The following is a 56,055-nucleotide window of genomic DNA, read 5'->3' on the forward strand; positions in this document are numbered from 1 at the left end:
ATCAGGGTGGACTTGCCGGCGCCGTTCTCGCCCATCAGGGCGTGCACCTCGCCGGGGAACAGCCGCAGGTCGACCCCGTCGAGGGCCTTCACCCCCGGGAACCCGATCTCGATGCCGTGCAGTGCCACCACGGGATCGGTCGTGGCGGCCGGGGGTGGTCCGGTCTCGGTCATCGTCGTCTCCGGGAGTCGTCCCGGGCGCGGCCGCGCGCGGCACCCGGGAGTGGGAACCGCCCGGTGCCGGTGGATCGTGCTCCACCGGCACCGGGCGGACGGTGCGGGATCAGTACTTGCGCTCGGCCAGGACGGCCGCGGCCTGGGCCTGGTCGAAGGTGGTCTCGGTGACCTCGACGCGGGCCGGGACCTGCTCCCCGGCGGCGACCTTCTTCACCATGTCCATCAGCTGTCCGCCGAGCAGCGGGTTGCACTCGACCATGTAGTTGATCTTCCCGTCGGCGGTCGCCTGCATCCCGTCCTTGGTGGCGTCGACAGAAATGATCGTGATGTCCTTGCCGGGCACCTTGCCCGCCGCGGTGATGGCCTCGATGGCGCCGAGAGCCATGTCGTCGTTCTGGGCGTAGACCACGTCGATCTTCGGCTGGGACTTCAGGAACGCCTCCATGACCTGCTTGCCGCCGGAGCGGGTGAAGTCACCGGTCTGCGAGGCGACGACCTTGATCGCGGGCGTGCCCGCCGTGGCCTGCTTGAACCCCTCGGTGCGGTCGATGGCCGGGGCGGCGCCGGTCGTGCCCTGGAGCTCGACGACGTTCACCTCGGGCTTGCCCGCCGAGTCCTTCACCAGCCACTCGCCGGCCTTCTCGCCCTCCTTGACGAAGTCGGATCCGATGAAGGACTTCACCAGCGACGGGTCGGCGGAGTCGATCGAGCGGTCGGTGAGCACGACCGGGATCCGGGCCCGCTTCGCCTCCTGGAGCACGGTGTCCCAGCCGGTCTCGACGACCGGGCTGAACGCGATCACGTCGACCTGCTGCTGGATGAACGACCGGATCGCCTTGATCTGGTTCTCCTGCTTCTGCTGGCCGTCGGAGAACTGGAGCTCGATCCCGGCCTGCTTCGCCGACTCCTGGATCGAGGCGGTGTTCGCGGTGCGCCAGCCGGACTCCGCGCCGACCTGGGCGAAGCCGAGGGTCAGCGTGTCCGGGGCGGCTCCGCCGGACCCGCCGGAGCCGCAGGCCGCGATCCCGGCGGTGAGGGCGATGGCCGCGGCGACGCCGGCCAGCCGGCGGAAGACGCGGCGCCCGGTGGGTGCCGTCGGGGTGGGTGTCGTCGTCGACATCGGGATCCTCCGTGTGGTGCGCGGCGGTGCGCGGCCTGCGGGGTGAGGGCCGGAGCCGGATCCTGTGCGGTCCGGTGTGCCGGCGGTCTCGGTGGTGAGCAATTGTTAGCGCGAACACAGCGGTGGGTCAAGGGTCGGTGTGGCCGCCGGACCGATCGTCCGTCGATAGGTGATCGCGTCCGCTGCCGGTCCTGGACATCGTTGATGTGAAGGTTAACAATCACGCTGTCCGGTTCCCGCGGTCCGCGGGCGCCGGACGGTCTCCCGGCCGCCCGGGGGACGCGTCGGCGGGGTGGCCGGGAACGTCCCGGTCGTGCAGGGGTCCGGCGAACGCCCTCCGTAGGGGAGACGGTCACGGACGGCTACGCTGCACCGATCGGAGGGGGACGGCGTGGGGATCGCGATGGAGCCGGGGTCGGGGCCGAGGCCGGGGCCGGGACGGGCACCGTCCATGTTCGACGTGGCCCGTCGTGCCGGGGTCTCCCACCAGACGGTGTCGCGGGTGCTGAACGCGCACCCGAACGTCCGGGAGAGCACCCGGGTGCGGGTCCGGACCGCGATCGAGGAGCTCGGTTACCGGCCGAACCGTGCCGCCCGCACCCTGGTGACCGGCCGCGACCGGGTGCTCGGCGTCGTCGCGCCGCGGTCCACGCTGTTCGGCCCGGTGTCGCTGCTCGCCGCGTTCGAGGAACAGGCGGTCGGCGCCGGGTTCGGCGTGAGCGTCGTGCGGGTGCGCGAGATCGACGGCGAGTCGGTGCGCCAGGCCGTCCAGCGCCACCTCGACGGACAGGTCGCGGGCATCGTCGTGATCGCGCCGGTGGCGTCGGTGGCCGAGGCGCTCGACACCGTGCCGCGTGACGTCCCGCTCGTCACCGTCGACGGCGATCCCGACCAGCAGCTGCCGATGGCCACGGTCGACCAGGTGGAGGGCGGCCGGATCGCGACCGAGCACCTGCTGGCCGCCGGCCACGCGACGGTCTGGCACGTCGCGGGCCCCACCGACTGGTTCGACGCGGCGGGCCGTGCGGCCGGCTGGGCCGCGGCGCTGCACGCGGCCGGGGCCGAGGTGCCGCCGGTGATGGCTGCGGACTGGAGCGCGGACGCCGGGTACCGGGCGGGTGAGCTGATGGCCCGGATGCCCGAGGTGACCGCGGTGTTCGCCGCGAACGACGCGCTGGCCACCGGCCTGCTCCACGCCTTCCACGACCGCGGCCGGAGCATCCCCGGGGACGTCAGCGTCGTCGGGTTCGACGACGTGCCCGTCTCGGCGCACCTCATCCCGCCGCTGACCAGCCTGCGCGCGGACTTCGAGGCCGTCGCCCGCGAGGCGCTCGACCTGCTGCTGAACCACGAGGCCGGGCCGGACGTGTCGCAGGCGGTGCACCGGAAGATCGCCCCGGTGCTGGTGTCCCGCGACAGCGTCGGCCCGCCGCCCCACTGACGGCGTCGCCGTCAGCTCGTGTTCTGGACCTTCGTCGCCAGCAGCTCCCAGCTGCGCCACCAGCTCTCCCGGCGCGGCGCCGGACCGGTGACGATCAGCTCGTCGGCGTCGGCGCGGGCGGCGAACTCCTCCAGGTACGCCGAGACGGTCTCCGGTGTCCCGACCGCGGTGTAGCGGGTCATCGACCGGATCTGCCCGCCCGAGGCGCTGTCGAGGACGGCGTCGGCCTCGGCGTCGGTGAGCGAGGCCCCGCGACGGCCGGTGAACAGTCGGACCCGGGACCGCTGCACCTCACGCTGGATCTGCTGTGCCTCGTCGTCGGAGTCGGCGGCGATGACGTTCACCCCGGCCAGGACGTGCGGGGCGGACAGCTGCTCCGACGGCCGGAACTCCCGGCGGTAGAGCGCCACGGCCTGCTCCAGGGCGTCCGGCGCGAAGTGCGAGGCGAAGCCGTAGGGCAGCCCCAGCGCGGCCGCGACCTGGGCGCCGTAGAGCGAGGACCCCAGGATCGTCAGCGGGACGCCGGTGCCGCGGCCCGGGTGGGCCTCGACGCCCCGGACCAGGCTGGTGGTCCCGAGGAACGCCTGCAGCTCCTGCACGTCCTGCGGGAAGGTCTCCGACGCGCGCGGGTCCCGCCGCAGCGCCGCGACGGTCGCCTGGTCGGTGCCGGGCGCGCGGCCGAGCCCCAGCTCGATGCGGCCGGGGTGGAGCTCGGCGAGGGTGCCGAACTGCTCGGCGATCTGCAGCGGCGAGTGGTTCGGCAGCATCACACCGCCGGAGCCGAGCGTGATGCGCTCGGTGTGCGCGGCGACGTGGGCGATGAGCACGCTCGTCGCCGCCGACGCGATCGAGCCCATGTTGTGGTGCTCGGCGTACCAGATCCGGCGGAACCCCCACTCCTCGGCGCGTTGCGCCAGCTGGGTGCTGGCCTCCAGGCCCTGGGCGACGGTCTCACCCCGGGCGACGGTGGCCAGGTCCAGAATCGACAACGGCAGCGGTAGCGGCATGACAGCACCTCACGATCGACACGGTGACCTCTCCGTCAACGAACCGGAGGCGCATCCTCTTCCGCTCCGCGGGATCCGGAACGGAAATGTGGTGAGCCCGGCTCCGGCACGGGGGCGAACCCCTCGACATCGGCGCCGCGACCGCGGCCTGGGAGGCGGCGCTCGCCGTCCCGGGGCCGACCGGCCCGCCGGTATGGGTGCACGCCGACCTCATGCCCGGCAACCTGCTGGCGCGCGGTGGCCGGCTCGCCGCGGTCCTCGACCTGGCGACCGCGGGGCTCGGCGACCCGGCGGTGGACCTCGTCCCCGCGTGGAACCTGCTCCCGCCGCCGGCCGTCGCGGCCTTCCGGGGCGCCGTCGACGCCGACGACGCGACCTGGGCCCGCGGGCGCGGCTGGGCGCTGGCCATGGCACTGGTGCAGCTGCCGTACTACCGCGACAGCCACCCGGTCATCGCCGCCGACGCCCGTCACGTGCTGGGCCGGATCCTCGGCGACGGCTGACCGGCGCCCTCCCGGTCGCGCCGGCTCAGGACGGCGGGAGGTCCTGCACCCCCAGCGCGACGGCGATCCGGCCCAGCGCCGCCCGGTCCGCCGCGTCGAGCCGGTCGAGGACGAGGGCGCGGACCGCACGCAGATGGGTCGGCGCCGCGGCGTGCACGACGTCGAACCCGGCGTCGGTGAGGGCCGCGAGGGTGTAGCGGCCGTCGTCGGGGTCGGGGGAGCGGTGCATCCAGCCGCGGCCCTCCAGCCGTTTGACCACGTTGGACAGCCGGGACAGCGAGCCGTTGGTCAGGAAGGCGAGCTCGCTCATCCGCAGGCTGCGCCCCGGCGCCTCGGACAGGTGGCTGAGCGTCAGGTACTCGAACAGCGTCAGGCCGTGCGCCTGCTGCAGCGGTGCCTCCAGCCTGCCGGGCAGCAGCATGATCAGCGAGACCAGGCCCGTCCACGCGGCCTTCTCCCCGCCGTCGAGCCACGTCGGCCCGTCACCGCCTGCCTCCGGTGTCGCCCGGTCCGTCGTCACCCGTCGCTCCTGTCCGTGGGTACCGGAGCGCACTTTACAGGTGAACTCATGACTTGTAGCTTGAATTCATGGATGAAGTCATCGACCGCGAGACCGCCACCTTCCACGTCACGCCGGGCTACGGCGTGACCGCCCGCGACCTGCTCGGCTACAGCCAGGCGGTCCGGATCGGCAACCGGGTGGAGACCTCGGGCCAGGGCGGCTGGGACGACGACCTGGTCGTCGCCGAGGACCTGGAGCAGGAGATCGTCCAGGCGTTCGACAACGTCGGGCGCACGCTCGCCGAGGCGGGCGCGACCTGGGCCGACGTCGTGCACGTGAACTCGTACCACAAGGTCGCGCCCGGGTCCGACGCCATCGGCGACGAGCACAACCGGATCATGGTCCGGGAGTTCCGCAGCCGGCTCGGCGGGCGGGCCCCGGTCTGGACCCAGACCGGCGTCACCGTGCTCGGGGTCGCCACCATGCGGGTCGAGATCCGGGTGACCGCCCTGGTGGAGGGGACCGGCTGAGGGTGCCTCAGTGGGTCCGCTCGTAGTGCCGGCGCGCCTTGGCGCGGTTCCCGCAGACCGCCATCGAGCACCACCGGGCGCGGTTTGCGCGGCTGCGGTCGAGCAGGAACAGCCGGCACGCGTCGTTCGCGCAGGGGCGCAGCCGGCCGGGCAGCTCCTCCTCGACGGCGGCCCAGGCGAGGACGGCCTCGACGGCGAGCCGGGCGTGCGGGGGGGCGACGGTCCGCCAGGTCAGCCGCCCGTCGGTGAGCTCCGGCGTCCGGTGCACGCCGTCGAGGAGCGGGGCCAGTGCGACGCCCGGGTCGGTGTCCCCCCGTGCGACCCGGGTGAGGGCGTCCCGGGTCTCGCGCAGCGCCGCCAGCTCCTCCGGGCCGCCGTCGCCGCCGTGTGCCCGGGCCCAGCGGCTCCCGGCGACGGGGTCGCGGAGGGCGTCGCGCTCCGTGCCGTCGACCAGGGGTCTGCTGTTGAGCAGGTCCAGCAGCAGGTCCACGTCGTCTCCTAACCGCATCGAGTCCTTTGACAGGTTACATGCGGGCGTGCTTCCGTGGGGAAGTCTAACCATATCAAGCATGTGAAGGAGTTAGTCATGCCGCTCGTCCACCACCGGACCGCGACCGTCGACGGACACGAGATCTTCTACCGGGAGGCCGGTCCCGCCGACGCGCCCACGATCGTCCTGCTGCACGGCTACCCGACCAGCTCGTCGATGTTCCGGCAGCTGATCCCGCTGCTGGCCGACGACCACCACGTGATCGCGCCGGACCACCTCGGCTTCGGGTACTCCGCCGCCCCGTCGGCGTCGGAGTTCGACTACACCTTCGACGCGCTCGCGGACATCACCGACGGGCTGCTCGAGCTGCTGGGCGTCGACCGCTACGCCCTCTACGTTCAGGACTACGGCGCACCGATCGGCTGGCGGCTCGCACTCGCCCACCCGGAGCGGATCACCGCGATCGTCACCCAGAACGGCAACGGCTACGAGGACGGGTTCGTCGAGTCGTTCTGGACCGACGTCTGGGCCTACGGGGACGCGCCCGGCCCGGAGACCGAGCCCGCCGTCCGTGCCGCCCTCGGCCTCGACGCGATCCGGTGGCAGTACCTGCACGGGGTGTCCGACCCGGGCACGGTGGACCCGGACACCTGGCACCACGACCACGCGCTCGTCTCCCGCGAGGGCAACGACGCGGTCCAGCTCGCGCTGCTCCGCGACTACCGCAACAACCGCCCGCTCTACCCGCGCCTGCACGGGTTCCTGCGCACCACCGGGGTCCCGGTGCTGGCGGTGTGGGGGCGCAACGACGAGATCTTCGGACCGGACGGGGCGCGGGCGTTCGCCCGCGACGCCCGGGACGTCGAGGTGCACCTGGTGGACGGCGGCCACTTCCTGCTCGAGAGCCACCTCGACGTCGTCGCCGGCCACCTGCGACGCTTCCTGGAGCGGGTCCCGGCGTGACGCGTGCACCCGGGGGCCGGATGCGCGATCAGGACCGGCCGTCGTCCTGGGTCTCGCCGCCCGGGTCGCCCAGGACGGCGTCCACGGCCAGGTAGAGGGTCTCGGTCTCGGTCCGCAGGATCGAGTCGGCGGCGGGCAGTGCCCGTTCCATGCCGAGCCCGTCGACCACGGTCATGAGGAACCGTGCCCGCCGGGCGTTGTCGCCCGGGGCGAGTGCGCCCTCGTCGACCAGGGTCGTCAGCCAGTATTCGACCCGGCGCCGCACCTCGCGCTCGATGGCGAGGTAGGCCCGCCGGTTCTCCTCGGTCGGCTCGGGCACGACGAAGGTGTCGACCGCGGTCCGCAGCGCCCGGCGCGCCTGCTCTCCGACCCCGGTCCGGGTCAGCACCTCCCGCAGGCAGGCGGCGAGGCGGTCCCGGGCCGGCACCGCGGTGTCGTGGATGGCGTCGTCGGGGGCGACGAGGTCGTAGACGCGGGTCAGGACCTCGTCCTGCAGCGCCCGCTGGGTCGGGAAGTGGTGGCGCAGCGAGCCGGTGCTGACCCCGGCCCGCGCGGCGACCGCGCGCACGCTCAGCCGGGTCCCCGGGTCCTGGCCGAACAGCTCCATCGCGGCCAGGAGCACCCGGTCCCGGCTCCCGAGCCTCCGCCGCTGCGTCTCGTCCACCCCTGGCAGCCTACTAGTACACCGTGTTAGCGTGCCGGCGCACGGACCAACACAGTGTGTTGGTCAAGGACACGGGTTCGGGGGACCAGATGCTGACCGAGTGGCGACGACACCGCGCCGTCCGACGGGTGAGGCCGGGCGACGGCAGTCCGCTGAAGCGTTTCCGCTGGTGGCAGATGTTCCTGGGGCGCGCCCTGCTGCACCTGGACCTGGTCGGCGCCGACGGGCGGCCGGTGCGGTACTCCGTCGACGTGCGCCACCAGGGCAGCGGGGAGAACGGGCAGGTCGTCGCGCAGGTGTACCGCGACGGGCGGCACCACGCGTCGTCGCGGGTGCCGGCCGTCGTCCCGGTCGAGGGCGGCGCGATCGAGGTCGCGACGAGCGGGTTCGGGGTGAAGCGCTGCCGGTACGTCACCGCGGCCGGTGCGGTCCGGCAGCTCGTCCCGGACCCGCGCTCGGCGGAGGGCCGCCGGGCCCGCCTGGAGCGCGAGCACCCGTCGCTCAGCCGCATGCTCGGTGTCGTGTCGGTGGTGGCGCTGGTCGTCGGCGTCGGGCTGAACCTGCTGCAGCTGCTGGAGCCGCTCAGCCGGATCCCGCCGGTCGCGGCGGCGGTCGGGGTGTTCGAGTCGCCGGTCCACCTGCCGATCTGGCTCAACATCGCGCTCGGTCTCGCGGCCGCCCTGGCCAGCACCGAACGGGCGCTGCGGCTGCGCTACCACTGGCTGCTCGACGGCGTCGGCAACTGAGCCGGGCGTGCCCCGGCGGTCCGCCCGCCGGGGCACGCCCCCGGTCAGGCGGCCGGCTCCCCGAACCAGCGGCGGGCCGCCCGCCCGAACGCCGCGGGATCGGGCCGGTCCCCGCCGACCCAGGCCACGACGCCGTCGGGGCGCAGGAGGACGGTGCCGGTGCCGAGGTCGTCGCGCAGCGGGCCGGTGACGCGGCGGATCCGGTCCGCCCAGCCGCGCGCCGCGGTGCCCAGTGCGGGGGCGGCCCCCGGGTCGAGCAGCACACCCGAGCCGGTGGTCGTCAGCTCACCGAGCCAGGTGCCGTCGGCGAGGCGGAACTCCGGCGCGACCCGCCCGACCATCGGGTGTGCGTCGCCGAGGTCGAGACGCAGGCCCGCGCCGGAGGTCCGCAGGTAGACGTAGCCCGCGCCGTCGCGGGTGGTGAGCAGGTCGCGCACCACCGCCTGGAGGGCGGCGGCCTGCGGGCCGGGCCGCATGAGCGCCACCTGGGCGCGGGACCAGTCGAGCACGGCGGCCGCGACCGGGTGCCGTTCGTCGTCGTAGGTGTCGAGCAGGCCGTCCGGGGCGGTGCCCCGCGCCGTGGCGGCCAGCTTCCAGCCCAGGTTCAGCGCGTCGGCCAGGCCGGAGTTGAGGCCCTGCCCGCCCAGCGGGGAGTGGATGTGCGCGGCGTCGCCGGCGAGCAGCACCCGTCCCCGCCGGTAGGTCGTCGCCTGCATGGAGCGGTCGGTGAAGCTGGAGGCGTTCCACACCTCGAGCAGGGTCACGTCGGTGCCCGACACCCGGCGCAGGACCTCCTGGAGGTGCTCGGGCGTCGGCGGCCGCGAGCGGTCGAAGGCACCGCCGTCGAAGTCCATGATCCCGAGGTGCCCGTCGGTGGGCATCCGTAGGTACATGCCCTGCGGGGTCAGGGTGAAGCCGCGGTCGAGCTTGTCGAGGTCGTCGACCCTGGCGTGCAGCACGTAGCCGGTGAACTGCGGCTCGGTGCCGACGAAGTCGAACCCGGCGAGCCGCCGGACGGCGCTGCGGCCGCCGTCGCAGCCGACCACCCACCGGGCGGGGAACGTGCCGGTGCCGCTGTGCACGACCACCCCGTCGTCGTCCTGGTCGAGGCCGGTGACCGGGGTGTCGCGCAGGATCCGGACCCCGAGCTCGCCCGCGCGCCGGGCCAGCATCCCCTCGACGTCGGCGAGGTGGACCATCAGCCGGTCCGTGGCCGGGGTGGGGAGCCGGGGCGGGAGCGCGGTCTCGTCGAGCTCGACCCCGCCCAGCATGATCCCGGCGAAGTGCCCGGCCCGCGGCGGCGGCAGCACCCCGTCCCCGGCCTCGGCACCGGGGTCGGTGCGGTCGTCGGCCGCGGGGTCCGGGCCGAAGCCGGCCGGGGTCGGGCCGACCGCCTCCCGCAGCGCGGGCAGCAGCCCCCGCCGGTGGAAGGCCTCCACCGAGGCCGCGGTCAGCCCGCGCATCCCGAGCGGCGCGGTCCGCCAGGGGTTCTCCCCGCCGGGCTCGCGTTCGAGCACCGTCACCGAGCAGCCCGCGAGACCCAGCTCGCAGGCGAGCAGCAGACCGACCGGGCCCGCTCCCACGATCACCACGTCGTCCACACCGATCGCCTTCTTCCGTCGTCGAGGTCGTGACCCGAGACTGCGCCCGGCCGCTGGCGCGGGGCACGCACGCGGCACGCACGGCCCTGGCACCGCCGGGTCAGGCCCCGGCGCCGACGGCCTGGGCGGCGGCCAGCGAGCGGTACAGCTCGTCGGAGGCCAGCAGCTCCTCGTGCGTGCCGACCGCGCGGACCCGGCCGCCGTCGAGCACGACGACGGCGTCGGCGTCGCGCACGGTGCGCAGCCGGTGCGCGACGACCAGCACCGTCGCCCCCGTACGGCGCCCGGACAGCAGCTCGTGCAGCGCCTCCTCGGTGCCGCTGTCCAGGTGCGCGGTCGCCTCGTCGAGCAGCAGCAGACCCGGCCGGCGCAGCAGCGCGCGGGCGATCGCGACCCGCTGCCGCTCCCCGCCGGACAGGGTGACCCCGCGGGCCCCGAGCGGGGTGTCGAGCCCCCGGGGCAGGCGTTCGACCAGCTCGGTGAGCCGGGTCGCCCACACCACCTCGGCCAGTGCGGGGGCGGTGGCGTCCGGGGCGCCCAGCAGCAGGTTCTCCCGCAGCGTCCCGTCCAGCACGGGCGAGTCCTGCTCGACCACACCGACCCGGCTCCGCCAGGTCGCGCGCGGGACCGCGGCCAGGTCGACCCCGTCGACGGTCACGGTCCCGCCGGTCGGCGGGTGGAAGCGCAGCAGCAGCGACAGCAGCGTCGACTTCCCCGCCCCGGACGGCCCGACCAGTGCGACCCGGGACCCGGCGGGGACGGCGAACCGGACCCCGCGCAGCACCTCGGCGCGGCCCGGGTGGGCGAAGCGGACGTCGTCGAACACCAGCGACGGCGGGCCGGTCCGCGGCGGGACCGGGAACGCGCCGGGGTCGACGTCGTCCTCGACCGGGATGTCCTCCACCTCGGCGAGCCTGCGGGCGGCGCCGAGTCCCTGCTGCAGCGTCCCCACCGCCGACACCAGCTCGGTCAGCGGCGTGGCCAGGTAGAACAGGTACAGCAGGAACGCGACCAGCGTGGACACCGTGAGCGCGCCGGTCCGACCAGCCCGCCGCCGACGGCGAGCACCACGAGGAACGACGCCTGCAGCGCGAACTCCGCCCCGGCGACGAGCAGCGCCTCCCAGCGCGCCTGCACCACACCGGCCCGGAACGCGGCGGTCGCGGCGTCGTCGACGGCGGCCTGCTCGCGGCGCTCGGCCCCGTACGCCTTCACGGTGCGGGCCGCGCCCAGCACCCGGTCCAGGACGGACCCGACGGTGCCGACGGCGGACTGGGCCTGCTCGGTGGCCCGGCGGATGCGCGGCAGCACGAGCGCCGCGGGGGCACCCACCACGACCAGCACCGCGACGGTCACGCCGAACAGGCGCAGGTCGAGCACCGCCATCAGCACCAGCGCCCCGACCATGCCGACCGCACCGTTGACCAGGGTGACCGGCGCCGAGATCGTCGCGTGGCGGACCAGGCCGGTGTCCGAGGTCGCGCGGGTGACCAGGTCACCGGGGGCGCGGGTGTCGAGCTCGGGCACCCGGATGCGGACCAGCCGCGCGGCGAGCCGCCGCCGGATGCTCAGCACCACGTGCTCGCCGGTGCGGTCGAGCAGGTAGCTGTTGACGCCGTTCGCGACCGCGCTGCCGAGCACCAGCAGGCTGAGCAGGACGACCGGGACGAGCAGCGAGCCGCCCCCGCCGAGCGAGTCGATCACCGACTGCGCGGCGAGTGGCTGGGCGAGGCCGGCGGCGCTGCCGAGCAGCGCCAGGACCAGGCCCGCGGCGAGCAGCCCGCGGTGGGCGGCGGCGTGCCGGAGGAGGTAGTGCATCGTGCGGTCGTCTCCCTGTGCTCCCGGCCGCGATCCCGGGGGCGGCCCCGGCCGGACCCCCAGTCCACCGGGTGCCGGGCGTGCGGGGGACCGGCCGGGGTGCCGGAGCGGTCCGCCGTCCGGCGGGGACCGGCCCCCTCCGGGTGGCGGGTCCGCCTCAGCTCCGGCGGGGGAGCGGCAGGTGCAGCGCCAGGCGGAAGCCGCCGTCGTCGTCGGGGCCCGCGGAGAGCTCGCCGCCCGCGAGCTCGGCGCGCTCGCGCAGCCCGACCAGGCCCTGGCGGGACCCGGGCAGTCCCAGCGGCCCGCGGTCCGGGCGGGTGTTGTGCACCGTCGTCGTCACCCGCCCGCCGGCCCGGGCGACCCGGACGGTGACCCGGGAGCCGGGGGCGTGCTTGCGGGCGTTGGTCAGTCCCTCCTGGACGGTCCGGTACACCGCCCGCTGCGCGTGCGGGTCCAGGTCGATGCCCGGCTCCTGCGCCAGCTCCGCGTCGACGCCGGCGCCCGCCACCAGCGCGGCCAGCTCGGCGAGGCCGGGCTGGGGCTCCAGCGGCGTCCCGTCCCCGCTGGGCGCCCGCAGCACCGCCACCATGTGCCGCAGCTCGTCGAGTGTGGACACCCCGAGCCTGCGGATGGTGCGGGCCGCCTCCCGGGTGGTGTCGTCGACCGCCCCGACCTGCAGCGCCCCCGCCTGCACCGCGATCAGTGACACCTGGTGGGAGACGACGTCGTGCATCTCCCGGGCGAGCCGGTTGCGTTCGCGTTCGAGCACCTGCTCCTCGCGCAGGTCCTGCTCGACGCGGTGGGAGTCGGCGAGCTCGCGCAGCCGCCTGCGCAGCGAGTCCTGCGCGCGCACGAGCTGCCCGAGCGCGGCCGGGGCGGCCCCGGACATGATCCCGTAGACCAGGTCGAGCAGCGACTGGCGGTCGAGCAGGTCCAGCCGGACCGGGAAGGTGATGCCCGCGCCGACCGCGGTGGCCGTCGCGGCGAGCACCACCAGCGTCCGGTTCGAGGTGCCCCGGGCCAGCGTGTACAGCGTCACCAGGGTCGCGATCAGGGCGTAGGAGGTGACCAGGCCCGGCAGCGTCGCGAGGAACCCCAGCACCGGGTACCGCCGGCGCAGCGGCACACCGAGCAGCGCCAGTCCCGCCGCGACCCACGGCCACGCCTGGTCCGACGCGGTGATCTCGAGCAGCGAGTCCAGGGCGGCGACGGCGAACAGCGCCACCTCGGTCGCGACCGTGAGCGCCGGGCCGCGCCACCGCGCCGGGACGCTCACGCGTCGTCGCCGGGGCGGCGGAGCCCGGCCAGCTGGGCGAGCAGCGCCGCGCGCACCCGGCTGGTGACCCCGAGCTTGCCCAGCAGCGTGCTGACGTGGTCCTTCACCGTGCTGGGGGACAGGTAGAGCTCCCGGCCGATCTCGGCGTTGGACAGTCCCTCCGAGACCAGCGCCAGGACGTCGCGTTCGCGGTCGGTCAGCGCCGCGACGTCGCGCTCGGCGGCGCGGCGGTCCGCCGAGAGCCGCCCGCCGACGACGGGCCGGGCCGCGCCGGGGGACAGCACGACCGCACCGGCGGCGAGCGCCCGCACCGACTGCACGAGCTGGTCGGGGTCGGTGTCCTTGAGCAGGAACCCCGACGCGCCCGCGGCGAGCGCCTGCTCGATGTACTCGTCGGTGTCGAAGGTCGTCAGCATGGCCACCGCGGGGGCGTCGCCCGCCGCGAGGACCCGGTCGAGCACGGTCAGCCCGTCCACCCCGGGCATCCGGATGTCGAGCAGGACGACGTCGGGCCGGGCGAGCGCGATCTCCCGCTCGGCGTCGGCGCCGGTCGCGGTCGCCACCACCCGGATGTCGCCCGCGGCCTGCAGGATCATCGTGAACCCGGACCGCACCAGGGCCTCGTCGTCCACCACGACCACCCGGATCATCGCCGTCCCCCGCCCGTCCGTGCCGATCCCGCCGTGTGTCCCGCCGGCGCCGCCCCATCCTGTTCGGTCGCTCATCGGGGCGGGCCGGGGACCAGACCACCGCGGGCGGCGACGCCGGGCAGCGCGAGCTGCAGCGCGGCCGTCGCGACCGCCCAGGAGTGCCCGCCCGGCAGGACCAGGTAGCGCACGTCCATCCCGGAGGTGCGGGCGAGCTCGGCGAGCCGCCGGGCCCGCTCCACGTCGCCGCCCTCGTCCGCGCCGACGACGACGGTGCCGCTCACCCCGTCGTAGCGACGGGTGCGCAGCAGCTCCTGCGGGTCGGCGGCCCGGAACGCGGCGTCGTCGCCGCCGAACAGCGCACCCACCGTCTCCTCCCGGGTGCCCAGCGACGGCTGGTCCTGACCGCCGACGTCGAGGAACGCCGGGTACACCTCGGGGGCGCGCACGGCGAGCTGCAGCGCGCAGGTCCCGCCGTAGGAGAAGCCGCCGATCGTCCAGCTCCGCGGGTCGGGGTCCACGTCGAACGTCCGCCGGATCCAGTCCGGGACGTCGCGGCGCAGGTAGGTCTCGGCGGCGCCGCGCCGGGAGTCCATGCACAGCGGGTTGTCGAAGGTGCCGCCGGTCGCGTCCGGCACCACGACGACCGGGGCGAGCCCGCGGTGCGCCGCGGCGAACTCGTCGAGCACCGCGGCGAGCCGCCCCGCGGTCAGCCAGTCCGCGGGGCCGCCCGGTGCGCCCGCGACCAGGACCAGCACCGGCAGCCTCGGCCCGCCGCGGACCAGCGCGGCCGGTGGCAGGTAGACCACCCCGGGCCGGGCCGGGAAGCGCGAGACGGTGCCGGGGATGGCCATCCGGGCGACGCCGCCGTGGGCCGGCAGGTCCGCGGGCGGCACCCACCGGGCCGCGGTGACCGCGCCGCCCGCGCGGGGCGGGATGCGGGCCGGGTCCAGCGCGTTCGCCTCGGGCAGCCCGAGCAGCTGCCGGGGAGTGGGGTAGTAGCCGTAGATCGCGTTGACCTTGACGCCGCTGGTGGCGAGAACGAGCAGCACCGCGGGCACGACCAGCAGGCGGGCGGCGCGTCCGCCGCGCCGCAGCACGAGCACCCCGCCGAGCAGCGCCGCGAGCGCCACCCCGGACCAGACGAACAGGCGGGCGGGCAGCTGGTCGGGGATCGGCCGCCACAGGTCGTTCAGGACGAACGCGGCCAGTGCGGGCAGCGCCGCCGCGACGACGACCGCGAGCAGCGCCGGTCGCCACCAGCGCGGCCCGCGCGGCCACAGCAGGAACGCCGCCGCGAGGACCCCGGCGACCGAGATCACCAGCGGCAGCGTCCCGGCGACGAGCGACAGGTCGAGCGGTGTCGTCGCGGGCACCGGGGGCGGCGGGAGCGGGGTCACGGTCACCGGGCGTCGTCCCCTGCCGGGAGCGCCGGGAGCGCGGGGAGCGCGGGGAGCGCGGCGAGCGCCGCGAGGTCGGCGCGGGCCGTCGCGAACGGCAGCACCCCGCGGTCGAACACCGCGGCCGCCGGGCCGGTCCCGAGCGCCCCGCCGAGCAGCGCCGGGTCGGTCAGCCCGGTGGCGGCCGCGGCGACCTCGTGGCCGTCGAGGGTGACCCGCCACGCGTCGGCGGTGTCCGGGGCGTCGTCGCGGGGGCGGGCCAGCGGCTCCGTCGCGACCGGCGGCGCCGTCTCCACCACGGGTACCGGCCCCCCGGTCACGGCACCGGCCGCGGGGAGGGCGTCGGCGACCCGGTCCAGCACCGACCACAGCGCGTGCGCGTCGGCCAGCGACGCCCGCAGGTGCAGCACCGGGCGGGCGGACCGGTCGATGTGGAACAGCCGCTCGACCACCCCGTCCGGGGCGGGCCCGGCGCCACCGGGCAGCGCCGGGTGCACCGGCGGGACCGCCGACGCGGCGAAGCCCGCGGTGAGCAGGGCCTGCTCGGCGGCGTCGGCCAGTGCGTCGGCGGGTGCGGGGTGCGCCGCGCCCGCGAGCCGGGTGAAGGATCCGGCCAGCACGGACAGCTCACCCGAGCGGGAGGTGACGACCTCGCCGTGGACCAGGACGAGGTCGTCGGGCCCGACCGTGGCCTTCCACCCGGTGAGCGCGTCGGCGCCGGTGGTGGTCTCGTCGACGATCACCTGGATCCGCCCGGTACCGGCGTGCAGCGTGGCGAACGCCAGCGCGCCGAAGGTGCGGCGGGCCCGCACCCGGCCCACGACCGTCGCCGGGCGGCCGGTGCGGACGTCGCGGTCCAGCCCGGCGTGCTCCCGGCGCAGCGCGGCGAGGTCGTCGACCCGGGTCGCGACGGCGGGGTGGGAGGCACGCCGCGGCGCCGACGGCCCGGGACCGCAGGCCGGGGCCGGAGGACGTCCCGGGCCGCGGACCGCGGGCCGGGGCAGCGGCAGGAAGCCCTCCGCCGCGGCGGCGGCCACGGCGGCCCGGGCCGTGCCGCCCGACCAGCACAGCAGCCGCGGTGTCCACTCCGGCTCGAAGGTCAGGCTGAAGCGGTGCAGCGACTCCAGCTGCACGAACGACGACGCGGCCCGCAGCACGGCCCGCCGGGCGCGCTGCACGGGACCGGCACCCAGGCGCCCGCCGGTCTCCAGCGACTCGCGGAACAGCACGAAGTTGAGCGAGGCCCGCCGGATCCCGTGCGCGGGACCGGCCGCGGCCAGCTGACCGATCATGAACTCCATGATGCCGGGTGGCGAGCCCGGAGCCCGCCGCATCACGTCCAACGACACCCCGTCGGTGCCCCAGGGCGCGAACGTCAGCACCGCGCACGGAGCGCCGTCCGGCCCGGTCGCCTCGACCAGCACGACGTCGACGTCTGCGGGGTCGCCCACCCGGCCCGAGGCCATCGAGAACCCGCGCTCGGTCGGCCCGTGCCGCCAGCGCTCCGCCCGGCCGGCGACGGCGGCCAGCTCGGCCTCCGGCACGTCGCGGACCCGCCGGACCGTCGCCCGGCAGCCCTCGGCGGACAGCCGGCGCACCGCGCGGCGGATCCGGCCCTCCCGGCCCCCGGTGTGCAGCAGCCGCGGCAGGTCGACCACGGCCTCGTCCCCGATCCGGCGGACCCGCAGCCCGTGCCGCCGGTAGAGCGCCGCACCCCGCTCCCCGGCCGCGAGCACCACGGGCTGCCACCCGTAGCGGCGGGCCTCGGCGAGCCAGGCGTCGACGGCGCCGGGCCACCGTCCCGGCGCGCCGACCGGGTCGCCCGCGGCGACCGAGGACCCGCCGACCACCCGGTACGCGACGGCCGCGCGGCCGTCCGGGGAGAACACGACCCGCTTGTCGCGGCGCGTCGCGAAGAAGGCCAGCGGGTCCGCACCCCCGTGGCCGGCGACGAGCGCACGCACCCGTTCCTCGTCCCCGGCGGTCGCGGTGCCGTGCGCCCGCGCCCCGCGCAGGAACGTCGCGAGCGCCGCGACCAGCACCGCGCCGCCCACCAGGTCGAGCGCGGCGGGCAGCCACCCGTCGTCGACACCCGCGGCGGTCAGCTCGAACGCGCCGCCGGTGAGCCGGTCGGCCACCCACACCAGCCGCGGCCACGCCCCGGCCGGGGCGCCGGGTGCGCCCGGGGCCAGCAGCCAGCCCGCCGCGACCGCGGCGCCGAGCCCGGCCACGGCCACGACCGCGGCGCGACGCCGGGCGCCCGGCGCGACCCGGGCCCCGAACTCCGCGCGCCGCGCCACCAGCGTCGCCGCCCACAGCGCGGGGACGGCCACCGCCGCCGTCCCGGTGGGCGGGTCGAGCCCGGCGAGCGCCGAGACCACCAGCAGCACGAGCAGCACCCCCGCCCCGGCACGCCTGCCGGCCCGCAGCGCCGCGCCCAGCAGCAGCAACGCGAGCCCGACGAGCAGGCTCGGCCCGGTCGGGACGCCCAGCAGCCCGAACGCGTCGTCGACGGCGGTGACCGGCGGCGCCCCGAGGACGACCTCGGCCAGGCAGGCCACCCCCGCCACGGTGACGACGAGCGCGGACACCGCCCGCACCGGGGTGCGCCGGACCGGCTGGCCGGACGCCGCCACCGGGGGACCGGCCGGTGCCGGTCGGGTCGTGGTCGTGGTCATGTGCGGGCCCCCGTCGGTGTCGGAGCCCCGAGCCTGGCCGCGCGGCCCGGGGGACCGGCACCCGCCGTGGGCGGGACCGGGGCCGCCGCCGGGCGGGTGCCGACCCGCCGGGTGGCGGGTATCGACGGCGGGCGGGGTCCGCCGCGTCACACCCGCCGGGACGGTGGGGCCGTGCTCGCTAGCGTCGGGACGGCCCGCACCGCGCCGACACCCCGGACGACACGATGATCCCGACCCTGCTGGCCGCCGCCGTCGCGGCCGTCCTCTGTGCCCTCGCCGCGCGACGGCTGGAGCGCTGGAACATCGCCGTCCCGGCGGTGATGGTGGCGGCCGGGGCGGTCGTCGGGCTGACGGTGGAGGGGTCCGTCGGGGCCGTCCTGAACACCACCGCCGCGCAGCGCGTCGCCGAGATCATCCTGGCCGTCCTGCTGTTCGTCGACGCCACCGAGGTCCGCGGCGGGCGGCTGTGGGGGCGCGCGCCGGGGACCGCCGCCCGGATGCTGCTGGTCGCGATGCCGCTGAGCATCCTCGCCACCGTCGTCGTCGGTGGGCTGTTGTTCCCCGCGCTGCCCTGGCCGGTGCTGCTGGTGCTCGCCTGCGTGGTGGTCCCGATCGACTTCGCCTCCAGCGAGCGGGTCGTGCGCGACCGGCGGCTGCCCGCCCGGCTGCGCAGCGCGCTGAACGTCGAGGGCGGCTACAACGACGGCATCGTCTCGCCGGTCTTCCTGGTCGCGCTCGCCCTGGCCGGCGGTGCGGCCACGCAGGGCTCCGGTCCGTGGCACGCGCTGTCCACGGCGGTGCCGCACGCGGTCACCGCGATCGTCGTCGGACTGTTGCTGGGCACCGTGCTCGGCGGGGCGCTGGAGCTGGCCACGGTGCGCGGCGCGACGACCGACCGGTCCCGGCGGACCGTCGTGCTGATCGCCCCGGTCGCCACCTACACCGCGGCGCTCGGCCTGGGGGGGAACGGCTTCGTCGCCGCGTTCGTGTGCGGCATCGCGTTCCGGTACGTGCACCGTGTGCTGCTGGCCCGGCGGCTGCGCGGCACCGACGGCGGCGTCCGCGCCGCGGGCGGTGCGGCGGTCGCGATGGGCCGCGACTTCGTGCTGCTGGAGGACGTGACGGCGATCCTGACCGCGGCGATGTGGTTCGTCGTCGGCATCGCCGGGGTGTACCTCGCCTCGGCCGTGGACCTGCCGATCCTGGTGTTCTGCGTGCTCGCGCTGACCGTGCTGCGGATCGTCCCGGTCGCGCTCGCCCTGGTCGGCAGCGGTCTGGGTGCCCGCGAACGGCTGCTCGCGGGCCTGCTCGGCCCCCGCGGCACGACGACGATCGTGTTCGGCCTGCTGGCGTTCAACGGGCTGCCCGACGGCGACCCGGCCGACACCATCCTCATCGCGACGGTGCTGTGCGTGGCCGGGAGCGTCCTGCTGCACGGACTCGGCTCCTCCGCGGCGATCGCCCGGCTCGCGCCCGAGCGGACCCGGGAGACCGCCGCACCCCGCGCCGGCGGGTGACCCGGGTCACGATCGCTGGAGTGTGCCGCGACGGCCGACGGTGCCATGGCCCCCAGGCACCGGGGACGGTCCCCGGCTCCGTGAGGAGGCACCGATGACCCACGCACCGATGACCCGGACACCCACCCGCACCCGCATCAGCCTCGAGGACTTCTTCGCCGACCCGGAGTTCGCCGGGCCGTCGCTGTCGCCGGACGGGACGCGCATCGCCTACCTCGCGTCGCACCGCGGACGGCGCAACCTCTGGGTCCGGGGCGTCGACGAGACCCACGCCGACGCCGTCGCGGTCACCCACGACACCCGCCGCGGGATCTCCCGCTACCACTGGACCGGCGACCCGCGCTGGATGCTCTACGAGCAGGACACCGACGGCAACGAGGACTGGCACCTGTACCGGGTCGACCTCGACGCCCCCGGGGAGCCCGCCGTCGACCTCACGCCGATGGCGCCGGGCTCGCGGGTGTTCGGGGTCGAGCCGGCGCACGAGCGCCCCGGCACCGTGCTGGTCTGGATGAACCCCGACCCGATGTCGATCGACATGTTCCGGGTCGACCTCGCGACCGGGGAGACCACCCTGGAGCTGGCCCAGCCCGGGCTGCGCGAGACCTGGCTGACCGACCGCGAGGGGCGCCCGGCGTTCCACTCGGTCATGACCGAGGCCGGCGACTACGAGTTCTCCGCGGTCGACCCCGACGGCGGGCGACGGCTTCTGCTCACCGTCGGCGGCCCGGAGCACCCGGTCGGCGTGTACCCGCAGATGGTCACCCCCGACGGCACCGGCCTGCTCCTGGGGCTCCACCAGGACTCCGACGACCTGCGGTTGGTCCGGATCGACCGGGAGACCGGCGAGCAGACCGTGGTGTCCGCGGTGGACGGGAGGAGCCTGGACACGCTGGGGATGCTCGGCCCCGGCCTGCCCCAGACGCTGCTCACCGACCGCGCCACCGGCGAGGTCGTCGCCGCCCGGTACGTGGGGGACCGGCCGCACCTGGAGATCCTCGACCCGGAGTTCGCGCCGGTCTACGAGGCCCTGTCCGCGCTGTCCGACGGCGTGCTGGAGTCGGTCTCCTCCGACGAGTCCGGGCGGCTCTGGATCGCCGGCTGGACCCACGACCGCGAGCCGGGCGTGTACCGGCTCTACGACCACGCCACGGGGGAGAGCCGGGAGCTGTTCCGCGGTCACCCGCAGCTCGACCCGGCCGACCTCGCGCCGATGGACGCGGTGTCGTTCACCGCCCGCGACGGCCTCCCGCTGCACGGCTTCCTGACCCTGCCCGTCGGCACGACCCGGCAGGACAGCGAGCGCCTGCCCCTGGTCCTGGTCGTGCACGGCGGGCCGTGGGCGCACGACACCTGGGGCCATGACCCCGAGGTCCAGTTCCTCGCGAACCGCGGGTACGCCGTGCTGCAGGTCAACTTCCGGGGCTCCACCGGCTACGGCCGCCGCCACCTCACCGCCGCGATCGGTGAGCTCGCGGGCGCGATGCACGACGACCTGATCGACGCCTGCGACTGGGCCGTCGGGCAGGGCTGGGCCGACCCGGACCGGATCGGCATCTACGGCGGCTCCTACGGCGGGTACGCCGCGCTGGTCGGCGTGACCGTCACCCCGGACCGCTTCGCCGCCGCCGTCGACTACGTCGGCATCTCCGACCTGGCCAACTTCATGCGCACCCTGCCCGAGTTCGTCCGGCCCTACCAGGTCAACGCCTGGTACCGCTACGCGGGCGACCCGGACGTGCCGGAGCAGGCGGCCGACCTCGCGGCCCGCTCGCCGATCACGATGGTCGACCGGATCCGCACGCCGCTGCTGGTCGCCCAGGGCGCCAACGACGCCCGCGTCGTGCAGGCCGAGTCGGACAACATCGTCGCCTCGCTGCGCGAGCGCGGGGTGCCGGTGGAGTACCTGCTCGCCACCGACGAGGGGCACGGCTTCGCCAACCCGGAGAACCGGATCCGGCTGTTCCGGGCGATGGAGCGCCACTTCGCCGAGCACCTCGGCGGCTCCACCTGAGCCCGTCGTTTCGCCGCACCGCCCCGGGGTAGCCGTCCGGGGACAGGGTGTCGAGCGACACGTCGGCGCACGCCGGCGGAACGGAGTGGACATGGCGAAGCACGTGGCAGCGGTCTGGGTACCGGTGACCGACATGAAGCGGGCGACCGCGTTCTACCGGGACGTCCTCGGCCTGACCGTGACGATGGAGAGCGACGACTGGACCGAGCTCGACGCCGGCGGCCTCACCATCGGGCTCAACGGCCGGGAGACCGCGGAGACCGCCGACCACGGCGGCGCCGTGATCAGCTTCCACCCGGAGACGTCCATCGAGGAGGCCCTGGACGACCTCAAGCAGCGCGGCGGCCACGTCCAGGGCGACATCAGCGAGCACTCCTGGGGACGGATCTTCCCGTTCCGCGACACCGAGGGCAACGACCTGCAGTTCTACACGCCGCCGGCGAGCTGACCCGGCCGCTCACGCCGCCAGGTCGGCCTCCAGCGCCTCGGTGAGCAGCGCGACCAGGGCCTCGCGCTGCACGTCGGCCGACGACCCGGACACGTCGTCGGCGCCGTCGAGCGCCGCCGCCGCGAGGCCGGCCTTGGAGTCGATCAGGTCGGCGATCCGGGCGTCGATCGTCTGGGCGGCGAGGATCCGCCACGCGGTCACCGGTTCGGACTGTCCGATCCGGTGGCTGCGGTCGATCGCCTGGGTCTGCTCGGCCGCGGTCCAGGACAGCTCCGCGAGCACGATGTTCGAGGCGACCTGCAGGTTCAGCCCGACCCCCGCCGCGGTCAGCGAGCACACCGCCACCGCGACGCCCGGGTCGTTCACGAACGCGTCGATGTTGCGCTGGCGCACCGACGGCGTCTGGTCGCCGCGGATCGAGGAGTACCGCACGCCCTGCTTGGCGAAGGTCTGCTCGGCGGCGTCCATGACGTCGACGTGCTTGGCGAAGAACACGACCTTGCCCGCGCTGCGCGCGATCTGCACCGCGTAGTCCGCCGCCAGCCCGGCCTTGGCCCGGCCGAGGCGGCGCATCATCGTGAACACGTTGTCCCCGGAGCCCGCCTCCGCGGCGTCCTTCTGCTCCCAGCCCGCGACGTCGCGGACCAGGCCGTGGTCGATGCCCTCGACCGTCGGGCCGGACCGGCGGGCGGCGAGCGCGGCGGTGTAGCGGGCGACCATCCGCCGGGCCAGTGCCTTCTCCGCGGCCCGGATGGACCGGCCGGTCGGGCCGTCGATCTCGACGGGCAGGTCGGCGATGCGCCGGGCCGGGATGTCCGCGGCGACGTCGATCTTGCGACGGCGCACGATGCCCATGTCGACGACGCACTGGCGGGCGGCGCGCTCGAACAGCCCGTCGGCCGGGGTCATGCCGGTCGCGGTCAGCGCGTCGAGCAGCTGGGCGCGCGGCTTGGTCGCGTCGATCCAGCCGAGGAACTGCCAGATGGCCAGGAAGTCCTCGACGTCGTTGATCAGCGGGGTGCCGGTCAGCGCCATCAGCAGCGGCCGCGGGATGAACGCCCGGATCTTCTCGGCGATCTCCAGGACGTGCTTGGACCGCTGCGAGGTGCGGTTCTTGATGAAGTGCGCCTCATCGACGACCATCCCGCGGAACCCGAAGTCGCCCAGCCAGCCGATGTGCCGGTCGAGCACCTCGTAGTTGACGACGACGATGTCGGCGAAGCCGTCGACGGAGTCGCCGTTGCCCTGGATCGCGGTCGCGGCCCGGCGCGGCGCCCACAGCGCGGCCTCGCGCACCCAGTTGGTCTTCACCACGTTCGGCACGACGACCAGCAGCGGGTAGGCGTTCGCCGCCTCCGCCGCGCGCAGCGCCTGCGCGGTCTTGCCCAGGCCGGGCTCGTCGGCGAGCAGGAAGGTGCGGTGCCCGTCCTCCGCGGCGGCGACGAGCTTCGCCTGGTGCGGCATCAGCTCCCGCCCGCCGGGGACCGGACGGGTCGAGGGTTCGGGCAGCTCCATGCAGGCCGGGGCACCCGCCCCGGCGCGCTCGAAGGAGCGCAGCAGCGGGCCGAGCAGCTCCCAGCCGGTCAGCGGCGTCGGGCGCGGGCCGCTCGGCGGCGCGGCGGAGAAGTCGGGCGCGAGGAACGGGTTCGCCATCTGCCGGGCCACCACGGACTGCGGCACGACCTGCGGCTTCGCCGGGACCAGCGGGACCTCGACGGGCTCCGGCTCCGGCTCGGGCTCGTCGACCTCGATCCCGGCCGAGCGCAGCATCTCCCGCTTGAGCGCGCGCGCCGAGTCGGAGACGACGGCGTCGTCGGCGAGCAGCGCCAGCAGTCCCGCGTCGCGGACCGCGTCCATCGCCAGTGCCTTCGCGATCTCGTCGAGACGCTGCAGGGTCTCGGCCCGCTTCGCGTCGTCGTGCCGGTCGCGGACCCGGGCCCGTTCGTCGCGCAGCAGCAGCGCCACCGTCTGGAACTTGGTGCGGGTGGCCGGGGTGACCCGGCCGGTCCGCAGGGCCGTCCGCACCTCGCGTGCGGCCCCCGTCAGCACCGACATCACGTCGTTGCCGCGCGGGCGGCGACGTCGCTGGGGGGTGCCCTGGCGAGCCCCGGTCCGGGGCCTGCCTCCTCGCGCCACGTACTGCTCCTGTCGACGTCCTGCGGCGCCGGTCCGTGGCCGCGTCCCGTTGGGGGCCGCGGCCGGACGTGCTCGACGTGACGAAGGGCCGGATGGCCCCTCCGCACCACGAACCGGCCGGTGGGGGATCGCAGTCACGGAGGTCGGCGGTCCGGCTGCGGGAAGCGCCACAGGCCGTCGACGGTGTCCGGGACCCGCCGTACGACCCGGCCGTGGAACACCCGGGACGGTCGGCAGATCTGATCCGTGTCCCACCCTACCCCGCGCGGGCCCGTACGGCGCGTGACACACCGGTGGCGGACGACACCACCGCCGCTACCGGTCCGGGCCGACCGGTCCCTCGATGCGGAACAGCCGTCGCGCGTTGCCCTCGGTGAACAGGTCGCGGTCGGCGGCGGTGAACTCGTCGAGGAACCCCGCGACCTCCGCCCGCGACGGGTGCTGGAAGGGGTGGTCGGTGGAGAACAGCAGCCGGTCGGGCGTCGTCACCGCCAGCGTGTGCCGCAGGTGCGCGGGGTCGAGCATCCCCGAGCAGGTGAGCACGATGTTCTCGCGCACGTACTCGGGCACCGAGCGCTCCAGCCCGGCGACCCGGGCGACGCCGTTCGCGCGGTCGGCCCAGTAGGGCAGCAGCTCGCCCCAGTGCCCGAGCACGACGGTCAGGCCGGGGTGCCGGTCGAAGGTGCCGCGGGCGATCAGGCGCAGCACCGCGACGGCGGCCTCCACGTGCCAGCCCCACCCGAACGTCGCGAGCGCCAGGTCGGTGGTGTCGCCGAACCCGGAGTAGGACGCGTCGCGCACGGCGGGCGGCGGGACCTGCGGGTGCACGAACACTGGCAGCGCGCGTGCCGCGGCGACGGCGAACAGGTCGTCGAGGCGGGGGTCGTCGAGCAGGATGTCGCCGCTGCGGCCGTAGACCATCGCCCCGACCAGGCCCCGGTCGGCGGCGCGTTCCAGCTCGGCTGCGACCGCCGACGGCTGCGCGGTGGGCAGGGTCGCCATCGCACGCAGGCGCCGCGGGTGGTCGGCGACGGCCGCGGCGGCGGTGTCGTTGAGCTCGCGGCACAGCGCGACCGCGTCCGCCGGGTCCAGCGGCCCGGTCGACGGCGGGGCGACCGAGAGCACCTGCAGGTCGACGCCCTGGGCGTCCATCGCGGCGAGCCGGCCCGCGCCGAGGTCGTGCAGCTGCGCGAGGTGGTCACCGATGTCGTTGAGGGCCGTGCTGGGGTCCCGACGGTCCGGCGGCAGGGCGGCCAGTGCCGCGTCCAGCGCGGGGGAGGTCCAGTGCTCCTCGACGGCGATGATCGACATGGGTGCTCCCGCGGCTGTCGGAGGACCGGCCGCGCGACCGCGGCGCCGACGACGATGCTGCCAGCGCGGAGACGGCGGGGCCTCAGCGTTCGGTGCCCCCGCCCGGCGGGTCGACGCGCAGCAGCCGCAGCGCGGAGTCGATCTCCGCGGCGAGCCGGGCCGCGTGGTCGGGGCCGCCGGAGGCCAGGCCACGGGCCTGGGCCACCCGCAGCGCGGCGAGCGCGACCGCGGCGAGGACCTGCGCGTCCCCGGCGGGTGCCCGGTCGGCGATCGCCGCGGCCAGCGCGGACTCCTGCTCCAGGAGGACCGCCATCTGCCGGGCCTGCAACGCCGGGTCGTGGTGGGCCAGGTGGAGCGCGGTCCGGGTGTCCGGGTCCCCGTCGTCGCCGGCGAGCACGCCCAGCGCGGCCTCGCGCACCGCGTCGAGCACCGGCTCGTCCGCGGGCCGGGCGCGGAACGCCTCGACCAGGTCCGCGGCCCGGGCACGCACGACGGCGAGGACCGCGTCCTCCTTGCTGGGGAAGTGGTTGAAGAACGTCCGCACCGACACCCCGGCCTCGTGCGCGATCATCTCCACGGTGACGCCGTCGAGGCCGTGCCGTTCCGACAGCCGGACCGCCGCGGAGCGCACCCCCTCGCGGGTGGCGAGCTTGCGCCGCGCACGCACACCGGGCGACGGCGGCCGGGTCCGGTCGGAGGTGTCCACCCCGGGCATCCTGCACTCCGGACGGCGGGTCCTCAGCCCCAGGTCACCGGCAGCGCGTGCACACCGAAGATCAGCATCTCGTTGCGCAGCGGCACCTGCTCGGCCTCGACGGCCAGGCGCAGCCCGGGGATCCGGGTGAACAGACGCTCGAAGCCGACCTGCATCTCCACCCGGGCCAGCTGCGAGCCGATGCACTGGTGCACCCCGTGCCCGAACGCGAGGTGCGGGACGCGCCGGCGGGACAGGTCCAGCTCGTCACCGGCCTCGACGGTGCGCGGGTCGCGGTTGACCTCCGGCACGGCGACGACCACGGTCGACCCGGCCGGGACGGTGACCCCGCCGACCTCCAGGTTCTCGGTGGCGACCCGGCTCACGCCGAGCTGGATGATGCTGAGGTGGCGCAGCAGCTCCTCGACGGCGTCGTCGACGCGGTCGGGGTGCTCGCGCAGGAAGGCCAGCTGCGCGGGGTTGCGCAGCAGGGCGAACGCGCCCAGCCCGAGCATGTTCGCCGTCGTCTCGTGGCCCGCCCCGAGCAGCACGAGCGCGATGTCGACGAGCTGGTTGTCCGGCAGCGGCGGGTCGGTGTCGTGCACGAGCCCGGACAGCAGGTCGTCGGCCGGGTTCTCCTTCTTGTGCGCCACCAGCCCGGCCAGGAAGGTGTACAGCTCGCCCAGGGCGCGGGCCCGGTCGGCGTCGGACGAGGCGGAGCTGAGCCCGACCGCGGTGTTCTCCTGGAACCGGGCCCGGTCGGCGTAGTCGACGCCCAGGAGCTCGCAGATCATCTGCGACGGCAGCGGGAGTGCGTAGGCGGTCACCAGGTCCGCGCCGGGGCCCGCGGCGAGCATCGCGTCGATGTGCTCGTCGGCGATGGCCCGCATCCGCTCGGTCAGCGCCCGCATCCGGCGCACCGTGAACTGGCCCTGCAGGAGGCGGCGGATCCGGGTGTGCTCGGGCGGGTCCATGAAGACGAACATGCCGTCTGTGCGCTCGACGTCGGCCGGCCGGACCGGCTCGCCCCGCTCGGCCGCGGCGGCGAGCTCGGCGACCTCGTGCGGCTGCAGGGCGGTGGCGTCCTTGTAGCGGACGCGGTCCGAGCTGAACCGGGTGTCGGCCAGCACCTCGCGGGCCTCCTCGAAACCGAGGACGAGGAACGCGCGCGCCCCGTTGCGCAGCTCGACGGTCTGCACGGCGCCGCCACCGCGGCGGGCGGCCAGCCCCGGGGCGGGGTCGAACGGGCAGCCGGGAGGCCGTTCGAGCAGGTCCTCGGGCACGATGCTGCGCAGCCCGACCGGCGAGCCGGTCGTCTCGGTCGTCCCGGGCGCGGCGGCGTCACTCGACATGGGGCTCCCTGCGGTGGGTCGGTCGGTCCGTGGTGGGTCGGTCGGTCCGTGGTGGGGCGCCGCCGACGCTACCAACTCGCTGCACGGTGTGCAGCGAAATCGGCGCCGGGTCAGCCGCGCAGGATCCGCGGGATCGCCTGCCGCACCGCGGCCAGGTCGGTGAGGACCTCGACGGCACCGGCCGCGGTCAGCTCGTCGACACCCGCTCCGCCGGTGCGCACCGCGTAGGCGGGGTGCCCGGCGGCCGCGGCGGCGCGCACGTCCCACTCGGAGTCGCCCAGGACGAACGCGGTCGACCCGGCGACCCGGCGCACCGGCGCCTTGACCAGGTCCGGGTCGGGCTTGGTGCGGCGCGCGTCGGACCGGGTGAGGCAGGCGTCGGCGAGGTCGCGTCCGCCGAACAGGTCCAGGTAGGCCTCGACGTGCTCGGGATCGCCCGAGCTGGCCAGCACCACCTTCATCCCGAACCCGTCGCGCAGGTCGACGAGCAGCTCCGCCGCCTCGGGCAGGGCGACGACCTCGCCGAGCAGCGGGTCGAACTCCTCCTTCCACGCGGCGCGGGCGTCGTCGCCGTGGGTGTCCTCGAACCCCTGACCGGCGACGGCGGGAACCAGCTGGTCCCCGCCCATCCCGACCGCACGGTGCAGCCGCCACAGCGGCACCGTGACGTCGAACCGGCGCAGGGCGCGGGACCAGGCGATGGTGTGGTGGTAGTTCGTGTCGACGAGCGTGCCGTCGACGTCGATCACCGCGGTGTCGGGGGTCGTCATCCGCGCGGGGTACCCACGCGCCCGGCGTCCACGCGGTACCGGCCGGTGAGTTCGGACCCGCGCGCCGCGCGGGTGTGGACCGTCGCCCGGCGGGTACCCCGTGCGACGCCGAGGACGGGATGTGCGCAGATGCCGCAGGTACGGGTGAAGGCCGTCGGCACCGACGCGGCCACGACCAGCCGGGTCGTCCTGCTGGAGGAGACGTCCGGGGCGGGGCGGATCGTCGTCGTCGCGGTGGGGGAGGCCGAGGCGCTGGCCGCGGCCGCCGCGCTGGAGGGGGTGCAGAGCGCCCGCCCCGGTACGCACCGCCTGATCGGCGCCGTGCTGCGCGCCGCGGGCCGCCGCCTGGTCCGGGTCCGCGTGCACACCCTGCGCGACGCGGTGTTCCACGCCGAGCTCGACCTCGACGACGGCACCCGCGTCGACTCGCGCACCAGCGACGCGGTGGTCCTGGCGCTGCTGCTCGGCGCCGACATCGTGGTCGCCGACGCGGTGCTGACCGTGGCCGGGGTCGACCCGTCGACGGTCGTGGTGGAGGGGCTGGGCACGGGCTCGGGCGAGCTGGAGGCGTTCCGCCGGTTCCTCGACACCGCCACGCCCGACGACTTCGACGAGCCTCCGCGCTGACCCCCGGCGGCCGCGTTCAGGCGACCGGCCGCCCCGTCCCGCCCGCGCCGACACCCGGCCCGGCCTGCGGGTGGGCCGCCGCACCGGCGTCGCGCAGCAGGTCGGCGAGCCCGCCACGGGCCCGGCCGCGGGTGCGGGCGCTGGTCCGCACCGTCGCGGGCGCACCCGCGACGACCCGGTAGCCGCCGGCCCGCAGCCGGGCGACGAGCCCGTGGTCCTCGCCGCAGGCCAGCGGCGGGAACCCGCCCACCGCGGCCCACGCGTCGGCGCGCACGCCCAGGTTCGCGCCGTACACCGGGTGCTCGGGCGGCGCGGGCTCCCCGGGCGGGCGCGGCAGCCCGGGCACGTCGAGCACCACCCCACCGGCGACGGCGTCGGCGCCGGCCGCGGCCAGCGCCAGGTGTGCGGCGACCCAGCCGGGGGCCACGGTGCCGTCGGCGTCGGTACCGAGCAGCCAGGTCGTCGCCGGGGCGGCGCCGTCGGCGGCGAGCAGCGCGGCCAGGGTGACGGCGGCGAGCTCGCGGACCGCGCCGATCGTGACCGGCCCGGCGACCTCGTGCGGCCGCGGCGCGGACCGGCAGCCGGGCAGCGGGGCCACCCCGGCGGTGGGTTCGAGCACCGTCACCCGTACCCGGGCCGCGGCCGGGTGCGTCGCGGCGGCGGCCCGGGCGAGCGCGGCGGTGGCGTCGGAGCAGCGGTCGGCGACCACGCACAGCGCCCGCGCGGTGAGCCCGGGCGCGTGGTCGAGGGCGGTCAGCACGGACCGGACGCAGGCGGTGATGGTGCCCGCCTCGTCGTGGGCGGGGACGAGCACGCCCGCGGCGGACGGTGCGGCACCCGGCCGCGTGGTCCGGCTCACCGGCGCCGGACCACGTGCAGGAGGAACTGCTCGTCGGTGTGCTCGACGAGGGTGTCGAAGCGGTCGTCGGCCACCACCCGCGCGTGCACGGTGGCGGCGTCGGCGGGCGCCTCGGCGGGCCACTGCCGCCAGTGCACCAGCACCAGGTCGCCGCCCGGCACCAGCGCGCCCGCGATGCGGTCGAGCACGGCGCCCACCCGCGCGGCGGGCAGGTAGTAGAGGAACTCGGCGAGCACCACGAGGTCGACGCCGCCGGGGACCGCCCGGTCGTCGTCGACGTCGGCCGCCACGACCTCGACTCCCGGGGTCCCGCCGAGGGCGTCGGTGGTGGCGGCGACGGCCTCGTCGACCACGTCGGAGGCCACCACGCGGTCGCAGCGCGCCGCCAGGTCCCGGGTCAGCTCGCCGAGCCCGCAGGCCGGTTCGGCGGCCAGCGCGTAGCGCTCCCGCGGCAGGCAGGCCAGCAGCACCTCGCGCTTGCGCCGCTCGTAGAACGACGTGCGCACGGCCCAGGGGTCGGCGCCGTCGCGGTAGAGCCCGGCGAACAGCTCCGGCGGTGCCCCCGAGGGCGGCGGCTCCCGGAAGTAGACCTCGTGACCGCCGTGGAAGTGGGCGAGCGTCGCCGCGGACAGCACCGCCCGGGTCCCGCCGGGCGGCACTGCGGACTGCGAGGCGTGCGCGGCGATCGCGCGGCGCTTGGCCGCGCGGTCGCCGGCGGACAGCGGCAGCCGGTGGGCGCTGTCCCACGGCACGCCGGGGTCGGTCGGCGCGATCCGGGTGCGGGCCCAGATCGGGAACCCGAAACCGTGCGCGGTCACCGGGGCCGCCTCCGGGCAGGCCCGGCCGACCGCGGCGTGGTCGGGGTGCGGGTCGCCGCGCCACGGGCTCGCCCAGGCGTCGGCGCCGGCGAGCAGCTCGGTCAGCGGACCGACGAGCTGGTCCTCGCGCAGCGCCGAGTCGGGCAGCCCGAGCCGGTGCACCGTCGCGGGGACGCCCAGCTCGGCCAGCGCCGCGTCGAGCTCGGCGCGGCGGGTGCGGGCCAGTCCGGCCCGGTCGATCGACCCGACCTCGGGCAGGGCGGCCTCCCCGTCGCTGGCCAGGACGATCTCGACGGTGCCGCCCGCGGCGACGACCCCGCGCATGAGCCCGGCCGCGCCGAGGGTCTCGTCGTCGGGGTGGGCGCACACCACGACCAGGCGGCCGAACGACGACGGGTCGAGACCGCGCCGGGCGAGGGTCGCGGCCGCGTCCTCCCAGACGTCCGGGGACTGCACGGGCTCCATCAGGTCGCCGGGGTGACCAGGGCGCGCCCGAGGGCGGCGAGGTCGCGTCCGCCGTGGTGCTGGCGCAGGTAGATCTGCAGGTCCGCGAGGCGTGCGGTGAGCAGCGGCGACCCGGCCAGCACGGCGACCCCGGCGATCTCCGGGGCGGCGTCGAGCACGCTCCGGCACGCCCGCTCCACCGCGGCCCGCACGGTGGCCACCGCGTCGTGGTGGGCGGTGGCGGGGTCGGCGTCGATCCGGGCCGCGGTGACGGCGAGCAGGGCGTCCGCGGCGGCGACGGCGGCGTGCACCGCCCCGAGCGCGGCCAGCCGGTGCGGGTCCGGGTCGGCCGTGCGCAGCGGCGCCGCGACGTGGTCGACGATCGCGGCCGCCGCGCCCAGCCACAGCGCGGCGACCCCGGCGCCGCCGTGGGCGAACCCGGGGCGGTCGGTGTAGGCGTCCGGTCCGCCGACCACGGCCTCGGCCGGCAGGGGCACGTCGTGCAGGACGACGTCGTGGGTGTCGCTGGCGGCCATCCCGGCGGCCCGCCAGGCCGTCACCCGTTCCACCTGCGGGGCACGCAGGTCCAGGTCCACGAGCCGGGTGCCGTCCCCGGTCCCGGCGACGACGAGTGCCCGGTCGAGCAGGTGGGTGCCCGAGCAGAACCGCACGGTGCCCGACAGACGGAGCCCGTCGCGGCCGCCGTCGAGCCGGGCCCCGCCGCCGGACCGCGACGCCCAGACCCCGTAGCCGGCGCCCGGGACGGGGGAGCGGTGGTGGTCGGCGAGGATCGCGACGGCGTCGGCGTGCCCCTCGGCCAGCCGCGCGACCGGCAGGTCGCGTCGTGCGATCCGGGCCAGCCGCGCCCACCGGGTTGCGGTCGCCCCCGAACCGGGCAGCGGGAGGTCGAGCCCACCGGCGGCGACGGCGGCGGCGAGCGTGGCCCCGGCCCCGCCCGGGAACGGCTCGGCAGGGCCTGCGGGTGCGGGCACCGGGTCCAGGACGCCGGTGGCGGGCCCGGATCGGCCACCCCGGTGGTCGGCGCCGGGGACGTCGGGTCGGTGGTCGAGGCTCACGGGCTGCCGTATGTCCGGTCCCGGCGGGTCCAAACCCGACCGCGGGGCGGGGGCTCAGCCGTACAGCCGCCGGTGGGCGAACCGCACCGCGCCGCGGTAGAGCCCCCCGGTCGTCCCGGACGCGGCCAGCGCGGCCCGCGCCGCGTTGGCGCCGGGCCCGCCGTGCACCGCGCCGCCCGGGTGCGCCGACGCCCCGGCCAGGAACAGCCCCGGCACCGGGGTGTCGGCGCGGCCCAGCCCCGGCACCGGCCGGAACACCAGCTGCTGGTGCACCGCGGAGGTGCCCGCGGTGATCGCCCCGTCGACGAGGTTGCCGTCGCGGCCCTGCAGGTCCGCGGGCCCGGCGACGGCGCGGGCCCGCACCCGCGACCCGAACCCGGGCGCGTGGTCCTCGACGACCTGCTGCATCCGGTCGGCCCAGCGCAGCACCTCGTCGCGGCCCCAGCCCAGGCCGCGCGGCACGTGGGTGTAGGCCCAGGCGGACTCGGTGCCGGGCGGGGAGCGGGTCGGGTCGGCCCTGGTCATCTGCCCGAACAGCAGGAACGGGTCGCCGGGCAGCCGGCCGGCGGTCAGGTCGGCGGCGTAGCGGCGCAGGCCGTCGAGGTCGGCGCCGAGGTGCACGGTGCCCGCCGACCGGGCACCCGGCGCGGTCCACGGCACCGGACCGTCGAGCGCCCAGTCCAGCTTGACCGTGGAGAAGTCCCAGTCGAACCGGGCGAGGTCGGCGACGAAGCGGGCCGGCAGGTGCTCCTCCCCGACGAGGTCGCGGTAGAGGCGGGGCGCGTCGACATCGGCGAGCACCGCCCGGCGGGCGAGGACCCGCTGGCCGGCCGCGTCCACGACGCCGCAGGCCCGGCCGGACGGTCCGACCAGGACGGTCCGGATCGGCCGTCCGCAGTCGATCCGCCCCCCGCGGCCCGTCAGCCGGGCGACGAGCGCACCGGTCAGGGCACCGGCCCCGCCTGCCGGGACGGGGAAGCCGACGCGCTGGCCGAGCATCGCGAGCAGCCAGCCGTAGGCGGCGCCCGCCGCGGAGTCCGGCCCGAGGTCGGTGTGCAGGGCGTTGCCCGCGAGCAGCAGCGGGGCGGCCCGGCCCCCGAAGTGCTCCTGGGCCATCCGCGCCACCGGCTGCACCAGCATCCGGGCCAGCCGCAGGGCGTCGCCGGTGCCGAGCGTGCGCAGGAGCCGGGATGCCGGCCGGACCGGCGGGAACGGGCGCAGCGCGGCGGCGACGACGTCGTCGCCGATCCGGTCCCACTGCGCGACCAGCGCGCGCCAGGCGTCGCCGTCGCCGGGGTGGTCGTCGTCGAGCGCGGCGGCGGTGTCGTCGAGGCGGCGGTGCAGCATCGCGCACCGGCCGTCGGGGGTGGGGTGGGCGAGGACGGCGGGGGCGTGGCGCCACTGCAGCCCGTGCGCGCCGAGGTCGAGCTCGCGCAGCACCGGTGAGGCGGCGCCGAGCGGGTGGAACGCGCTGGCCAGGTCGCTGACGAAGCCCGGCGCGGTGATCTCCGCCGAGCGCACGGCGCCACCCGGCGCCTCGGCGGCCTCGCAGACCAGGACGTCCCAGCCGGCGTCGGCGAGCAGGTTCGCCGCGACGAGGCCGTTGTGCCCGGCCCCGACCACGACGGCGTCGACCCGTTCGGTCACCCGGTTCCCCTCCCGTGCCGGCGTCCCGCGCGGGGCGCCGTGCACCGCGCTACCCGGGCCCGCGGAGGTCATGTCCGTCACGATCGGCATCCGCTGCCGATGGGCGGGTAGCCGCGCCGACACGCCGGACCGACCGGTGCCGCACGACCCGGAGGACGAGTATGCCCACCCAGTCCCAGCACCACTCCCACGGCCACGCGGTGTTCCCCTGGCCGCAGCTGCTCGTGGTCCTCGCGGCGTTCCTGCTCCTGCTCTACGGGCTCCTCGGGTTCCGCTACAGCGGCCTTCCCGGGCTGCCCGCGGCGAGCGGAGAGCTGCTGGGCATCGGGGTGGACCCGCTGCGCGACCTGGTGCACCTCGTCCTCGGCGTGGCCGGGCTGCCGTGCGCCACGCGGCTGCCCTGGGCGCGGGGCTTCGGGGTGGTGCTCATGGTCCTGGGCGCCGCCGAGGTCCTGCTCGGGCTCCTGACCGGCGTGCTCCGGCTGGACCCGGCCGGGCCGTTCGCCACCAACGCCGGTTCGGTGCTGGTGGGGGTCCTGCTGCTGGTGCTGGGCGCGGTCGCAGTGTTCGGACGCGCGTTCAGCGATGCCCCGTACGCGGGTCTGCAGCGCGGGGTGGAGGCGGCGGGCCGCCGGGTGACGGGGCTGCGCGACCGCGCCGCCCGCGGGCCGCGGTGAGGGCGGGCGGGCGCGGTGCCGCGGCTGCCGCCTCAGGCGCCGAAGGGGAGCGTGCACCGCACGACGGCGTCGTACTCGGCCAGGCGGTCCATCGCGGCCCGCGTGGTCTCCGGAGCGGCCCGGTCGCGGTGGGCGACGACGAACCGCTGACCACGGGTTCCCGGCGCACCCCGGTCCGCGGCGGAGAAGCGCAGGAACGCCTCGGCGACCTCGCGGTAGCGGCGCCGCGTCGCCTCGTCGTCGACCTGTGTCGCGAGCCAGGCGACGTACGGCGCGAGGCGGTTCGTGACGCCGTCGGCCGGACCGGCCGGGTCCTCGGTGACGGGCTGGGGCTCCATGGCGGCCCTCCGGTGGTGGGGGGTGACCGTCGACGCCTACCCGCCGGGCGGGCGCCCATGCCGGTTTCGCCGGGAGGCGGCCGGGTAGCCGGGCGCCGCACCACCGGCGACACCGAGGAGGACCCCATGCGTGCCCTGACCTGGCACGGCCGCCGCGACGTCCGGGTGGACACCGTCCCCGACCCGGTCATCGAGCAGCCCGACGACGTGGTCGTGCAGATCACCAGCTCCGGCCTGTGCGGCTCCGACCTGCACCTCTACGAGGTGCTCACCCCGTTCCTGTCGCCCGGCGACGTCCTCGGCCACGAGCCGATGGGTGTGGTGGCCGAGGTGGGGTCCGCCGTCACCGAGCTGTCGGTCGGCGACCGCGTCGTGATCCCGTTCAACGTCAGCTGCGGGCACTGCTGGATGTGCGGGCGCGGCCTGCAGTCCCAGTGCGAGACCACGCAGAACCGCGACCAGGGGACCGGCGCGTCCCTGTTCGGCTACACCGCGCTCTACGGTCAGGTGCCCGGCGGGCAGGCCGAGTACCTGCGGGTGCCGTTCGGCAACTCGTTGCCGATCCGGGTGCCCCAGGGGCCGCCGGACGACCGGTTCCTGTTCCTGTCCGACGTGCTGCCGACGGCGTACCAGGCCGTGCAGTACGCCGCGACCCCCGCCGACGGGACGCTGGTGGTGCTGGGGCTCGGACCGATCGGGGACATGTGCACCCGGATCGCCGCCCACCTGGGCGTGCGGCAGGTGGTCGGCGTCGACCTCGTGCCCGAGCGGCTGGCCCGGGTCGAGGCGCGTGGGATCCCGGCGCTGGACCTGAGCCACGGCGACGACGAGGTGCTCGGCGCGATCCGGTCGATGACCGGGGGCCGCGGCGCCGACGCCGTCATCGACGCGGTCGGCATGGAGGCGCACGGGTCCCCGGTCGCGGCCGCCGCCCAGAAGGTGGTGGCCGCGATGCCCTCCGGGCCGGGCCGCACGGTCATGGAGACGGCGGGCAGCGACCGCACCGCGGCGCTGGAGCTGGCGATCGGCGCGGTGCGCCGGGGCGGCACGATCTCCCTGTCGGGCGTCTACGGCGGCAGCGCCACCCCGCTGCCGATGCTCACCCTGTTCGACAAGCAGGTGCAGATGCGGATGGGGCAGGCCAACGTGTGGCGCTGGGTCCCGGACCTGTTGCCGCTGCTCGGCGACGACGACCCGCTCGGCGTCGACCACTTCGCGACCCACCGGGTCCCGCTGGAGGAGGCCGCGCAGGCGTACTCGATGTTCCAGGACAAGACCGACGGTGCGGTGAAGGTGCTCTTCACCCCCTGAGCCCGGCACCGCCCCCGACGTCCGGTCCCCCCGGGGCACGCTCCGCGCCCCGGGGTGACCCGGTCAGCGGGTCTCGTCCTCGCGGTGGTCCTCGGCGAGCGCCTCCGCGCGGGCCTCGGCTCCGGTCCGGCCCGCGTAACCCTCGTCGCGGCCGGCGACGCGGCCCACGAACTCGCCCGACGCGCCGGTGCCGGTGGTGGACGCCGAGTCGCCGTCCTCCCGGGGCAGGCCGCCGGTCTCGCGGGAGTTGGCCAGGTTCGGGTCGGGCTCGACGTCCTCGGCCGGGCCGCGTCCGCGCAGCCGGTCCACCAGTCGTCCCAGGAAGGAGGTCATACCGGGGGGTACCTCCGCGGGCCGCGTCCACACCCGCCCCGGCCGGGCGGGCGGCGAACGGCCGGGTGTGGAGCGCTCCACTGCTACGGTGACCGCCTCCCCGGACCGGACAAGGAGCACGCCGTGGCCGACGCCGCCCGCCGCCCGGCCCGACGGGCGGGTCGCCGCCCCACCCTCGACGACGTCGCGGCCGCCGCCGGGGTCTCCCGCGCCATGGTGTCGATCGTGCTGCGCGGCGCCCCGGGGTCGCGCCCGGAGACCCGGGAGCGCGTGCTCGCCGCGGCCGAGCGCGTCGGCTACCGGCCCGACACCCGGGCCCGGCTGCTGGCCAGCGGTAGCTCGCGCCAGCTCGGCGTCGTGCTGGGGATGTCCGGGCGCTTCCACGCCGAGCTCCTCGACGGCCTCTACGACGCCGCCGCGGCGTGCGGCTACGAGCTGTTCCTGTCCGCGCTGACCCCCCGCCGCGACGAGCGCACCGCCGTGGAGACGCTGCTCGACCTGCGCTGCGAGGCGGTCATCCTGCTCGGCTCGGGGCTCGACGGCGTCCCGGTCCTGGCCGGGCGGCTGCCGGTCACCGTCGTCGGCTGGCGGGTGCCCGACCCGGGCGTCGACGTCGTCCGGACCTCCGACACGGCCGGGCTGCGGCTGCTCACCGACCACCTGACCGGGCTGGGCCACCGCCGCATCGCTCACGTCGACGGCGGCCCCGGCCCGATCGGCGCCGCGCGCCGGACGGCGTTCCGCACCGCACTGCGCCGGCACGGCCTCGCCGCGGACGGGCTGGTCGTGCCGGGCGGGGACAGCCTGGAGGCAGGGGTGCGCGCCGCCCGGGAGCTGCTGCGCCTGCCGACGCTGCCGACCGCCGTCGTCGGGTTCAACGACGACGTCGCCGCCGGGCTCGCCGAGGGGCTCGGGGCGCACGGCGTCCGGGTCCCCGGCGACGTCTCGGTCACCGGCTGGGACGACAGCTCGCTGGCCCGGCTGCCGGAGCAGGGGCTGACGACGCTGCGCCAGGACCCGGTCGAGCTGGCCCGGCTCGCCGTGGAGCGCAGCGTGGCCCGGCTGCGCGGCGAGGAGCCGGAGCGTCGCGAGATCGTCCTCGACCCCGAGCTCGTGGTGCGCGGCTCGACGGCGCCCCCGCCCGCGGCCTGACCCCGCGCGCGCCCGTTCGGACGCATTGACGCGGAGTCGTTAGAGCGCTCTAATCAACTGTATTGGAGCGCTTCAACCATCCGGCTGCGAGGAGGCCCCCGTGACGGCGGTCGAGTACGACCCGTTCGACCCGAGCTTCTACACCGACGACCCGTTCGGGACCTACCGGCGGATGCGCGACGAGGAGCCGGTCCACCGCAGCGAGCGGTACGGCTGGTACGCCCTGACCCGCTTCGACGACGTCCGCGCCGCCATCACCGACGCCGACACCTTCCTCAGCTGCGAGGGCATGGACATCGACGACTCGCGCCTCGAGCACGTCCCGCCGGGGTCGATCGGGTCGATGGACAACCCGCGCCACGACCAGGTCCGCCGGGTCGTGCAGCCGTTCTTCGTGCCGCGGCGGATCGCCCGCCTGGAGGAGGGGATCCGCGGCGTCGTCTGCGAGCTCGTCGGCTCCTGGGCCGGGCGCGACCGGGTCGACGTCGGCCGTGAGCTGGCCTGGCCGATGCCGTTCGACGTGTTCTTCCACCTCATGGGCTTCCCGAGCCGGGCCGAGGCGGGCGACGCCGAGCGTGCCCGCCGCGAGCAGCTCGAGCACTGGACCCACGAGCTGAAGGACCGGATCCCCGGCACCCCGCACCTGGGGCCGAAGGCGAAGGCCGCCACCCCGAAGGTGCAGCAGTACTTCGTCGACGTGCTGGAGTCCCGTCGTCGCGCCGGCCGCGACGACCTCATGACCTCGATGGTCACCGCCGACGTCGACGGCGAGCCGTTCGTCCCGGGGGAGATCACCCCGACCTCCGAGATCAGCGGCCTGATGATGATCCTGTTCCTGGGCGGGGTCGAGTCCACCGCCGGGCTGGTGACCACGCTGTTCAAGCTGCTCGCCGAGAACCCCGACCAGCTGGCGCTGCTGCGGGCGGACCCGTCGCTGGTCCCGGCCGCGGTCGAGGAGGCGATGCGCTGGGCGACCCCGCTGCAGCTGACCGCCCGCACCACCAGCCGCGAGGTGGACCTGCACGGCGTCACCCTCGCCGCGGGCTCGCGGGTCGTGCTGGTCCCCGGCGCCGCGAACCGCGACGAGCGCCGCTTCGCCGATCCCGACCGGTTCGACGTCACCCGCCCGCCCGGGCGCCACGTCGGCTTCGGCGAGGGCGTCCACGGCTGCCTCGGCGCGCCGCTGGCCCGGCTGGAGGCGCGGATCGCCCTGGAGGAGGCGCTGCCGCTGCTCGGGGACTTCACCCTCGACGCGACGCCGCGGTTCTACGCCAGCTCACCCAACATGTACGTCTGGCGGACGATGCCGCTCGCGCTCGCCGCACCGGTCCCCACGGCGGGGCCCGCGTCGCCGCCGCGCCGCCGACCGGCGCCCGGGGCGGAGACCGAGACCGAGGCGACCGTCGTCGCGAAGGACGCCGCGTCCGACGGCGTGGTCACCCTGACCCTGCGCGCCGCCGACGGGTCGCCGCTGCCGGCGTGGCAGCCCGGCGCGCACACCGACCTGCTCTGCGGCGGGGCCACCGCCCGCCAGTACTCCCTGTGCGGCGACCCGGCCGACACCACCACCTGGCGGCTGGGCGTGCTGCGCGAGGACGCCGGGCGCGGCACGTCGCGGCACGTCCACGACGCCCTCGCGGTGGGCGACACCGTGCGGCTGCGCGGCCCGCGCAACAACTTCCAGCTGGCCTGCTCCCCGCGCTACCTGTTCGTCGCGGGCGGCATCGGGATCACCGCGATCCTGCCGATGGTCGCCGCCGTCGACGCGCTGGGCGCCGACTGGCAGCTCGTCTACGGCGGGCGTCGCCGCGCGTCGATGGCCTTCCTCGACGAGCTCGCCCGCTTCGGCGACCGGGTCGTCGTCGCCCCGCAGGACGAGGTCGGCCTGCTCGACCTCGACACCCTGCTCGGCACCCCGCGCGAGGACACGCTGGTCTACTGCTGCGGCCCCGAGCCGCTGCTGGCCGCGGTCGAGCAGCGCTGCGCGGCCTGGCCGGACGGCGCGCTGCACGTGGAGCGGTTCAGCCCGAAGCCGGTCGGCGAGCCGGCCCGGGCGGAGGCGTTCACCGTCGAGCTGGCCCGCACCGGGGTGAGGCTGGAGGTCCCGCCGGAGCGGACGGTGCTCGACGTCGTCGAACGGGCGGGCGCGACGGTGCTGTCCTCGTGTGCCGAGGGGACCTGCGGGACCTGCGAGACCCGGGTCCTCGACGGCGAGGTCGACCACCGCGACTCCGTGCTCGACGACGCCGAGCGGGCCGCGGGGGACTGCATGATGATCTGCGTCTCCCGGGCCCGCTCGGCGCGGCTCGTGCTGGACCTGTAGCCCTCTGGTGCCCTCAGCCCAGGTCGACCCAGGCGCGCTTGTCCACCGACTCGGCGACGGCGTCGAGCACCCGGGCCGCGGCCAGCGCGTCGTCGATCGTCGCGCCGCCCGACCGGCCCTCGGCGATCCCGCGCAGGAACGCGGCGCACTCGGACACCTTGAGGTCGTCGAAGCCGGTGGGGTTGCCGGCCCCGGGCTGGAACAGCGCGAAGTCGCCGTCGCCGGGGGCGGCCGCCCAGGTCGTCGCGGGCTGGTCGACGTACGACCCGCCCGCGGCGACGACGAGCTCGCCGGGGCGCCGGAAGTCGAACGACAGGTACCCGCGGGTGCCGTGGATCTCGAAGCCGTAGTCGTTCTGGTCGCCGACGGCGACCCGGCTGGCCTCCAGCGTCACGATCGCCCCGCCGACGGCGCGGCCCAGCACCGAGACGAAGTCGAGGTTCTCGACCTCTCCGGTGGGGGCGTCGGCGGCGGCACGGACGTACTGGCTCGCCCCGGCGGGGGCGACCGGGCGGCGGGGGACGAACCGGTCGCCGTCGGCCACCACCGCACCGAGGTCGCCGACCAGGTGACGGACGAGGTCGACGCCGTGCACCGCGAGATCGTTGAGGACCCCGGAGCCACCGTGCTCGCGGGTGAACCGCCAGCTCAGCACCCCCGACGGGTCGGCGGCGAAGTCGGTGAGCAGCCGGAACCGGGCGTGCGTGAGGGTGCCGAGCAGGCCGTCGTCGATCAGCCGCTTCGCCCGCGCGACGGCCGGCACCATTCGGTAGTTGAACCCGACCGTCGCCTGCACGCCCGCGGCGTGCACCGCCCGGGCCACGGCGGCGGTGTCGGTGGAGGACAGCCCGACCGGCTTCTCGATCCACAGGTGCTTGCCCGCCTCGGCGACGGCGACACCGACCTCGCGGTGGGTGCTGTTCGGCGACGCGACGCTCACCGCCGCGATCGAGGGGTCGGCGACGAGCTCGCGCCAGTCGGTGACGGCGCGGGCGAAGCCGTAGCGGGCGACGTGGTCCGCCCCGGCGGCGGCCACCGGGTCGGCGACGGCGACCAGGCGCGGCCGCAGCGGCAGGTCGGTGACGTGGTGCGGCAGCCGGGCGTACGCGCGTGCGTGCAGGTGGCCCATCCACCCCGCGCCGACGACGCCCACCCCGATCTCGGTGGTCATGCGGTTCCCTCCGGTTTGACGGCCAGCACCGGGACCGGGCTGTCCAGCAGCAGTCGCTGCGACACGCTGCCGAGCAGCGCCTTGCCGACCCGGCTGCGCCGGCGCAGCCCGATGACGAGCCGCGCCACGTCGCCGCGCTCGGCGATCTCGTCGAGGACGGCGTCGACCGGGTCCCGGTCGCCGGGGCCGTGGCGTTCCAGCACGGCGGCCGCGGCCGGGAGCGGTCCCAGCGGGTCGAGCGTCAGGTTGACCACGACCAGGTCGGTGCCCAGCCGGTCGGCCTCGGCGGCCCCGGCGGTCAGGGCGGCGGCGCCCTCCGGGCCGGCGGCGACGGCGACGAGCACGCTCATGTGCACTCCCTCCCTGTCGGGCTCACGCGTAGCGGGTACGGAACTCGGCCTCGAGCTGCTCCAGCGACCGTCCGCGGGTCTCCGGGACCACCCGGTAGACGAAGACGAGCGCGGCGAGCCCGAGGGCGACGAAGACGAAGAACGAGCTGGCGATGCCGATCGCGGCGACCATCGGCGGGAACAGCAGCGCGACCAGCGCGTTGGCGATCCACAGCACGAACACGCTGATGCCGATGGCCAGGCTGCGGATCTTCAGCGGGAAGATCTCGGACAGGATCAGCCACACCAGCGGGCCGATGGTGCCCTGCATGGAGAACACGAACAGCACGACGAACACCAGGATGAACCAGGCCTTGGCGGTGCCGTCCGGCAGCAGCAGCGCCGACAGCCCGACGAGCAGGTGGAAGGTCGTGGTGAGGACGAACCCGCCGAGCAGCATCGTGCGGCGGTCGATCCGGTTGATCAGCAGCAGGCCGACGGTGACGCCCAGCACGGAGAACAGCCCGTTGAGGGTGTTCGCGACGACGGCGGCGTTCGCCGAGAAGCCGGCGCCACCCAGCAGCTGGGTGCCGTAGTACATGATCGAGTTGATGCCGGTGGCCTGCTGGAAGATCCCCAGCCCGGCGCCGATGAGGATGAGCCGACGGATCCAGCGCACCCCCAGGTCGGTGGCCCCGCCGGTGCGCGAGGCGCGCTCCTCGTCGGCGAGCCGGTGCACCTCGGCCATCTCGGCGCGGGCCCGCTCGTCGGAACGGACCTGGCGCAGCACGGCCAGCGCCTCCTCCTCGCGGCCGCGCGAGACCAGCCAGCGCGGGCTCTCCGGCATCCGCAGCATCCCGACGAACAGCACGATCGCGGGCAGCAGCGCGACCAGCAGCATGACCCGCCAGATCGCGTCGACCTCGCCCCAGACGCTGTAGATGGCCGCGTTCACCACGAACGCCGCGAACTGGCCGGAGACGATCATGACCTCGTTGCGGGTGACGAGCCCGCCGCGGCGCTCCACCGGGGCGATCTCGGCGAGGTAGACCGGGACGGTGGCCGACGCGCCGCCGACGGCGAGGCCGAGCACGAACCGGAAGACGGCGAGGACCTGCCAGCTCGGGGCCAGGACGCAGCCGACGGTGCCGACCATGAACACCAGCGCGAGCAGCAGGATGTTGTGCCGCCGGCCGTGCCGGTCGGACAGCGACCCGCCGACGATCGCGCCGACCGCCGCCCCGAAGATCAGGATGCTGACGACGAAGCCCTCGGTGAGCGGGGTGAGCCCGAGGTCGCGGCTCATCGGCTCCAGGGCGCCGTTGATGACGCCGGTGTCGTAGCCGAAGAGCAGCCCGCCGAAGGTGGCGACGACCGTGATCAGGCCGAGCCGCGACGAGTGCGGTCCCCGGGTGTCGGGCGGCAGTCCGGCGGGGGCGCCGGTCGCTCCGTGCGTGGTCATGGGTCCTCCGCATCGAGGGTGCGTGGTCGGATCCGAGTGGGTCGGGACGCCGGACGGACGGCGGCGGACGGTGTCCGGGTGCACCGGCGCCGGGCGGCCGCGCGGCGGCCACCCGGCGGGTGAGGTCAGGTGTTGGTCGGGAAGCCGAGGTTCAGCCCGGCGTGGCTCGGGTCGAGCCAGCGGGTGGTGACGACCTTGCCCCGGGTGAAGAAGTGCACGCCCTCGGTGCCGTGCGCGTGGGTGTCGCCGAACAGCGAGTTCTTCCAGCCGCCGAAGCTGTAGTAGGCCATCGGCACGGGCACCGGCACGTTGATGCCGATCATGCCGACCTCGACCTCGTTCTGGAAGCGGCGGGCGGCGCCGCCGTCGTTGGTGAAGATCGCGGTGCCGTTGCCGTAGGGGTTGGCGTTGATCAGCTCGACGGCGCGCGCGTAGGTCTCGACGCGCACCACCGACAGCACCGGGCCGAAGATCTCGTCGGTGTAGACGGTCATGTCGGTGCCGACGTGGTCGAGCAGGGTGGGGCCGACGAAGAAGCCGGACCCGTCGGCGTCGAACTCGCCCTGCCTGCCGTCGACGACGACGGTGGCGCCCTCGGACTCGCCGGCGTCGATGTAGCCCGACACCCGCTCCTGGGCCGCCCGGGTGACCAGCGGGCCCATGTCGCAGGAGCGGCGGCCGTCGCCGGTGCGCAGGGCGCGGGCCCGGTCGGCGATCTTGGAGACCAGGGTGTCGGCGATGTCGCCGACGGCCACGAGCGCGGAGACGGCCATGCAGCGCTCGCCCGCGGAGCCGAACCCGGCGTTGACCGCCTGGTCCGCGGCGAGGTCGAGGTCGGCGTCGGGCAGCACGACCATGTGGTTCTTCGCCCCGCCGAGCGCCTGGACGCGCTTGCCGTGCGCGGTGCCGGTCTCGTAGACGTAGCGGGCGATCGGCGTGGAACCGACGAAGCTGACGGACTTGACGTCCGGGCTGGTCAGCAGCGCGTCGACGGCGGTCTTGTCGCCGTTGAGCACGTTGAACACGCCGTCGGGCAGGCCGGCCTCGGACCACAGCTCGGCGATCCAGAGCGCGGCGGAGGGGACCTTCTCCGAGGGCTTGAGCACCACGGTGTTGCCGGTGGCGATCGCGACCGGGAAGAACCACATCGGGACCATCGCCGGGAAGTTGAACGGGCTGATGATCCCGACGACGCCCAGCGGCTGGCGCACCGAGTGCACGTCGACGCCGGTGGAGGCGTTCTCGGTCGCCGAGCCCTTGAGCAGGTGCGGCATCCCGCAGGCGAACTCGACGACCTCCTGGCCGCGCGCGACCTCGCCCGCGGCGTCGGAGAGCACCTTGCCGTGCTCGGCGGTGATCAGCGCGGCCAGCTCCGGGGCGCGGGCGTCGAGCAGCTCGCGGAAGCGGAACAGGATCTGGGTGCGCTTGGTGAGCGAGGTGTCGCGCCAGGCCGGGAACGCGGCCTTCGCGGCGGCGATCACCGCGGCGGCCTCGTCGGCGCTCGCGAGGGGCAGGTGCGCGGTGACCTCGCCGGTGGCCGGGTCGGTGACCTCGGACGTCCGCCCGGAGGTGCCCTCGACCCGCGCTCCCGCGACCCAGTGGTGGAGCGTCTTCTGCAGCGTGCTCGTCATGGTCCTCTTCTTCCTCAGCTGCTCGGGCGCAGGAACGGGCGCTGCGTCGCCTTGTGCTCGTCGTAGACGGTGCGGGCGGCCCGGGTGGAGTCGAGCCCGCTCACCTCCGACACCGGGACATCCCACCAGGACCGCGAGTCCGGCGCTCCGACGAGCGGGTCGGTCTCGACGTGGATCACGGTGGAGTCCTCGGCGGCCTTGGCGGTCTTGACCGCGTCGGCGAACTCGCCGGGGGTGGCGACCCGCAGCACGCGCAGGCCGAAGCTCTCCGCGTTCGCCGCGAGGTCCAGCGGCAGGACGTCGCCGTCGAGCCGGCCCGACCGCGCCGAGCGGTAGCGGTAGCGGGTGCCGAACCGCTGGGAGCCCAGCGACTCCGACAGCGCGCCGATCGAGGCGAACCCGTGGTTCTGCACCAACACGGTGATGATCTTGATGCCCTCCTGGACGGCGGTGGCCAGCTCGGTCGCCATCATCAGGTAGGAGCCGTCGCCGACCAGGACGAACACGTCCCGGTCCGGGCAGGCCAGCCGCACGCCGAGACCGCCGGCGACCTCGTAGCCCATGCAGGAGTAGCCGTACTCGACGTGGTAGCCCTTGGCGTCCCGGGTCTGCCACAGCTTGTGCAGGTCACCGGGCATCGACCCGGCCGCGCACACCACGACGTCGCGCGGGTCGGACAGGTCGTTGACCATCCCGATGACCTCGCCCTGGGTCAGCAGGCCGCCGGCGCCGGCCGCCGGGACCGCCGGGTGGTAGGCGGCGTCGACGGTCGCGGTCCACGCGGCGTCGAGCCGGGTGTACTCCGCGACGTAGTCCTCGTCGACGCGGTGGCCGGCCAGCAGGGCGGTCAGCTCGGTGAGGGTCTCCCGGGCGTCGGCGACGACCGACACCCCGGAGTGCTTGACGGCGTCGATCGGTGCCACGTTGACGTTGACGAACCGGACGTCGGGGTGGGCGAAGGCGGTGCGGCTCGCGGTGGTGAAGTCCGAGTACCGGGTCCCGACGCCGATGACCAGGTCGGCGTCGCGGGCGATCGCGTTGGCCGCGGTGGTGCCGGTCGACCCGATCGCGCCGAGGCACTGCGGGTGGTCCCAGACCAGCGTGCCCTTGCCGGCCTGGCTCTGCCCGACCGGGATCCCGGTGGCCGCGCAGAACGCGGCCAGCGCCGCGGTGGCGCCGCTGTAGTGCACCCCGCCCCCGGCGACGACGACCGGCCGCTGCGCCGAGCGGATCAGCTCCGCGGCGCGCTCCACGGCCCAGGTCTCCGGGCGCGGGCGGGCCACGTGCCAGGTGCGCTCGGCGAACAGCTCCACCGGCCAGTCGTGCGCCTGGGCCTGCACGTCCTGCGGGAGGCAGACGGTGACCGCGCCGGTCGCGGCCGGGTCGGTGAGCACCCGCATCGCCGACAGCAGCGCGGCGGGCAGCTGCTCCGGGCGCCAGACCCGGTCGAAGTAGGCCGAGACGGGCCGGAACGCGTCGTTGACGGTGACGTCGCCGGCGTCGGGGCGTTCCAGCTCCTGCAGCAGCGGCGACGCCGCGCGGTCGGCGAAGGTGTCGGCGGGCAGCAGCAGCACCGGCAGCCGGTTGATCGTGGCGAGCGCGGCGCCGGTGACCATGTTGGTCGCGCCCGGCCCGACGGACGAGGACACCGCCCACGTCCTCAGCCGGTCGCTCGCCCGGGCGTAGGCGACGGCGGTGTGCACCATCGCCTGCTCGTTGCGGCCCAGCACGTAGGGCAGCAGGTCCGGCTCGGTCAGCTCGGCCTGCAGCAGCGCCTGGCCCAGCCCCGCGACGTTGCCGTGGCCGAAGATGCCGAAGCAGCCCTCGAACAGCTTCTGCCGCACGCCGTCGCGCTCGCTGTACTGCGCGCCCAGGAACCGCACGGTCGCCTGGGCGACGGTCAGCCGGACGGTGCCGCCGGTCGCAGCGCTCATGTCAGTGGCCTCCGTGTCCGGTGAGACGGGGATCGACGGCCTGGTCCGCCCACGTGTCGCGGACCCAGGCCTGGTCGGGGTGGTCGGTGATCCTCCAGGCGCGTTCCTCGCCGGGGCCGGCCATCACGTTGAGGTAGTACATGTCGTGCCCGGGTGCCGCGGCGCACGGCCCGTGCCAGCCCCAGGGGATGAGCACGGTGTCGCGGTCGTGGACCTCGACGGTGATGTCGATGTCGTGCCCGGGGGAGCTGGACGTGCGGTGGAACCCGAGGCCGGGCTGCCCGGCCGGACCGGGGGCGACCTCGAAGTAGTAGATCTCCTCGAGCTCGCACTCGTGAGCGGTCGTCTCGTCGTGCTTGTGCGCGGGGTAGCTCGACCAGTTGCCGCCCGGGGTGACGACCTCGACGCAGATGGCCGACGCGGCCTCGAACACCCCGGCCGCGCCGAAGTTGCGGACCTGCCGCGACGACTGCCCGGCGCCGCGCAGCTCGACCGGCACGTCCTCCCGGGGGCCGTACCGGAACGGCAGCGCGACCTCGGTGCGGGCGCCGCAGAGGGCGAACCGGCCACCGGCCGCGGAGGCGACGGTGACCGACGAGCGCACCGGGAGGTAGGCGAAGTCGGTCGGGCCCTGGAACACCCCGGACCGGCCGGCGAGCTCGTGGGTCGTGCCGTCGCAGGTCACCGTGGCCGAGCCGGACAGCGGCACGAGGAACATCTCCTCCCCGCCGGTCCCCACGACCCGCGACCCGCCCGGGTCGAGCGCGAGGATGCGCAGCGAGGAGTGCTCCCAGCCCGCGGACCCCTGGGTGATCTCCAGCTCCCAGCCGTCGCCGGGGGAGCTGCCTGCGGGGAGGACGTAGCCGGTCACGCCGCCCTCACCTCCTGCGGGCGCACCAGCGACACGGCGGTGTCGACGGCCGCGGCCACGTCGCCGTCCTCGGGGTACAGCAGTGCGCGGCCGACGATCAGCCCGCGCACCGACGGCAGCTCCAGGGCCGCCTTCCAGGACGCGTAGGTCTCCTCGGGACGGGTGGTCGGGTCCCCGCCCAGGAGCAGGGTGGGCAGCGTCGTCGACTCCATCACCCGCTCCATCTCGTCGACCACGGGCAGCTTCATCCAGGTGTACGCGCTGGACGCGCCGAGGCCCTGGGCGATGTGCACCGAGCGGATGACGGCCTCGGGGGACAGGTCGTTGACCACGCGGCCGTCGATGCGGCGCGACAGGAACGGCTCCACCATCGCGACCAGCCCGGCCCGGTTGGCCTCGCTGACGACCTCGGCGCAGGTCTCCAGGGTCCGGACGCTGGCCGGGTCGGCCAGGTCGATCCGGGTCAGCATCTTGATGGCCTCGAAGCCGGCGTCGACGGTGCCGCGCACGTCGTAGCCGGTGAGCCGGTCGTCGAGCTCGAAGCTCGCGCCCTGCAGGCCGCCGCGGTTCATCGACGACACCACGACCTTGCCCTCCAGCGCACCCAGCAGCAGGAGGTCCTCGAGGATGTCGGCGGTGGCCAGCACGCCGTCGACGCCCGGGCGGGCCAGCGCGGTCCGCAGCCGGTCGAGCAGCTCCGGGCGGCTCGCCATCGCGTCCGCGCGGCCGCGGGCGGCCAGCGCGCCGCGGGCGGGGTGGTCGGCGGCGACGATCATCAGCCGGCCGTCGGCGGGGACGAACGGACGGCGCCGTCGTGCGGCCAGCAGGGCGGGGATGCGCTCGGGCGCTGAGGCCCTGATCTCGCGGACCTCGTCGTAGTCGCGCGCGAAGCTCACGACGCCTCCTTCTGGTTCGGGTCGCCGCCGGCGAGCAGGACGTCGATCTCCGCGGCGGTGGGCATGGCGGTGGAGCACTCCAGGCGGGACGCGACGATCGCGCCCGCCGCGTTCGCCCGGGCCAGCACCGTCTCCAGCGGCCAACCGGCGAGCAGGCCGTGCGCGAGCGAGCCGCCGAAGCTGTCGCCGGCACCGAGGCCGTTGTAGGGGGTGATCGGGATCGGCGGGCTCACGACGCGCTCGGTGCGCGACTTCGCGAGCACCCCCTCCGCGCCCTGCTTGACGACCGCCAGCCCGACGCCCGCGTCGAGCAGCGCGTCGGCCGCCCGCTCCGGGTCGGTCTCGCCGACCGCGACCTCGCACTCCTCGCGGTTGCCGACGGCCACGGTGACCTGGCCGAGGATCTTCTGCACCTGCTCGGTCGCGGCGGCGGGGGAGTCCCAGAACATCGGCCGGTAGTCCAGGTCGAGCACCGTCGGCCCGCTGCCCGCGGCCCGGGCGGCGACCGCCTCGTGGTGCGCCGAGCGCGAGGGCTCCTCGGACAGCCCGGACACGCTGAGCCAGAACAGCCCGGCGGCGGCGATCGCGTCCCGGTCGAGGTCGGCGGGGGAGACCTGCAGGTCCGGGGCGGAGGGCCTGCGGTAGAAGTACAGCGGGAAGTCGTCCGGCGGGAAGATCTCGCAGAACGTCACCGGCGTCGGGAACTCGGAGTTCGTCACGACGTGCCGGTCGTCCACGCCCAGCCGGTTCAGCTCGCGGCGCACGTAGCGACCGAACGGGTCGTCACCGACCCCGGTGACGATCGCGGCACGCCGCCCGAGCCGGGCCGCGGCCACCGCGACGTTGGCGGTGGTGCCGCCGAGGAACTTCCCGAACGAGGTGACGTCCTCCAGGCCGACACCGACCTGCAGCGGATAGATGTCCACCCCGGCGCGGCCGAAGGTGAGGATCTCAGCGGGGGCGTTCATGGTCCTCGGTGACCTCTCGTGGGCGGTGTGCGACGGAACGGGCGACGAGGAGAACGGTAGGCCGCGTGCCCGCCGCGGTCAATAGTTTGTACAGACATAAGGACAACCGGACCTGGGCCGGTAGAGTGGTGGACATGGCCACCCGCTCCGACGCCGTCCAGGTCGACGTCCGCCTCGACCGGACGAGTCCGGTGCCGCTCTACCACCAGCTCTCGCAGGCCATCGAGGCCGCGATCGACAACGGCGACCTGCGCCCCGGGGACCGGCTGGAGAACGAGCTGTCGCTCACCGAGCGCCTCGGGCTGGCCCGGCCGACCGCGCGCCAGGCGATCCAGGAGCTCGTCCGCAAGGGGCTGCTGGTGCGCCGCCGCGGTCTCGGCACCCAGGTGGTGCGCCCGGCCATCCACCGCGACGCCCGGCTGACCAGCCTCTACAGCGACCTCGCCTCGGGTGGGCGCGAGCCCGACACCCGGCTGCTGTCGCACGACACGACCACACCGACCGCGGCCGGCATCGACCTCGGCGACGTCATGGCGCCGGACGCGCCGCTGCACGTCGTCCGCCGGCTGCGCTGGGCCGACGGCGAGCCGCTGGCGATCATGACCAACTACGTGCCGGCCCGCTTCGAGCTCGACGACGTCGCCCTGGCGGGGCGCAGCCTCTACGACCTGCTCCGCGAGCAGGGGGCCCAGATCGCGATCGCGCACCAGACGATCGGGGCGCGCCTCGCCGACGCCGAGGAGGCGGGACTGCTGGAGCAGCCCCGCCCGCTGGCGTGCGTCACCGCCGAGCTGATCGTCTACGACGACGCCGGCGCCCTGGTCGAGGTCGGGCGGCACCTGTACCGCTCCGACCGCTACACCGTGCAGACCTCCCTGGTGGTCTGAGCACGGACCGTGCGGTGCCCCGGCCGGTCTCAGCGGCCGAGGGCCTTGCGCAGGTTCTGCACGCTGGTGTGCACGTCGCCCGCCGGGCCGACGCCGGTGGGCGGGCCGTGCAGGATCGTGTCCTGCTCCAGGACGTGCCAGCCGTCGTAGCCGTGGGCGTCGAGGGTGGTGAGCACGCCCTCGAGGTCGACGTCGCCCTCGCCGAGCGGGCGGTACATGCCCGCACCCACGGCCTCGGTGTAGGTCAGGCGGCCGTCCTGCACCTGGCGGGCGAGGCCGAGGTCGACGTCCTTGAGGTGGGTGTGCGCGACCCGCTCGGGAGCCTGGCGGGTCAGCGCGGCGGGGTCGGTGCCGCCGATGAGCAGGTGCCCGGTGTCCAGGCACAGCGCGATCGACGAGCCCTCCAGGACGCGCGCGACGTCGTCGCCGGTCTCGACCATCGTCCCGACGTGCGGGTGCAGCACGGCGACGACGCCGCGGGTCGCGGCGTACTCCGCGATCCGGTCCAGGTGGGACAGCAGCAGCGCCCAGCCCGCGCCGTCGAGCTCGGGGCGCGAGTCGTAGCCGGTGCCGCCGGAGTCGGCGGACAGCACCAGGGTGCCGGCGTGCGCGGCGTCGTAGCCGGCGAGCAGTGCCTCGACACCGGGCAGCGGGTCGTGCCCGGGCACGTGCAGCAGGGTCGGGGTGAACCCGCCGACCGCGGACAGGCCGTGGGCCTCCAGCGTCGCGGCCTTGGCGGCGGGCGCGTCGGGCAGGAAGCCGTCCGGGCCGAACTCGGTGGCCGACAGCCCGACCTCGCGCATCTCGGTGAGCACACGCTCCGGGTCGAGCTGGAAGCCCCAGCCCGGGACCTCGCAGACGCCCCAGGAGATGGGGGCGCCGGCGATCCGGGGACCGGTGGGAGCGTTCATCGGACGACCTCCTCGAGGCGCACGGTGCGCCCGGACTGCAGCGATGCGGTGGCGGCCTCGGCGATCCAGCCCGCGGCCATGGCGTCGGCGACGGTGCACGGCGAGGGCGTGGTCCCGGCGACGAGCCCGGTGAACGCGGTCAGCTCCGCGCGGAAGGCGGGGGCGAGCCGGTCCATGAAGAACGCGTGCGGGGTGCCGCCGGGGAAGGTGACCCCCGGCTCGACTGAGCGCAGCGGCAGCCCGGCGTCGAGGCCGACGGCGACCGAGTCGGCGTCGCCGTGCAGCTCCAGGCGCACGTCGTAGCCGCGCGGGTTGTAGCGGGAGTTCGAGACGACGGCGTGGCTGCCGTCGTCGAGGGTCAGGATCGCCTGGGAGGTCGAGACATCGCCGATCTCGGCGAACACCGGGTCGCCGTGCGTGTCGCCGACGGCGTGGACCTCGACGACCTCGCGGCCGGTGACCCAGCGGATCGCGTCGAAGTCGTGCACCGAGCAGTCGCGGAAGATCCCGCCTGAGACGCGCAGGTACTCGGCGGGCGGCGGGGCGGGGTCCAGGGTGGTGGCCCGCACGGTGTGCACCCGGCCCAGCTCACCGCCCGCGACGGCGGCCCGCGCGGCGGCGTAGCCGGCGTCGAAGCGGCGCGGGTAGCCGATCTGCACCCGCTCGTCGCGCCCGGCCAGCTTGGCGGCGAGCGCGACGGCGTCGTCGATCCGGCCGGCCAGGGGCTTCTCGCAGAACACCGGCAGCCCGGCCTCGACCGCGGCGAGCAGCAGCTCCGGGTGCGCCGGGGTGGCGGCGGCGATGACGACCCCGTCGACGCCGGAGGCGAGCAGCTCCTCCGGCGAGCCCGCGGTGCGGGCGCCGACCTGCGCGGCGACGGCGTCGGTGACGTCCGGGCGGGCGTCGGTGACGACCAGGGTGTCGACGGTGTCCAGCCCGGACAGGGTCCGCGCGTGGAACGCGCCGATCCGGCCGAGGCCGATGAGTCCGATCCTCATGAGGTGTCCTTCGGGTGGTTCGTGGTCGGGTCGGTCGTGGAGCTCAGTCGTGGGCGCCGACGACCTGCTGGTCCCAGTCCAGGACGGAGCCGGTGACCACGCCGGAGCGGTCCGAGAGCAGGAAGACGACGGCCTCGGCCGCGTCCTGGGGTGCGGCGAGGCGGCCCATCGGGAGCCGGGCCCCGGCGCGCTCGCGCCAGTCGTCGCCCGCGCCGTGGAAGCGGCGCTGGGTGGCGTCCTCGCCCTCGGTGTCGGTCCAGCCGATGGCCAGGCCGTTGATCCGGACCCGGTCGAAGCGGTGCGCGTGCGCGGCGTTGCGGATCAGCCCGGCCAGCCCGGCCTTCGCCGCGACGTAGGGCGCGAGCACGGGTGCCCCGCCGTGCGCGGCCTCGGACACGATCGCGACGACGGTGCCCGGGGCGCCGCGGCGCACCATGTCGGCGACGGCGGCCTGCATCAGGAAGAACGGGCCGCGCAGGTTGACCGCGATGTGGGCGTCGAACAGCTCGGGCGTGGTGTCGAGCAGGGTGCCGCGGTCGGTCAGCCCGGCCGCGGTGACCAGGCAGTCGACCCGCCCGAACTCCGCGACGGTGGCGTCGACGGCGGCACGGCAGGCGTGCGGGTCGGCGATGTCACCGGGCACGGCCAGTGCGCGCACGCCCTGCTCGCCGAGCTCGGCGACGAGCTTCTCGCCCGGCTCCGGGCGGCGGCCGGTGACCACGACGCCCGCGGCACCCTCGCGGGCCGCGGTCCGGGCGCAGGCGGCGCCGACCCCGGTGGTGCCACCGGCGACGAGCACGACCCGGCCGTCGAGCAGCCCGCTCACGACGCCACCCCGCGGCGGCGCGCGACCTGCCCGGCCAGCACGTCGTCGAGCCGCTCGGGGGTCCAGCCCTCGCGGACCGCGCGCAGCAGGACGTCGGCGGGCGAGGGCGGGGCGAGCCCGTCGACCGGCGGGTCGGCGTCGAGGTCGGTGGGGAAGGCGTAGCCCTCGGCGGCCGCGGCGACGGCGTTGGCGACCAGGTCGTCGGCGACCCCGGCGGCCCGCATCGCGGTGAGCGCGCCGAACACGGCGCGGGCGACGACGCCGCGGTCGACGCTCTCCATCGCCCGGCCGAACGCCGAGGAGACCTGCAGCAGGTTCGCCGTCCGCCGGACGTCGGCGGAGCGGTTGTGTCCGGCGCCGTGCAGCAGCGCGGGGTTGAAGAACACGGCGTCGCCGCGGGACAGCGGCAGCTGCACGTGGTGCTCGGCGAAGTAGGCGCGGAAGTCCTCGCGGTCGGCGACGAGGTAGCCGTGCGGGTAGGTCTGCGAGCCGGGCAGGTACATCGTCGGCCCGGTCTCGACCGGCATGTCGGTGTGCGCGACGGCGCCCTGCAGGGTCAGCGCGGGGGACAGGCGGTGGACGTGCGCGGGGTAGCGGGCGGCGCCGACGGCGTCCATGAAGCCGAGGTGGTAGTCGCGGTGCGGGCTCTGTGCGGCCCCGCCCGGGTTGACCACGTTGACCTGGGAGGTGACCTGGTAGCCGGGTCCGAGCCAGGCCTCGCAGACCAGCGCGGTCGCGGGGTTGGCGTAGTAGGCGGTGAACGCGGCGGGCGCGCGCACCGCGAGCTTCTCCAGGGCGTTCCAGATCCGGTCGTTGGCGCCCGCGGTCGCGAAGTGGTCGCCGACCGTCGCGCCGGACGCGCGCTGCTCGGCGACGATCGCCTCGAACTCGGCGGTGACGGGGTCGAGCTCGGCGGCGGCGAACGCCCCGGCCAGCACGACGATGCCCGGCCCGTCGGCCAGCGCCCCGGCGAGCTCGGCCTGCACGGCGCGACGCCCGGCCGGGCCGGTGGCGGCCTCGGCGACGAGCGCGGCGGCGTCGTAGACGGGGACGCCCTGGTCGATGTGCCGGGCGCGGGGGAGCGCCGCCGGGTCGGCGGGACGCTCGACGTGGGCCCGGAGGTCCACGACGCGGGCGTCGGCCGGGTCGAGCCAGGCGGCGGGGGTGGGGGTGACGGTGCGGGTCATACCGCTCTCCTCGGGCTCGGCGGTGAGCTACCGGTCAGCGCTTTAAAGCGCTTTAATACCGGGACGAGTCTGCGGTGCGAGGGGAGATCATGTCAAGACAAAGTCCGGGAGCGGGGCGTCCGCGGCTGGCCGACGTCGCCGCGCGGGTCGGGTTGTCCCCGGCGTCGGTGTCGCTGGTGCTCCGTGGCGCCCCGGGGCCCAGCCCGGCGACCCGGGCGCGGGTGCTGGCCGCGGCCGACGCGCTCGGCTACCGGCCCGACCGCGCGGCGAGCATGCTCGCGAGCCGGCGCAGCGGCACCGTCGGCGTCGTGCTCGACATCCGCTCGACCTACCACGCCGAGCTGGTGGAGGAGCTGCTCGCCCTCGCCGAGCGGCGCGGCCGCGACCTGCTGCTGGGCGCCCGTTCCCCGGCCCGCGACGAGCGCCGCGCGGTCGAGTCCCTCGTCGACTCCCGCTGCGAGGCGCTGGTGCTGCTCGGCAGCGACGCCCCGGCGGACCGGCTCGCCGAGCTGGGCGCGACGCTGCCGGTGGTGGCGGTCGGGCGGCGGCTGCCCGGTGCCGGGGTCGACGTCGTCCGGGTGCCCGACGACGACGGCGCCGCCGAGCAGACCCGGCACCTGCTCGACCTGGGGCACCGCGAGGTCGTGCACGTCGACGGCGGCGCGGGCTCGATCGCCGCGGAGCGCCGCGACGGCTACCGGGCGGCGATGCGCGCCGCCGGGCTGCCCGGGCGGGTGGTGGCCGGCGGGCACGGTGAGGCCGACGGCGCCCGTGCCGCCCGCACCCTGCTGGCGGGGGAGTCCCTGCCGACCGCGGTCGCGGTGTTCAACGACCGCTGCGCGGTCGGCCTGCTCGACACCCTGGCCCGGGCCGGGGTCGACGTGCCCGCCACGGTGTCGGTGGCCGGCTACGACGACAGCCCGCTGTCCCGGCTCGCGCACGTGGACCTGACCACGGTCAGCCAGGACGTCCCGGGCACCGCCGAGCACGTGCTCGACCTGCTGGCCGAGCGGCTCGACGGCGGCCGGGACACCGCGCGCGAGGTCGTCCTCGCGCCGCGGCTGCTGCCCCGCGCCAGCACCGCCCCACCCCGGAGCTGAGCCCGGCGGACGGGGCGCAGGCGCGTTCCGCGGAACGCGGTCCGGGGGTGCGGTGACCGGCCCGGAGCGGCGGTGCCGCGCCCTCAGTGCACGGGCGCCGGCAGGCGCGGGTGCGGTGCCATCCCGGCGGCCGCGTAGGCGGCGTCGATCAGCTCCGCGTTAGCGACGGCGTCGTCGAGGTCCAGCGGGAACGGCGCCCCCTCGCGCAGGTGCGCCCGCAGCGCCTCCAGCTGGTAGAGGTAGGTCGGCCGGGTGCCGAGGTGCTCGGTGCGGGTGGTGCCGTCGACGGTGACCTCCACCCGGTCGTCGCGGGTGGGCAGGCCGAAGTTGCGGGCCAGGACCTCGCCGCGGTCCCCGACCACCCGGGCCGGCAACGCGAACCCGGCGGCCTCCATGTCGCAGCGCGCCCGGCCGGTCGCCCCGGACGGGAACTCCAGGTCCGCGGCGAGGCGCGCGTCGACGCCGGGCGAGCGCTGCGTCGCCTCCGCGGCGGTCACCCGGGGCTCCCCGCCCAGCACGACGCGTCCGAGCGTGCGCTGCACGTGGAGGGCGTAGCAGCCGATGTCCATCACCGCGCCGCCCGCGAGATCGGCGGACCAGCGTGGGTCGTCGTCGGCGGGGGCGGGCATCTCGAAGGTCGTCTCGACCCGGCGCACGGTGCCGATCTCCCCGGACGCGGCGATCTCCACGACCCGGCGCAGCACCGGGTGGTGCACGTGGTGGAACCCCTCGACCACGACCACCCCGGCCGCCCGCGCCGCGGCGGCGACCTCGCGGGCCTCCTCGGCGTTGGCGGCGAACGGCTTCTCGCTCAGCACGTGCTTGCCGGCCGCGATCGCGGCCAGGTTCCACGGCCCGTGCAGCGCGTTGGCCAGCGGGTTGTAGACGACCTCGACCGACGGGTCGGCGAGCACGGCGGCGTAGTCGTCGTGCACCCGCTCGACGCCGTGCTCGGCGGCGAAGGCCTCGGCGCGCCCGCGGTCCCGTGCGGCGACGGCGACGAGCCGGTCACCGGTGACGGCCGCGGGGTCGACCAGCGCCTCGCGGGCGATCCGGGCGGCTCCCAGGATCCCGATGCGCAGCGGCTCCATCAGCGCTTCAGCTCGTGGGCGAGCTCGGCGAGCTCCTGGCCGCCCGCCATCTCGGCGGTCAGCTCCTCGAGGGTGACCTCGGAGCGCTTGCGGTCGAGCACCCGGCGGCCGAGCTTCAGGATGATGAAGTGGTCGCCGACCATGTAGGCGTGGTGCGGGTTGTGGGTGATGAACACGACGCCCAGGCCGGCGGCGCGGGCGGCTGCGGTGTACTTGAGCACCACACCGGACTGCTTGACGCCCAGCGCCGCGGTCGGCTCGTCGAGGATCAGCACCCGGGCGCCGAAGTACACGGCACGGGAGATCGCGACGCACTGGCGCTGGCCGCCGGACAGCGTCCCGATGGGCTGGTTGATGTCCTTGACGTGGATGCCCATCTTGCGC

The 56,055-nt window shown here is 75.9% G+C and carries 53 protein-coding genes (2 of these 53 only partly in view); 15 read left to right on the forward strand and 38 right to left on the reverse strand.

The genetic code is table 11. The features are described from left to right. Both KPL57_RS46440 and KPL57_RS46445 read right to left on the reverse strand, forming a co-directional pair. On the reverse strand, nt 1-173 hold the beginning of the coding sequence (locus KPL57_RS46440; protein ID WP_226356839.1) for a sugar ABC transporter ATP-binding protein. The gene continues 1,402 nt to the left of window position 1, outside the view; the window shows 173 of its 1,575 coding nt (coding positions 1-173); it begins with the start codon at nt 171-173; its stop codon lies off the left edge, out of view. 109 nt (nt 174-282) lie between these two features. Then, on the reverse strand, nt 283-1,296 hold the full coding sequence (locus KPL57_RS46445; RefSeq protein ID WP_226356840.1) for an ABC transporter substrate-binding protein: 1,014 nt from the start codon (nt 1,294-1,296) through the stop codon (nt 283-285). A gap of 451 nt (nt 1,297-1,747) precedes the next feature. Between KPL57_RS46445 and KPL57_RS46450 the strand changes: the two genes are divergently transcribed. Next, a complete protein-coding gene (locus tag KPL57_RS46450; protein WP_226356841.1) occupies nt 1,748-2,737 on the forward strand; it encodes a LacI family DNA-binding transcriptional regulator in 990 nt (329 codons plus the stop codon). 11 nt (nt 2,738-2,748) lie between these two features. Here the strand turns inward: KPL57_RS46450 and KPL57_RS46455 are convergent, their stop codons facing one another. Continuing rightward, nucleotides 2,749-3,744 (reverse strand): LLM class flavin-dependent oxidoreductase, encoded by a 996-nt coding sequence (locus tag KPL57_RS46455; protein ID WP_226356842.1) that lies wholly within the window; start codon nt 3,742-3,744, stop codon nt 2,749-2,751. A 128-nt stretch (nt 3,745-3,872) separates the two neighbouring features. Here KPL57_RS46455 and KPL57_RS46460 point away from each other — a divergent pair, with 128 nt between their 5' ends. Continuing rightward, nucleotides 3,873-4,247 (forward strand): phosphotransferase, encoded by a 375-nt coding sequence (locus KPL57_RS46460; protein WP_226357482.1) that lies wholly within the window; start codon nt 3,873-3,875, stop codon nt 4,245-4,247. A gap of 25 nt (nt 4,248-4,272) precedes the next feature. Here the strand turns inward: KPL57_RS46460 and KPL57_RS46465 are convergent, their stop codons facing one another. Beyond that, a complete protein-coding gene (locus KPL57_RS46465; RefSeq protein ID WP_374203877.1) occupies nt 4,273-4,767 on the reverse strand; it encodes a MarR family winged helix-turn-helix transcriptional regulator in 495 nt (164 codons plus the stop codon). 68 nt (nt 4,768-4,835) lie between these two features. Between KPL57_RS46465 and KPL57_RS46470 the strand changes: the two genes are divergently transcribed. Beyond that, nucleotides 4,836-5,279: a Rid family hydrolase gene (locus KPL57_RS46470; RefSeq protein WP_226356843.1), complete on the forward strand. Its 444-nt coding sequence runs from the start codon at nt 4,836-4,838 to the stop codon at nt 5,277-5,279. 7 nt (nt 5,280-5,286) lie between these two features. On the opposite strand, the gene KPL57_RS46475 is transcribed toward KPL57_RS46470, so the two are convergent. Further along, on the reverse strand, nt 5,287-5,769 hold the full coding sequence (locus KPL57_RS46475) for a CGNR zinc finger domain-containing protein (RefSeq protein WP_226356844.1): 483 nt from the start codon (nt 5,767-5,769) through the stop codon (nt 5,287-5,289). A 96-nt stretch (nt 5,770-5,865) separates the two neighbouring features. Here KPL57_RS46475 and KPL57_RS46480 point away from each other — a divergent pair, with 96 nt between their 5' ends. Continuing rightward, complete coding sequence (locus KPL57_RS46480) at nt 5,866-6,732, forward strand: alpha/beta fold hydrolase (RefSeq protein ID WP_226356845.1); 867 nt, start codon at nt 5,866-5,868, stop codon at nt 6,730-6,732. 28 nt (nt 6,733-6,760) lie between these two features. On the opposite strand, the gene KPL57_RS46485 is transcribed toward KPL57_RS46480, so the two are convergent. Beyond that, on the reverse strand, nt 6,761-7,396 hold the full coding sequence (locus KPL57_RS46485) for a TetR/AcrR family transcriptional regulator (RefSeq protein ID WP_226356846.1): 636 nt from the start codon (nt 7,394-7,396) through the stop codon (nt 6,761-6,763). Between the two features lie 56 nt (nt 7,397-7,452). Here KPL57_RS46485 and KPL57_RS46490 point away from each other — a divergent pair, with 56 nt between their 5' ends. Next, nucleotides 7,453-8,142, forward strand: a complete 690-nt coding sequence (locus tag KPL57_RS46490) for a hypothetical protein (protein WP_226356847.1) — start codon at nt 7,453-7,455, stop codon at nt 8,140-8,142. A gap of 44 nt (nt 8,143-8,186) precedes the next feature. Here KPL57_RS46490 and KPL57_RS46495 read toward each other — a convergent pair whose 3' ends face one another. The 7 genes from KPL57_RS46495 to KPL57_RS46530 form a co-directional block, all read right to left on the reverse strand. Further along, entirely contained in the window at nt 8,187-9,743 is a 1,557-nt protein-coding gene (locus KPL57_RS46495; protein WP_226356848.1) for an FAD-dependent oxidoreductase, read from the reverse strand. 100 nt (nt 9,744-9,843) lie between these two features. Then, entirely contained in the window at nt 9,844-10,767 is a 924-nt protein-coding gene (locus KPL57_RS46500) for an ABC transporter ATP-binding protein (protein ID WP_226356849.1), read from the reverse strand. Continuing rightward, nucleotides 10,713-11,561 (reverse strand): ABC transporter transmembrane domain-containing protein, encoded by an 849-nt coding sequence (locus tag KPL57_RS46505; RefSeq protein WP_226357484.1) that lies wholly within the window; start codon nt 11,559-11,561, stop codon nt 10,713-10,715. The genes KPL57_RS46500 and KPL57_RS46505 overlap by 55 nt, the downstream gene beginning before the upstream one ends. A 157-nt stretch (nt 11,562-11,718) precedes the next feature. Next, nucleotides 11,719-12,837, reverse strand: a complete 1,119-nt coding sequence (locus KPL57_RS67955) for a histidine kinase (protein ID WP_226365340.1) — start codon at nt 12,835-12,837, stop codon at nt 11,719-11,721. Then, a complete protein-coding gene (locus KPL57_RS46520) occupies nt 12,834-13,487 on the reverse strand; it encodes a response regulator transcription factor (RefSeq protein ID WP_226356850.1) in 654 nt (217 codons plus the stop codon). The genes KPL57_RS67955 and KPL57_RS46520 overlap by 4 nt, the downstream gene beginning before the upstream one ends. A 71-nt stretch (nt 13,488-13,558) precedes the next feature. Continuing rightward, nucleotides 13,559-14,890 (reverse strand): alpha/beta hydrolase family protein, encoded by a 1,332-nt coding sequence (locus tag KPL57_RS70790; RefSeq protein WP_226356851.1) that lies wholly within the window; start codon nt 14,888-14,890, stop codon nt 13,559-13,561. Then, nucleotides 14,887-17,562, reverse strand: a complete 2,676-nt coding sequence (locus tag KPL57_RS46530) for a phosphatidylglycerol lysyltransferase domain-containing protein (RefSeq protein WP_226356852.1) — start codon at nt 17,560-17,562, stop codon at nt 14,887-14,889. The genes KPL57_RS70790 and KPL57_RS46530 overlap by 4 nt, the downstream gene beginning before the upstream one ends. A 224-nt stretch (nt 17,563-17,786) precedes the next feature. Here KPL57_RS46530 and KPL57_RS46535 point away from each other — a divergent pair, with 224 nt between their 5' ends. From KPL57_RS46535 to KPL57_RS46545, 3 genes are all read left to right on the forward strand, one after another. Then, entirely contained in the window at nt 17,787-19,079 is a 1,293-nt protein-coding gene (locus KPL57_RS46535) for a cation:proton antiporter (RefSeq protein WP_226356853.1), read from the forward strand. Nucleotides 19,080-19,173: 94 nt separating this feature from the next. Continuing rightward, nucleotides 19,174-21,093 (forward strand): alpha/beta fold hydrolase, encoded by a 1,920-nt coding sequence (locus tag KPL57_RS46540; protein WP_226356854.1) that lies wholly within the window; start codon nt 19,174-19,176, stop codon nt 21,091-21,093. 91 nt (nt 21,094-21,184) lie between these two features. Continuing rightward, complete coding sequence (locus tag KPL57_RS46545) at nt 21,185-21,541, forward strand: VOC family protein (RefSeq protein WP_226356855.1); 357 nt, start codon at nt 21,185-21,187, stop codon at nt 21,539-21,541. Nucleotides 21,542-21,550: 9 nt separating this feature from the next. Here the strand turns inward: KPL57_RS46545 and KPL57_RS46550 are convergent, their stop codons facing one another. From KPL57_RS46550 to KPL57_RS46570, 5 genes are all read right to left on the reverse strand, one after another. Further along, nucleotides 21,551-23,596, reverse strand: coding sequence for a DEAD/DEAH box helicase (locus KPL57_RS46550; RefSeq protein ID WP_226356856.1), 2,046 nt, complete (start codon nt 23,594-23,596; stop codon nt 21,551-21,553). A gap of 396 nt (nt 23,597-23,992) precedes the next feature. Beyond that, complete coding sequence (locus KPL57_RS46555; protein ID WP_226356857.1) at nt 23,993-24,988, reverse strand: amidohydrolase family protein; 996 nt, start codon at nt 24,986-24,988, stop codon at nt 23,993-23,995. A gap of 82 nt (nt 24,989-25,070) precedes the next feature. Next, nucleotides 25,071-25,694, reverse strand: a complete 624-nt coding sequence (locus KPL57_RS46560; RefSeq protein ID WP_226356858.1) for a TetR/AcrR family transcriptional regulator — start codon at nt 25,692-25,694, stop codon at nt 25,071-25,073. Nucleotides 25,695-25,726: 32 nt separating this feature from the next. Next, nucleotides 25,727-27,034, reverse strand: a complete 1,308-nt coding sequence (locus tag KPL57_RS46565) for a cytochrome P450 (protein ID WP_226356859.1) — start codon at nt 27,032-27,034, stop codon at nt 25,727-25,729. Between the two features lie 110 nt (nt 27,035-27,144). Continuing rightward, complete coding sequence (locus KPL57_RS46570) at nt 27,145-27,804, reverse strand: HAD family hydrolase (RefSeq protein ID WP_226356860.1); 660 nt, start codon at nt 27,802-27,804, stop codon at nt 27,145-27,147. A gap of 129 nt (nt 27,805-27,933) precedes the next feature. Between KPL57_RS46570 and KPL57_RS46575 the strand changes: the two genes are divergently transcribed. Further along, nucleotides 27,934-28,431 (forward strand): bifunctional nuclease domain-containing protein, encoded by a 498-nt coding sequence (locus KPL57_RS46575; protein WP_226356861.1) that lies wholly within the window; start codon nt 27,934-27,936, stop codon nt 28,429-28,431. Between the two features lie 16 nt (nt 28,432-28,447). Here the strand turns inward: KPL57_RS46575 and KPL57_RS46580 are convergent, their stop codons facing one another. Genes KPL57_RS46580 through KPL57_RS46595 form a run of 4 tightly spaced genes read right to left on the reverse strand, consistent with a single transcriptional unit; the run spans nt 28,448 to nt 33,365 of the window. After that, nucleotides 28,448-29,290 carry a glycosyltransferase family 2 protein gene (locus tag KPL57_RS46580; RefSeq protein ID WP_226356862.1) on the reverse strand — a complete coding sequence of 281 codons (843 nt, stop codon included), beginning with the start codon at nt 29,288-29,290 and terminating at the stop codon, nt 28,448-28,450. Beyond that, nucleotides 29,287-30,573 (reverse strand): bifunctional PIG-L family deacetylase/class I SAM-dependent methyltransferase, encoded by a 1,287-nt coding sequence (locus KPL57_RS46585; RefSeq protein ID WP_226356863.1) that lies wholly within the window; start codon nt 30,571-30,573, stop codon nt 29,287-29,289. Before KPL57_RS46585 ends, KPL57_RS46580 begins: the two co-directional genes overlap by 4 nt. Then, on the reverse strand, nt 30,573-31,628 hold the full coding sequence (locus tag KPL57_RS46590) for an acyl-CoA dehydrogenase (protein ID WP_226356864.1): 1,056 nt from the start codon (nt 31,626-31,628) through the stop codon (nt 30,573-30,575). Before KPL57_RS46590 ends, KPL57_RS46585 begins: the two co-directional genes overlap by 1 nt. Nucleotides 31,629-31,682: 54 nt before the next feature. Continuing rightward, the gene (locus KPL57_RS46595; protein ID WP_226356865.1) at nt 31,683-33,365 is read right to left on the reverse strand and encodes an NAD(P)/FAD-dependent oxidoreductase; all 1,683 of its coding nucleotides are present in this window, start codon (nt 33,363-33,365) and stop codon (nt 31,683-31,685) included. Nucleotides 33,366-33,436: 71 nt separating this feature from the next. On the opposite strand from KPL57_RS46595, the gene KPL57_RS46600 reads away from it, so the two are divergent. Beyond that, nucleotides 33,437-33,952: a DUF4383 domain-containing protein gene (locus KPL57_RS46600; RefSeq protein WP_226356866.1), complete on the forward strand. Its 516-nt coding sequence runs from the start codon at nt 33,437-33,439 to the stop codon at nt 33,950-33,952. Nucleotides 33,953-33,984: 32 nt separating this feature from the next. Here the strand turns inward: KPL57_RS46600 and KPL57_RS46605 are convergent, their stop codons facing one another. Beyond that, nucleotides 33,985-34,290: a hypothetical protein gene (locus KPL57_RS46605; protein ID WP_226356867.1), complete on the reverse strand. Its 306-nt coding sequence runs from the start codon at nt 34,288-34,290 to the stop codon at nt 33,985-33,987. Nucleotides 34,291-34,416: 126 nt separating this feature from the next. Here KPL57_RS46605 and KPL57_RS46610 point away from each other — a divergent pair, with 126 nt between their 5' ends. Further along, on the forward strand, nt 34,417-35,601 hold the full coding sequence (locus tag KPL57_RS46610; protein ID WP_226356868.1) for an alcohol dehydrogenase catalytic domain-containing protein: 1,185 nt from the start codon (nt 34,417-34,419) through the stop codon (nt 35,599-35,601). Nucleotides 35,602-35,664: 63 nt separating this feature from the next. On the opposite strand, the gene KPL57_RS46615 is transcribed toward KPL57_RS46610, so the two are convergent. Beyond that, entirely contained in the window at nt 35,665-35,934 is a 270-nt protein-coding gene (locus KPL57_RS46615) for a hypothetical protein (protein WP_226356869.1), read from the reverse strand. 123 nt (nt 35,935-36,057) lie between these two features. On the opposite strand from KPL57_RS46615, the gene KPL57_RS46620 reads away from it, so the two are divergent. Both KPL57_RS46620 and KPL57_RS46625 read left to right on the forward strand, forming a co-directional pair. Beyond that, nucleotides 36,058-37,086 (forward strand): LacI family DNA-binding transcriptional regulator, encoded by a 1,029-nt coding sequence (locus KPL57_RS46620; protein ID WP_226356870.1) that lies wholly within the window; start codon nt 36,058-36,060, stop codon nt 37,084-37,086. 100 nt (nt 37,087-37,186) lie between these two features. Next, nucleotides 37,187-39,409 carry a cytochrome P450 gene (locus KPL57_RS46625; RefSeq protein WP_226356871.1) on the forward strand — a complete coding sequence of 741 codons (2,223 nt, stop codon included), beginning with the start codon at nt 37,187-37,189 and terminating at the stop codon, nt 39,407-39,409. Nucleotides 39,410-39,422: 13 nt separating this feature from the next. Here KPL57_RS46625 and KPL57_RS46630 read toward each other — a convergent pair whose 3' ends face one another. The 8 genes from KPL57_RS46630 to iolC all read right to left on the reverse strand — a co-directional run bounded on the left by KPL57_RS46630 (nt 39,423) and on the right by iolC (nt 48,671). Further along, the gene (locus tag KPL57_RS46630; RefSeq protein ID WP_226356872.1) at nt 39,423-40,580 is read right to left on the reverse strand and encodes a Gfo/Idh/MocA family protein; all 1,158 of its coding nucleotides are present in this window, start codon (nt 40,578-40,580) and stop codon (nt 39,423-39,425) included. Further along, nucleotides 40,577-40,930, reverse strand: coding sequence for a universal stress protein (locus KPL57_RS46635; protein ID WP_226356873.1), 354 nt, complete (start codon nt 40,928-40,930; stop codon nt 40,577-40,579). The genes KPL57_RS46630 and KPL57_RS46635 overlap by 4 nt, the downstream gene beginning before the upstream one ends. Before the next feature lie 22 nt (nt 40,931-40,952). Continuing rightward, complete coding sequence (locus KPL57_RS46640; protein WP_226356874.1) at nt 40,953-42,371, reverse strand: sugar porter family MFS transporter; 1,419 nt, start codon at nt 42,369-42,371, stop codon at nt 40,953-40,955. A gap of 125 nt (nt 42,372-42,496) precedes the next feature. Then, complete coding sequence (locus KPL57_RS46645) at nt 42,497-44,002, reverse strand: CoA-acylating methylmalonate-semialdehyde dehydrogenase (protein ID WP_226356875.1); 1,506 nt, start codon at nt 44,000-44,002, stop codon at nt 42,497-42,499. 14 nt (nt 44,003-44,016) lie between these two features. Further along, on the reverse strand, nt 44,017-45,936 hold the full coding sequence (iolD, locus tag KPL57_RS46650; RefSeq protein ID WP_226356876.1) for a 3D-(3,5/4)-trihydroxycyclohexane-1,2-dione acylhydrolase (decyclizing): 1,920 nt from the start codon (nt 45,934-45,936) through the stop codon (nt 44,017-44,019). A gap of 1 nt (nt 45,937) precedes the next feature. Further along, a complete protein-coding gene (gene iolB / locus KPL57_RS46655) occupies nt 45,938-46,807 on the reverse strand; it encodes a 5-deoxy-glucuronate isomerase (protein ID WP_226356877.1) in 870 nt (289 codons plus the stop codon). Beyond that, the gene (locus KPL57_RS46660; protein WP_374203878.1) at nt 46,804-47,703 is read right to left on the reverse strand and encodes a class I fructose-bisphosphate aldolase; all 900 of its coding nucleotides are present in this window, start codon (nt 47,701-47,703) and stop codon (nt 46,804-46,806) included. The genes iolB and KPL57_RS46660 overlap by 4 nt, the downstream gene beginning before the upstream one ends. Continuing rightward, entirely contained in the window at nt 47,700-48,671 is a 972-nt protein-coding gene (gene iolC / locus KPL57_RS46665; protein WP_226356878.1) for a 5-dehydro-2-deoxygluconokinase, read from the reverse strand. Before iolC ends, KPL57_RS46660 begins: the two co-directional genes overlap by 4 nt. A gap of 134 nt (nt 48,672-48,805) precedes the next feature. On the opposite strand from iolC, the gene KPL57_RS46670 reads away from it, so the two are divergent. Beyond that, complete coding sequence (locus tag KPL57_RS46670; protein WP_062402928.1) at nt 48,806-49,558, forward strand: GntR family transcriptional regulator; 753 nt, start codon at nt 48,806-48,808, stop codon at nt 49,556-49,558. Between the two features lie 29 nt (nt 49,559-49,587). Here KPL57_RS46670 and KPL57_RS46675 read toward each other — a convergent pair whose 3' ends face one another. From KPL57_RS46675 to KPL57_RS46690, 4 genes are read right to left on the reverse strand one after another with little or no spacing between them, the layout of a single operon-like run. Continuing rightward, the gene (locus KPL57_RS46675) at nt 49,588-50,469 is read right to left on the reverse strand and encodes a sugar phosphate isomerase/epimerase (RefSeq protein WP_226356879.1); all 882 of its coding nucleotides are present in this window, start codon (nt 50,467-50,469) and stop codon (nt 49,588-49,590) included. Further along, nucleotides 50,466-51,467, reverse strand: coding sequence for a Gfo/Idh/MocA family oxidoreductase (locus tag KPL57_RS46680; RefSeq protein WP_226356880.1), 1,002 nt, complete (start codon nt 51,465-51,467; stop codon nt 50,466-50,468). The genes KPL57_RS46675 and KPL57_RS46680 overlap by 4 nt, the downstream gene beginning before the upstream one ends. A gap of 43 nt (nt 51,468-51,510) precedes the next feature. Next, nucleotides 51,511-52,293: an SDR family oxidoreductase gene (locus KPL57_RS46685; RefSeq protein ID WP_226356881.1), complete on the reverse strand. Its 783-nt coding sequence runs from the start codon at nt 52,291-52,293 to the stop codon at nt 51,511-51,513. Then, entirely contained in the window at nt 52,290-53,480 is a 1,191-nt protein-coding gene (locus KPL57_RS46690; RefSeq protein ID WP_226356882.1) for a phytanoyl-CoA dioxygenase family protein, read from the reverse strand. Before KPL57_RS46690 ends, KPL57_RS46685 begins: the two co-directional genes overlap by 4 nt. A gap of 74 nt (nt 53,481-53,554) precedes the next feature. Here KPL57_RS46690 and KPL57_RS46695 point away from each other — a divergent pair, with 74 nt between their 5' ends. Then, a complete protein-coding gene (locus KPL57_RS46695) occupies nt 53,555-54,580 on the forward strand; it encodes a LacI family DNA-binding transcriptional regulator (RefSeq protein WP_226356883.1) in 1,026 nt (341 codons plus the stop codon). Nucleotides 54,581-54,663: 83 nt separating this feature from the next. Here KPL57_RS46695 and KPL57_RS46700 read toward each other — a convergent pair whose 3' ends face one another. Further along, nucleotides 54,664-55,671, reverse strand: coding sequence for a Gfo/Idh/MocA family protein (locus KPL57_RS46700; RefSeq protein WP_226356884.1), 1,008 nt, complete (start codon nt 55,669-55,671; stop codon nt 54,664-54,666). Further along, a protein-coding gene (locus tag KPL57_RS46705; RefSeq protein WP_226356885.1) for an ATP-binding cassette domain-containing protein crosses the window boundary here: on the reverse strand, nt 55,671-56,055 show its 3' portion. The gene runs 431 nt beyond the window's last position; 385 of the gene's 816 nt are visible here — the last part of the coding sequence; the start codon falls outside the window, past its right edge — the gene reads right to left on this strand; the stop codon is at nt 55,671-55,673. Before KPL57_RS46705 ends, KPL57_RS46700 begins: the two co-directional genes overlap by 1 nt.

This window comes from Pseudonocardia sp. ICBG601 (assembly GCF_020496245.1).

Coding starts and splice junctions, on each gene's coding strand:
- KPL57_RS46445 (WP_226356840.1), bottom strand. CDS start 1,296: ATGTCGACGACGACACCCACCCCGACGGCACCCACCGGGCGCCGCGTC.
- KPL57_RS46450 (WP_226356841.1), top strand. CDS start 1,748: ATGTTCGACGTGGCCCGTCGTGCCGGGGTCTCCCACCAGACGGTGTCG.
- KPL57_RS46455 (WP_226356842.1), bottom strand. CDS start 3,744: ATGCCGCTACCGCTGCCGTTGTCGATTCTGGACCTGGCCACCGTCGCC.
- KPL57_RS46470 (WP_226356843.1), top strand. CDS start 4,836: ATGGATGAAGTCATCGACCGCGAGACCGCCACCTTCCACGTCACGCCG.
- KPL57_RS46480 (WP_226356845.1), top strand. CDS start 5,866: ATGCCGCTCGTCCACCACCGGACCGCGACCGTCGACGGACACGAGATC.
- KPL57_RS46505 (WP_226357484.1), bottom strand. CDS start 11,561: ATGCACTACCTCCTCCGGCACGCCGCCGCCCACCGCGGGCTGCTCGCC.
- KPL57_RS46520 (WP_226356850.1), bottom strand. CDS start 13,487: ATGATCCGGGTGGTCGTGGTGGACGACGAGGCCCTGGTGCGGTCCGGG.
- KPL57_RS46530 (WP_226356852.1), bottom strand. CDS start 17,562: ATGACCACGACCACGACCCGACCGGCACCGGCCGGTCCCCCGGTGGCG.
- KPL57_RS46535 (WP_226356853.1), top strand. CDS start 17,787: ATGATCCCGACCCTGCTGGCCGCCGCCGTCGCGGCCGTCCTCTGTGCC.
- KPL57_RS46540 (WP_226356854.1), top strand. CDS start 19,174: ATGACCCACGCACCGATGACCCGGACACCCACCCGCACCCGCATCAGC.
- KPL57_RS46545 (WP_226356855.1), top strand. CDS start 21,185: ATGGCGAAGCACGTGGCAGCGGTCTGGGTACCGGTGACCGACATGAAG.
- KPL57_RS46550 (WP_226356856.1), bottom strand. CDS start 23,596: ATGTCGGTGCTGACGGGGGCCGCACGCGAGGTGCGGACGGCCCTGCGG.
- KPL57_RS46555 (WP_226356857.1), bottom strand. CDS start 24,988: ATGTCGATCATCGCCGTCGAGGAGCACTGGACCTCCCCCGCGCTGGAC.
- KPL57_RS46565 (WP_226356859.1), bottom strand. CDS start 27,034: ATGTCGAGTGACGCCGCCGCGCCCGGGACGACCGAGACGACCGGCTCG.
- KPL57_RS46570 (WP_226356860.1), bottom strand. CDS start 27,804: ATGACGACCCCCGACACCGCGGTGATCGACGTCGACGGCACGCTCGTC.
- KPL57_RS46575 (WP_226356861.1), top strand. CDS start 27,934: ATGCCGCAGGTACGGGTGAAGGCCGTCGGCACCGACGCGGCCACGACC.
- KPL57_RS46585 (WP_226356863.1), bottom strand. CDS start 30,573: ATGGAGCCCGTGCAGTCCCCGGACGTCTGGGAGGACGCGGCCGCGACC.
- KPL57_RS46595 (WP_226356865.1), bottom strand. CDS start 33,365: ATGCCGATCGTGACGGACATGACCTCCGCGGGCCCGGGTAGCGCGGTG.
- KPL57_RS46600 (WP_226356866.1), top strand. CDS start 33,437: ATGCCCACCCAGTCCCAGCACCACTCCCACGGCCACGCGGTGTTCCCC.
- KPL57_RS46605 (WP_226356867.1), bottom strand. CDS start 34,290: ATGGAGCCCCAGCCCGTCACCGAGGACCCGGCCGGTCCGGCCGACGGC.
- KPL57_RS46610 (WP_226356868.1), top strand. CDS start 34,417: ATGCGTGCCCTGACCTGGCACGGCCGCCGCGACGTCCGGGTGGACACC.
- KPL57_RS46615 (WP_226356869.1), bottom strand. CDS start 35,934: ATGACCTCCTTCCTGGGACGACTGGTGGACCGGCTGCGCGGACGCGGC.
- KPL57_RS46630 (WP_226356872.1), bottom strand. CDS start 40,580: ATGACCACCGAGATCGGGGTGGGCGTCGTCGGCGCGGGGTGGATGGGC.
- KPL57_RS46635 (WP_226356873.1), bottom strand. CDS start 40,930: ATGAGCGTGCTCGTCGCCGTCGCCGCCGGCCCGGAGGGCGCCGCCGCC.
- KPL57_RS46640 (WP_226356874.1), bottom strand. CDS start 42,371: ATGACCACGCACGGAGCGACCGGCGCCCCCGCCGGACTGCCGCCCGAC.
- KPL57_RS46645 (WP_226356875.1), bottom strand. CDS start 44,002: ATGACGAGCACGCTGCAGAAGACGCTCCACCACTGGGTCGCGGGAGCG.
- iolD (WP_226356876.1), bottom strand. CDS start 45,936: ATGAGCGCTGCGACCGGCGGCACCGTCCGGCTGACCGTCGCCCAGGCG.
- iolC (WP_226356878.1), bottom strand. CDS start 48,671: ATGAACGCCCCCGCTGAGATCCTCACCTTCGGCCGCGCCGGGGTGGAC.
- KPL57_RS46670 (WP_062402928.1), top strand. CDS start 48,806: ATGGCCACCCGCTCCGACGCCGTCCAGGTCGACGTCCGCCTCGACCGG.
- KPL57_RS46675 (WP_226356879.1), bottom strand. CDS start 50,469: ATGAACGCTCCCACCGGTCCCCGGATCGCCGGCGCCCCCATCTCCTGG.
- KPL57_RS46680 (WP_226356880.1), bottom strand. CDS start 51,467: ATGAGGATCGGACTCATCGGCCTCGGCCGGATCGGCGCGTTCCACGCG.
- KPL57_RS46690 (WP_226356882.1), bottom strand. CDS start 53,480: ATGACCCGCACCGTCACCCCCACCCCCGCCGCCTGGCTCGACCCGGCC.
- KPL57_RS46700 (WP_226356884.1), bottom strand. CDS start 55,671: ATGGAGCCGCTGCGCATCGGGATCCTGGGAGCCGCCCGGATCGCCCGC.